Origin of the sequence: Bradyrhizobium sp. CSA112, from assembly GCF_029051645.1 — a bacterium.
Taxonomy (GTDB): Bacteria; Pseudomonadota; Alphaproteobacteria; order Rhizobiales; family Xanthobacteraceae; genus Bradyrhizobium.
The window spans coordinates 1-41,670 of sequence record NZ_JAACFS010000050.1; the positions used below are offsets into that span (position 1 = coordinate 1).

32 protein-coding genes and 9 pseudogenes are annotated in these 41,670 nt (G+C 60.2%); 22 read left to right on the forward strand and 19 right to left on the reverse strand.

The genetic code is table 11. The features are described 5' to 3' along the window. Positions 1 to 146 precede the first annotated feature (146 nt). A pseudogene (locus GWE18_RS38685) lies at positions 147 to 815 on the reverse strand (IS21 family transposase); the annotation flags it as partial. A gap of 195 nt (positions 816 to 1,010) precedes the next feature. On the opposite strand from GWE18_RS38685, the gene GWE18_RS42420 reads away from it, so the two are divergent. From GWE18_RS42420 to GWE18_RS38695, 3 genes are all read left to right on the forward strand, one after another. Then, a complete protein-coding gene (locus GWE18_RS42420; protein ID WP_342804334.1) occupies positions 1,011 to 1,235 on the forward strand; it encodes a P-loop NTPase fold protein in 225 nt (74 codons plus the stop codon). A gap of 105 nt (positions 1,236 to 1,340) precedes the next feature. After that, on the forward strand, positions 1,341 to 1,553 hold the full coding sequence (locus GWE18_RS42425) for a P-loop NTPase fold protein (protein ID WP_342804335.1): 213 nt from the start codon (positions 1,341 to 1,343) through the stop codon (positions 1,551 to 1,553). Beyond that, positions 1,450 to 1,707: a P-loop NTPase fold protein gene (locus tag GWE18_RS38695; RefSeq protein ID WP_275190810.1), complete on the forward strand. Its 258-nt coding sequence runs from the start codon at positions 1,450 to 1,452 to the stop codon at positions 1,705 to 1,707. The genes GWE18_RS42425 and GWE18_RS38695 overlap by 104 nt, the downstream gene beginning before the upstream one ends. A gap of 187 nt (positions 1,708 to 1,894) precedes the next feature. Here the strand turns inward: GWE18_RS38695 and GWE18_RS38700 are convergent. The 5 genes and pseudogenes from GWE18_RS38700 to GWE18_RS38720 form a co-directional block, all read right to left on the reverse strand. Further along, positions 1,895 to 3,266: pseudogene (locus tag GWE18_RS38700) on the reverse strand (IS30 family transposase). 46 nt (positions 3,267 to 3,312) lie between these two features. After that, a pseudogene (locus GWE18_RS38705) lies at positions 3,313 to 3,906 on the reverse strand (IS3 family transposase); the annotation flags it as partial. Between the two features lie 33 nt (positions 3,907 to 3,939). Beyond that, positions 3,940 to 5,305, reverse strand: a pseudogene (locus tag GWE18_RS38710) (IS110 family transposase). A gap of 236 nt (positions 5,306 to 5,541) precedes the next feature. Next, a pseudogene (locus tag GWE18_RS38715) lies at positions 5,542 to 5,826 on the reverse strand (transposase); the annotation flags it as partial. A gap of 176 nt (positions 5,827 to 6,002) precedes the next feature. Then, the gene (locus tag GWE18_RS38720) at positions 6,003 to 7,235 is read right to left on the reverse strand and encodes a Fic/DOC family N-terminal domain-containing protein (RefSeq protein WP_275190811.1); all 1,233 of its coding nucleotides are present in this window, start codon (positions 7,233 to 7,235) and stop codon (positions 6,003 to 6,005) included. Between the two features lie 747 nt (positions 7,236 to 7,982). Here GWE18_RS38720 and GWE18_RS38725 point away from each other — a divergent pair. After that, a pseudogene (locus tag GWE18_RS38725) lies at positions 7,983 to 8,424 on the forward strand (YbgC/FadM family acyl-CoA thioesterase). Positions 8,425 to 8,518: 94 nt separating this feature from the next. Here GWE18_RS38725 and GWE18_RS38730 read toward each other — a convergent pair. The 4 genes from GWE18_RS38730 to GWE18_RS38745 are packed head-to-tail and all read right to left on the reverse strand — an operon-like array spanning position 8,519 to position 12,299. Continuing rightward, complete coding sequence (locus GWE18_RS38730) at positions 8,519 to 9,190, reverse strand: DNA-binding protein (RefSeq protein ID WP_108522608.1); 672 nt, start codon at positions 9,188 to 9,190, stop codon at positions 8,519 to 8,521. Beyond that, a complete protein-coding gene (locus GWE18_RS38735) occupies positions 9,165 to 10,355 on the reverse strand; it encodes an XRE family transcriptional regulator (protein WP_275190812.1) in 1,191 nt (396 codons plus the stop codon). Before GWE18_RS38735 ends, GWE18_RS38730 begins: the two co-directional genes overlap by 26 nt. After that, a complete protein-coding gene (locus GWE18_RS38740) occupies positions 10,348 to 11,727 on the reverse strand; it encodes a 7-cyano-7-deazaguanine synthase (protein ID WP_275190813.1) in 1,380 nt (459 codons plus the stop codon). The genes GWE18_RS38735 and GWE18_RS38740 overlap by 8 nt, the downstream gene beginning before the upstream one ends. Then, complete coding sequence (locus tag GWE18_RS38745; RefSeq protein WP_057841658.1) at positions 11,724 to 12,299, reverse strand: hypothetical protein; 576 nt, start codon at positions 12,297 to 12,299, stop codon at positions 11,724 to 11,726. Before GWE18_RS38745 ends, GWE18_RS38740 begins: the two co-directional genes overlap by 4 nt. Positions 12,300 to 12,627: 328 nt before the next feature. Here GWE18_RS38745 and GWE18_RS38750 point away from each other — a divergent pair, with 328 nt between their 5' ends. Genes GWE18_RS38750 through GWE18_RS38770 form a run of 5 tightly spaced genes read left to right on the forward strand, consistent with a single transcriptional unit; the run spans position 12,628 to position 16,353 of the window. Beyond that, complete coding sequence (locus GWE18_RS38750; protein ID WP_057841659.1) at positions 12,628 to 13,440, forward strand: type IV toxin-antitoxin system AbiEi family antitoxin; 813 nt, start codon at positions 12,628 to 12,630, stop codon at positions 13,438 to 13,440. Continuing rightward, complete coding sequence (locus GWE18_RS38755) at positions 13,440 to 14,480, forward strand: nucleotidyl transferase AbiEii/AbiGii toxin family protein (RefSeq protein ID WP_275190830.1); 1,041 nt, start codon at positions 13,440 to 13,442, stop codon at positions 14,478 to 14,480. The genes GWE18_RS38750 and GWE18_RS38755 overlap by 1 nt, the downstream gene beginning before the upstream one ends. 41 nt (positions 14,481 to 14,521) lie before the next feature. Further along, complete coding sequence (locus GWE18_RS38760) at positions 14,522 to 15,019, forward strand: transposase (protein ID WP_108522605.1); 498 nt, start codon at positions 14,522 to 14,524, stop codon at positions 15,017 to 15,019. 3 nt (positions 15,020 to 15,022) lie between these two features. Then, positions 15,023 to 15,760, forward strand: a complete 738-nt coding sequence (locus GWE18_RS38765; protein ID WP_275190814.1) for an LLM class flavin-dependent oxidoreductase — start codon at positions 15,023 to 15,025, stop codon at positions 15,758 to 15,760. Beyond that, on the forward strand, positions 15,694 to 16,353 hold the full coding sequence (locus GWE18_RS38770; protein WP_275190831.1) for an LLM class flavin-dependent oxidoreductase: 660 nt from the start codon (positions 15,694 to 15,696) through the stop codon (positions 16,351 to 16,353). The genes GWE18_RS38765 and GWE18_RS38770 overlap by 67 nt, the downstream gene beginning before the upstream one ends. Before the next feature lie 561 nt (positions 16,354 to 16,914). On the opposite strand, the gene GWE18_RS38775 is transcribed toward GWE18_RS38770, so the two are convergent. The 7 genes and pseudogenes from GWE18_RS38775 to GWE18_RS38805 form a co-directional block, all read right to left on the reverse strand. After that, a complete protein-coding gene (locus GWE18_RS38775) occupies positions 16,915 to 18,195 on the reverse strand; it encodes a TIGR02679 family protein (RefSeq protein WP_057900828.1) in 1,281 nt (426 codons plus the stop codon). Beyond that, complete coding sequence (locus GWE18_RS38780; protein WP_275190815.1) at positions 18,192 to 22,370, reverse strand: TIGR02680 family protein; 4,179 nt, start codon at positions 22,368 to 22,370, stop codon at positions 18,192 to 18,194. The genes GWE18_RS38775 and GWE18_RS38780 overlap by 4 nt, the downstream gene beginning before the upstream one ends. Further along, positions 22,367 to 23,671, reverse strand: a complete 1,305-nt coding sequence (locus tag GWE18_RS38785) for a TIGR02678 family protein (RefSeq protein ID WP_214494002.1) — start codon at positions 23,669 to 23,671, stop codon at positions 22,367 to 22,369. Before GWE18_RS38785 ends, GWE18_RS38780 begins: the two co-directional genes overlap by 4 nt. Positions 23,672 to 23,679: 8 nt before the next feature. After that, a complete protein-coding gene (locus GWE18_RS38790) occupies positions 23,680 to 25,188 on the reverse strand; it encodes a TIGR02677 family protein (RefSeq protein WP_057854519.1) in 1,509 nt (502 codons plus the stop codon). Positions 25,189 to 25,596: 408 nt separating this feature from the next. Further along, positions 25,597 to 26,013 (reverse strand): hypothetical protein, encoded by a 417-nt coding sequence (locus GWE18_RS38795; RefSeq protein ID WP_275190816.1) that lies wholly within the window; start codon positions 26,011 to 26,013, stop codon positions 25,597 to 25,599. 185 nt (positions 26,014 to 26,198) lie between these two features. After that, a pseudogene (locus tag GWE18_RS38800) lies at positions 26,199 to 27,445 on the reverse strand (type II toxin-antitoxin system HipA family toxin). Beyond that, positions 27,438 to 27,770 carry a helix-turn-helix transcriptional regulator gene (locus tag GWE18_RS38805; protein WP_275190817.1) on the reverse strand — a complete coding sequence of 111 codons (333 nt, stop codon included), beginning with the start codon at positions 27,768 to 27,770 and terminating at the stop codon, positions 27,438 to 27,440. The pseudogene GWE18_RS38800 and the gene GWE18_RS38805 overlap by 8 nt, the downstream one beginning before the upstream one ends. A gap of 139 nt (positions 27,771 to 27,909) precedes the next feature. Here GWE18_RS38805 and GWE18_RS38810 point away from each other — a divergent pair, with 139 nt between their 5' ends. The 6 genes from GWE18_RS38810 (at position 27,910) to GWE18_RS38835 (ending at position 34,489) form a co-directional block, all read left to right on the forward strand. Beyond that, a complete protein-coding gene (locus GWE18_RS38810) occupies positions 27,910 to 28,215 on the forward strand; it encodes a hypothetical protein (protein ID WP_275190818.1) in 306 nt (101 codons plus the stop codon). Beyond that, entirely contained in the window at positions 28,212 to 28,577 is a 366-nt protein-coding gene (locus GWE18_RS38815) for a helix-turn-helix transcriptional regulator (RefSeq protein ID WP_275190819.1), read from the forward strand. Before GWE18_RS38810 ends, GWE18_RS38815 begins: the two co-directional genes overlap by 4 nt. Before the next feature lie 1,119 nt (positions 28,578 to 29,696). Further along, a complete protein-coding gene (locus GWE18_RS38820) occupies positions 29,697 to 30,785 on the forward strand; it encodes a hypothetical protein (protein WP_213290430.1) in 1,089 nt (362 codons plus the stop codon). A gap of 78 nt (positions 30,786 to 30,863) precedes the next feature. Beyond that, a complete protein-coding gene (locus GWE18_RS38825; RefSeq protein ID WP_275190820.1) occupies positions 30,864 to 32,990 on the forward strand; it encodes a DNA/RNA non-specific endonuclease in 2,127 nt (708 codons plus the stop codon). Positions 32,991 to 33,706: 716 nt separating this feature from the next. Beyond that, complete coding sequence (locus GWE18_RS38830) at positions 33,707 to 34,207, forward strand: hypothetical protein (RefSeq protein WP_275190821.1); 501 nt, start codon at positions 33,707 to 33,709, stop codon at positions 34,205 to 34,207. A gap of 54 nt (positions 34,208 to 34,261) precedes the next feature. Continuing rightward, a complete protein-coding gene (locus GWE18_RS38835) occupies positions 34,262 to 34,489 on the forward strand; it encodes a hypothetical protein (protein ID WP_275190822.1) in 228 nt (75 codons plus the stop codon). A gap of 91 nt (positions 34,490 to 34,580) precedes the next feature. On the opposite strand, the gene GWE18_RS38840 is transcribed toward GWE18_RS38835, so the two are convergent. Beyond that, entirely contained in the window at positions 34,581 to 34,763 is a 183-nt protein-coding gene (locus GWE18_RS38840; protein WP_275190823.1) for a hypothetical protein, read from the reverse strand. Between the two features lie 387 nt (positions 34,764 to 35,150). Here GWE18_RS38840 and GWE18_RS38845 point away from each other — a divergent pair. Next, positions 35,151 to 35,480, forward strand: a pseudogene (locus GWE18_RS38845) (transposase); the annotation flags it as partial. An 8-nt stretch (positions 35,481 to 35,488) separates the two neighbouring features. Here GWE18_RS38845 and GWE18_RS38850 read toward each other — a convergent pair. Beyond that, a pseudogene (locus tag GWE18_RS38850) lies at positions 35,489 to 35,801 on the reverse strand (hypothetical protein); the annotation flags it as partial. A 413-nt stretch (positions 35,802 to 36,214) separates the two neighbouring features. Here GWE18_RS38850 and GWE18_RS38855 point away from each other — a divergent pair. The 6 genes from GWE18_RS38855 to GWE18_RS38880 form a co-directional block, all read left to right on the forward strand. Continuing rightward, entirely contained in the window at positions 36,215 to 36,442 is a 228-nt protein-coding gene (locus GWE18_RS38855; protein WP_275190825.1) for a hypothetical protein, read from the forward strand. 36 nt (positions 36,443 to 36,478) lie between these two features. Further along, complete coding sequence (locus GWE18_RS38860) at positions 36,479 to 36,904, forward strand: AAA family ATPase (protein ID WP_275190826.1); 426 nt, start codon at positions 36,479 to 36,481, stop codon at positions 36,902 to 36,904. Positions 36,905 to 37,047: 143 nt separating this feature from the next. Continuing rightward, a complete protein-coding gene (locus GWE18_RS38865) occupies positions 37,048 to 37,380 on the forward strand; it encodes a hypothetical protein (protein ID WP_275190827.1) in 333 nt (110 codons plus the stop codon). 258 nt (positions 37,381 to 37,638) lie between these two features. Continuing rightward, a complete protein-coding gene (locus tag GWE18_RS38870; protein ID WP_108521629.1) occupies positions 37,639 to 38,187 on the forward strand; it encodes a VOC family protein in 549 nt (182 codons plus the stop codon). Positions 38,188 to 38,276: 89 nt separating this feature from the next. Further along, positions 38,277 to 39,569, forward strand: a complete 1,293-nt coding sequence (locus GWE18_RS38875; RefSeq protein WP_275190828.1) for a PLP-dependent aminotransferase family protein — start codon at positions 38,277 to 38,279, stop codon at positions 39,567 to 39,569. Positions 39,570 to 39,814: 245 nt separating this feature from the next. Continuing rightward, positions 39,815 to 41,670: formyltransferase family protein (locus GWE18_RS38880; RefSeq protein ID WP_275190829.1), on the forward strand; the 1,856-nt coding region annotated here is incomplete at its 3' end.

Sequence of the window (41,670 nt, forward strand, 5' to 3'; positions counted from 1 at the left end):
CTAAGGAAAGAAGGAGATCACCATGCCACGAGCGCTCCGTTATGTTGCCGCCGGCGCGGAAATAGCGCTCAGAAATGCGGGTTGTGACGGCATTCGGCACATAACGATGTCCGGCACATAACTGCGATTTTGTTACCGGTAACAAAATCGAGCACGACATAGCCGACGGCGCCGCCAAAATATCGAAAAGCCCCTTCGTGGAGCTGTGCCCAGATCTGCTGGCTCGACTTGCAGACCACCCGCCGGAAGCTACGCCGCGAGTAGCGCAGGGTCATCACGAACAGGCGCGGCCGGCGGTAACGACCGCTCTTCGGATCACGGGTCAGCGCGCCTTCGCCATAATCGACTTGGGCTTCCTCGCCGGGGGCAAACTCGAGACGGTCAAACTGTTTGGGATCGATGTGGCGCAAGGCGCGCACGAAACGCTTGACGCTCTCGTAGCTGGCAGTGAAGCCGAGCTGATCAACCAGATCCTGGTAGATCGCCTGCGCATTGCGCTTCAGACGGACCTGCTGCTCGATCCATTCCCGATGCGGTTCACAGGCTGAGCGGGCGAAATCAAACGTCTTGGCGGCCACCTTCATGCCGATAGCCGGCGGTCGCGGAGCTGGGGGAGTTTGGCCATCCGCGGCCTCGGAGCCGGCGGTCACCCCGGGGGAATTTGCCTCCGCCGCTCGCCGGGACACGAAAATCGCCTGGTAGCGCCGGATCGTCTTGCGGTCGATCCCCGTCAGCCGCTGGATCTCTCGTTGGCTCGTCTGGCGCTCAAGTAACGTAAATACGGTGCTTTGCAGATGCGGCTTCAAGACGTTCAACTCCCGGTCCCCTCTTCCCTAAAGGGGGCGAAAATAAACGTCCTGCTACGCGCTTTGCGGCCGATCAGCCGCCCAGCCAGGCGGAATCAGGTGGGGGAGTTTGAGGTGACCTCACCCGGGGGATTTTGACCGACCGTCGGGGGACTCGTTCGCGCTGGGCTCGAACAGCGCGCCGAGGGCAAGCGGTCAGATTTCATTTTTGTTGAGTTCAACGCTTGGCTTTATCAAGGATACGACGACGCGCGCGCGGCATTGATGGAAGTTATCGCGACAGCGCTCGCAAAAGAAGCCGAACAGCGCAGGACCGGGCTCGAAAAAGCCAAAGAGCTGCTGCAACGCGTGAATTGGTTTCGCGCCGTGAAACTTGGCGCAGGATCGGCCTTCGCGTTCGCTCCGCCTACCGCGGACAGGAATACTTAATGAAGCCATCGAACTCGGGAAAAAATTGCGACCGGAAATGCTGGCGCTGACGACATCGCTAAGGCCGAAGGCACAGTAACCGATGCCGCCAGCAAGGCATCGGGCCTGATCAAGCCACGCACCGAGTCCTCGCCGCCTAAAGAAACTCATGCGATCCGCAAATCGTGCGAGGAAACCCTCGAAGTAATGGGCACGAAGCTTATTGTGCTGATTGATGATTTGGACCGCTGCCTTCCGCAAACGACGATATCAACGTTGGAGGCCGTTCGCCTTTTCTTGTTCCTGGAAAACACGGCGTTTGTCATTGCCGGCCGATGACTCTGTCATACGTCACGCTGTCCGCCGTCACTTCGATGGGATCGTCGATGAAGGCTTGGTGACAAGTTACTTCGATAAGCTCATCCAAGTTCCTATTCGCGTTCCGCCCCTGGGGACACAGGAAGTAAGGGCGTATTTGATGTTGCTGTTGTAGAGAACAGCACAGGTGGCCCCTTTGCTCAGACCGATGGGGTTCCCTTGCTGCCGTGGCAGGTAAACGACGCCGAACGCAGAATAGCCGAAATCTGGGGAGCGCCTCTGGAAGAAGTCCAGCATGTACTTCACAACAATTCGTATGCTGGGCGGATTCAAGCGGTCGTCGCAACACCGACTATGTTTACTCATGGCAGCAACTCGTCAAGCGCTTCTGCCGGCGTTTGCCAGCCCAGAGTCTTTCTTGGTCGAGCATTGAGGGCCGCTGCCACGGCGGCGATTTCGTCAACGCTGTGGATGCTCAGATCTGTGCCTTTCGGGAAGTACTGACGTAACAGCCCATTGGTGTTCTCGTTTGTGCCACGCTGCCATGGGCTTTGCGGGTCGCAGAAGTAGACTTGGCCACCCGCATCGATCTTGAGACGATCATGCTGAGCCATTTCGGCTCCCTGATCCCAAGTCAGCGAACGACGCAGTTCTTGGGGCAAGGTGATGATGGTGCGCGTAATCGCGTCCCGCACGGCTTCGGCCCCGTGTCCCGCGAGCGCAGGGCCGTTCTTCGTGCGCGGAGCTTCGCCATGCCCCGCGAGCCGGGGAAGATGCAATAGCATCGTGAAACGCGTCGTGCGTTCGACCAGCGTGCCGATCGCCGAGCTGCCAAGACCGAGGATGAGATCTCCCTCCCAATGTCCCGGTACTGTTCGATCGGCTGCTTCGGCGGGCGTTGGCTGATCATGATCTCCGGCGAGACAAAGCCTTTCCCTCGCCTGCGCACGCGCGCCCTGGGCACCCGTAACACGCGTCCTGTTCTCAAGCAGGCCGTCAGTTCGCGGCGCAGTACTCCCCGGCCCTGAACGAAGAGGGACTGATAGATGGCTTCGTGACTGATACGCATCGTCTTGTCGTCCGGGAAGTCGATCGGCAGGCGTCGGGCAATCTGCTCCGGGCTCCAAGCCCTGGCCCATCGTCGATCCTTTCGCGGGCCATGCCGGCGACCCTTCCACGGAACCGCGGGACCAGGAACGGGAGCGCCGCTCGGGGCCACGACGGCGCTGGCAAGTCTCTCCTCCACATAAGTGTGCAAGGTTGTGTTGAGCGCAAGCTTGGTTGGGTTAGGCCAACGGGCGGATCGATCCGCATGCCACTGGGCAGTCGTCGCCCGATACTCCAACCCGCCGCTGCGGGTGGCTGCATTGCGCCGCAGTTCTCGCGAGATTGTCGAGGCGGATCGACCGAGACGACGCCCAATCTCCCGGATCGAATGGCCCTGCACCTTGAGAAGCGCAATCTCTTCGCGCTCCACCAATGACAAGTATCGCCCGGAGAACGCCTTTGCTGAGGACTTGAACATCGCTGTGGCATGCCGCCCGCCTTTCGAAACCATCTGGTTCCTACAGGCTGTGACACCCCGGCTTCCAGCGCAGCATCTTCGCTGCTTTGCCCTGCGGCAATAGCTCGCCAGAAACTTCTCTGTTCATCCCGTCCAGCCACAGGCGGTCGTCCTGGCGATGGTAATGGCGCTCGTCCAGACCGTGCCGATCGCCGCTTTCGAATGCTCATCGCAACCTCCAACTCCAGAGTGTTGCGACGACCGCTTGAATCCACCTTGAACACCGCGATCGGAATGGTGGATCAGGCCGGCGCCAGGCCGCTGCGCCGAGATGGCCATCCGCAACGCCGTGAGTGGCAGTTCGGCACGCAAATGATCTTCCATTGCCCAGCCGACGATCCTGCGGCTGTAGAGATCCATGACGGCGGCCAGATAGAGCCAGCCCTGACCGGTCTCAATGTAAGTGATATCGGCGAGCCAGATCCGGTTCGGCGCGGCGGCGGTGAAGTTCCGATCGAGCAGGTTTGGGGCGATCGGGAAGTCGTGGCGACTGTCGGTGGTCCGCACCCGACGCGGCTGCGCCATGATAGCCCGAACGCCGTGACGGCGCATCAGCCGCTCGATGCGGCCGCGGCTCACCCCACGGCCCTGAGCCTTCAGCTCGATATGGATACGCGGGCTGCCATAGCGTCCACGGGTTTCGTGATGGACCCGCTTGATGTCGTCGACGAGTTCGCGGTTGGCGGCAGATCGCCGGCTCTCCGGGCGCGAGCGCCAAGCATAATAGCCGGCCGGCGAGACGGCGAGCACGTCGCACAGGATCGTCACCGGATAGTCGGCGCGGCGATCTTCGATGAAGCGGAATCTCATTTCGGTCCCCCAGCAAAGATCGCGATCGACTTCCTAAGAAACAGCCGGATTGGTGTCCCCCGAAATGGCCTGCAACACGAAGCCCAGCGATTTGGCCCGGCGCTGAAGGTTGGCAAGGACACGGCTGCGATATTGTTCTTCATAATAGTCGGCCCCCGGATCCTTGTAGCTCATGCCATGCCGGGTGCGTTGTAGAACAGAACCGCAATCTTGCGGGCGGTCGCCGTCACGGCCTTCGACTTGCCCGCGCGCGAGGCTAGCCGCCGATAGAATGCTCCGAGCGCCGTATCGCTCCGCCCGACGGTTGTGGCTGCCAACCGCAACAGTGCGGCTGCCCGGCTAGACGATCTCCGTGTGCGCGAGGACAACACCTTGCCGCCAGAGATTTTGTTGCCTGGTGCAAGGCACAGCCAGGAAGTGAAGTGCTTTGCGCTCGGCCATGCCTGCAGATCTGTGCCGCACTCACCGATGAGCTTCAATGCCAGCGATGGGCCCAACCCATGAATCTCAGTCAGATCGATGCCGAGCACACCGTACAGCGCGGTCCTGACATCGAAGGTAGGCGTGTTGACCTGCTTGGTCTTGATGCGTGGCTTAGATAGCTTTCCGGCCGGTCTTTCGCCTCTATTGTTTAGGGCCGCGATCAGGACCTCGAGCTTGCGGTCGCAGTCGAGCATCTTCGCCTGGTAGACGTCGTAGAGTTCCAGCGATTGGGTCAGCGCGAAGACATGTTCGTGCCGGTCGTTGCCCACAAGTGCCGCCCGGATCGTCTCGATGGATGAATGGTATCGCACGTCCCGATAGGTTGCCAAGACGTCAGGATTCCGCTCGCCTGAACAATGGCTCGGATAATCCGCATGCCGGTCGCGCCCGTGATATCGGAGACCACATGATGGAGTTGCAGATTCATCTCCATCAGGGCCTTCTGCATATGCTGGATATGGGCCGCGGCATATTCCACCAGCCGCTCCCGTTGGCGCAGATACGCGCGCAGAGTTGCAATCTCGGCATCAGGTCGGAAGCTGCCACGTAACAGGCCATAGGAATGAAGCTCGCGTAACCACGCGGCATCGCTGACATCGGTCTTGCGCCCGGGCACGTTCTTGGCGTACCGCGCATTGACCAAAATCACATCAAACCCGCGCTGCTCCAGGATCTCGTAGACGGGGATCCAATAGACCCCAGTGGATTCCATTGCGACGCTCTTCACGCCGCAGGCTTTGAACCAGTCCGCCAGATCATGCAGGTCTCGCGTAAATGTGCCGAAAGAGCGCACTGGCACGTCGGTGGAAGCGGGATTAACCGCAGCCATGTGCATCTTTGATCCGATGTCGATCGCGGCGGCCCCAACGTTGACGGGCTTTAGTTCCGGTCGGTCGCCGATCGTCCTCTTGGGCATGGCAATCCTCCAATCAATGATGAGCAGGAGGGTCTGGGCCATGCCAATCGTCATCTTCCTAATCGGGATCGCCGCCAGGGCGACGTCACCACTCTCAAGTTCGCATACATCCATGGACCATGTTTTTTAACGGGGTTTGTGCCTCCAATAATCGAACGGCCGCTACCCTCCCAGCCGCAGAGGATAGCACAAGGCTGTTTCTAGGCCGCACAGGCGCGCCACGGTGCTGGACAGTTTTTTAAAATGTCGCGCTCCATGCGCAGCCGCTCGTTCTCTCGCTGCAAACGGGCGATCTCCGCCGCGTGGTCCGCCGACGGCAGCGGCGCCTGCGTTGTGGGGCGCCACGCCGCAGCCGTCGGCTCTCGCCCAGCCCCACGCAATTCCACCCAGCGCCTCAACACGGAATCGCGCAGGCCAAGTTCCTTGGCCACCAATCCGATCGAACGACCGCTCGAAGCCACCAGATCGACCGCTTGCCGCTTATAATCGTCAGTAAACGAACGACGTTGACGTCCTTCCATCCAACACCTCTCCTGGCTCTTCGAGCCTACTACAGGTGTCCATCACTTCGGAGGAGGTTCAGCCTGTCGCAGGGTGCGGTTACAGATCAGCTTCGATCACGGCAAGCGCGACTATTAGCATCGCGGCTTTCCGTTTAATCGGGTTCACGCTAACGGCCGCGCATGGTCATTATCCATCACGGCCACTTCGGGCTCGCCTTCGCGGCGTCGTCAGGCTCCGATTCATCGGGAAGGATCGGTTGTTCACCGAAAGGACGGTTGATGATGTTCAGCGCATCATTCGCGGCGTAGACGCGATTGCGCGAGTAGCCCGTCCGTTCGGCGAGAATGCCAGCCTCCTCCAACTGTGCGATAGCCTGGTGCGCTTGCGGCGGGCTGATCTCGAGGAGTTCTCCGAGCCGTTTGGCGGTTAGGACCGGGTAATGGGGAAGCTCGTCGAGCGCGCGCGCGGCCGCCGATCCCTTTCGGAATTTGCGACGGCTCCTCCACAGTTCTGACAGTTCGGACAGAGCCGAGCGCGTTTTCATGAGCTCTTCGACGGTGCCGGTCACGGCCTCTGCCATAAAGATTATGATAGGCTGCCAGTCGAGGCGCTGCTGCGCATCCTTCAAGGAAGCGTAGTACGCGCCCTTCTTCGCCTCAATGTATGGAGATAGATAAAGGGGGACGTGCTTCTCGGCAGCCATCATCAGTGGAAGAAGAAGACGACCGACGCGGCCGTTGCCATCGCGGAACGGGTGGACCGCCTCGAAATGGGCATGCGCGATGGCCATTCGCGTAATAAAACCCTGGGTCATCTGCTGCATTCCCTCGTTGCGGAGGTAGTCGACTGTCTGAGCGAGGCAAGCCGGCACCTCATCGGGTGGCGGCGGATTTAGGCTTGAATAGGCGATGTTGCCGCCCCCTCCGATCCACACCACGCGCGTGCGGAGTTCGCCCGGAACGTCCTGGTACTCGGGATCATCTTTCATGACGGCGCGATGGAGACTCTTCAGGAGATCGATCGTGAAGACGCCATATCCGTCCTTCGCCGCCAATGGGATGAAATCGTCGAGAGCCACAGCGTAGTTGCGGACCTGGCGCGCGGCATCCTTTGCGTCGTCGCCGCCGGTCTCCTCGACCGAAAGGAGTTCATCGAGCGTACTTTGGGTGCCCTCGATCGAGGACGAACTGACCGCCTCCCGTCGGGTCAGGATTCGGCTGACAATGTAAGGGTCCTTCATCTGAGTCGCGATTGCGTCTATTTTCCCGAGCGCGCCCTGGGCATTGTCCAAGGCCTTCATCGCTTGGATAACTGAGACCCCGTGCTCCGGGGGAGGTGGTGGGACGATACCGTAATGCGCCTCATACGGGTGCGGGAGCCGTTTCAGGGTCTCCCGGATTGTGTGGCTGAGATCGCTGCGCTTCATGGCAAAGCCTAGTTTGGAGCCTGCTTTGGTATTTATAATTAGGGTTTCTTATAAAAACCATAACAAAATCTGCTTTTTGGGCGCTCCCCTTAGGGTTCCCCGAGATCTTGGGGAACCGGAAAACAAGCGAGCTGGTCGTCTCAGCCAGTGGTTTCAGCTCTGCCGTGCCATCCTAAATGCGGACAAGCCGCTTTCAGCGTAGCGAAGGGAACTGAGACCTCCGGCTCCGCGATCAATCATCCGACTTCATCATCTGAGCGGCAGGCCGGCAGGCCGACATCGCGGGCGCACGGCTACCCTTCGCGGCAGGGAAGTGAGTCGAAGCGCCGGCGCACGTCGCAGGAAGAAGAGGAGCTGAAAGCTCATCGGCGACAATCGACGGGCCTGGCCGCCGGGTCATAGGTTCAAATCCTATCCCCGCAACCACCGATGCTTACGATTGCAAATAGAGTCCCAGCCTCCGAAGGGAAGCCGGGGGTTCTTCTTGCCCGCCGCAAACCGCAGGATCGCAGCGAGGTCGCCGCGTAGCGCAATCGCGAGTTCTTCCGTCTCGAGCACGAGTGTCACCTGATTGACCAACGTCCGGAAAACCTCCGCAGCTTCGGCCTCGATGTCTGCAGCGCGGTGCCTGCCGTATTCGGGCGACCGGTTCAGCTTCCGGCAAGCGCAGGATTTTAGCGCTTGCTCAAAAAACCGCCTCTGTGCAAGACAATTGGTCCCTGTACGCGCAATAAGGGGAACCGCGCTGTGACAGTCTCTCTTGACGGCGAAATTCGAGACGGACGGCACTACATGCAGGTGCGTGTCTACTTTGAAGATACCGATGCCGGCCAGATTGTCTATCACGCGAATTTTCTGCGTTTCATGGAGCGCGGCAGAACGAATTACTTGCGCCTGCTCGGCACCAATCAGCAAGCGCTGCTCGAGGAAACGCGGAACGACGCCCCGGGCTTCCGCCTTCGTTGTCCGTTCGATGACGATCGACTTTCTAAAACCGGCAGTCTTGGACGACCTCCTTGACATTGTCACGGTCCCGCAAGAGGTGAGAGGCGCGTCGATTGGCTTGCTGCAGGAGTGCAGGCGCGGGAACGATCTGGTCTCGGCGCGCGTACGGGTCGCGTTTATCTCGGGCGGAAAAGCGCAGCACATCCCGAAGGCTCTGAGGCTCGCTATGGAAGAGCTCAGGTAAACCTGCGTTTCGTTCACGCTTTAACGCTCCCGCGACCCAATGAAATCAATGCGTTGGCGTTCTGTTGCGACATCGTCAAGTCAGAGTTCGCCGTTCACTTTAGATTCGGGAGCTTCGCGCTGTCGGCAGAATTTACAGCGGCGGCCCCAGAGCGCTCGTCGAAAATTCGCTCTCGATACCCAGGGAGGCAAGTGCAATCGCGTGAACGCTCCATCCCTATAAGTGCGATAACGCCTTCCACTCTTTCTAATGGAATTCGCATGCGCCCGTCGCGAAGAGCGAGATACATCGCTTCGATGACAGGTTGGTCGCCGAGGACCGCGATGGCCGTTGGATGACGTAAGATGTCTAACGACCAGCCTGGATTTCGCGTTTTCAATAGCGCGCTGGCGCGGCTTCGTCCGCGCCGTTCATCGATAACCGGCAGGAAAAATCTTGCTGCCGCGATGGCGATCGTTGCAGCTTCGCCGTCGTCAAGGGAGGGCGAGGTAGACGTGAGTTCATGAAAAATCTCGTACTCGGCGTCGGTCATAGTGGCGAGCGTTACGATTCCACGCGTCACGAGATCAAACAGAAAGCGGTGCTCGCCGTTCTGCCGGCTCGTCTCGTGCTCCAGCTCTCCAGCCACGATCTCGGACACGACGACATCATTGGGAATGGACGCGAGGATGCGCTCGCCATATTTGCAAGCGTGAAGGTTGATCAGAACACTTGTGTCGAGAATCAGCGGATCCGCGATATCAATCAGGGAGCTTGTGCAACTCATCCGTGTCTCTTTCCTCAAGCTCGATCTGGTCGATAACGCCGCGAAGCTCCACTCGGCCCACCTTCAGCAGCTCCGCCAATTGTCCTTCCGACATGAGCTCGCGCTTCCAGGCGGCATGCGCCATCAGGCTCAGGCGGTGGGAGATGGGTCGGTCCGCGTCGCTCTTTGCGGGATCGCGGCGATCGGCCATTTCGCCGAGGACCTCTCGGACATTGTCATCGGTGATGCCGCCGTTGTTTTCGAACCATGCCCAAGTGCCTTTCTTGGCAAGGCCCAATTCCTCGAGCCGCAGCCCGCAGGCTTGGCGCGAGATATTATATTGCTGGGCGAGGAGAATGATCAGGCGCCGGGTCGTTTTGCCGTTGATCTCCTTCAGTTGGCGGAAGCTTTCCGAGAAGCTCTCGGCTGGCGTCAGGAATGCACGGCCAAAGACGTTGGCATAGCGTTCATCGCGTGAGAGGAACTTCTCATCGTCTTCGAGCACTTCGGGAATCCGACGGGTACCATAGAAGTGGCCGACCTCATGCGCCGCGGACTGGATGCGCCGCGGCAATGGGTGGTTGGCGTTTAGAAGTATGCAGGCGCCGACACTTTCATCGTAGGTGAAGAGGCCAGCAACCTTTGAACTGGATGAGAGACGACGCTGATACAATCGGATGCCAAGACCCAGTTCGATGACCGAGAAGATGTCGGCGATCGGCCCCGGACCGAGACCCAGCCAGTCGCGCAATTCCTTGGCATGCTTTTCTGCGAGGGCCGCAACGTCGCCCTCGTTTATACCGTGTTCCGGGGGGTAATTTCGACGTCGCTGGATGCCGAGGATATTCTCCATTTCAACGTCCGCTTTAATCAGGTCGTTGAATAGCTGAACGGCTTCAGTGGTGTGCGCGTCCTCCGTCTCCCGCAACTTGCGGAACCGAGGCATCAGATCGGTATGCACTGCCTCGCGGCGGAGGAGGGCGTTGACCGATACGCCGTAGTGGCGCGCGAGCGTCTGGATTTCCTGGATGCGCACACGGCGCACGCCCTTCTCGATGGATACAAGGGTGGGGCGGGACATGCCGATGACCTGGGCCGCGTCATCCTGGCGGACGTCTGCGTTCTCCCGTGCTATCCGCAGGCGGCGTCCTATTTCCTGTGCGCTCAGCTCATTCAGATCAGCCATTGCGCCCTCCATCCATCCAGCTTTTCAAAAAGCTTTGATCTCCTTGCGCGGACAAAAATGCCCGCCATTCCTCGGCATGAGTTACCAACATCGTCCTCAGTTTCTTCAGAGTGTCTTCGTAGTTTTCCGCTATCGCAGCTGAGATTTGCGAGGCGTGAACGCGAATGTTCTCGTCAGGCAAGCCGCTCATGTCCGCGAGATGCTGCAGGTGACGCGCACCGACGCTTCCGTATTCGACCATGATGTCCCGATCAGCCTTTTGGGGTATGACCGACAAGGCATCGGCCGCGTCAGAAGCGGCAAGGTCGGACACGATATACGTACTAGGCGCCTCGTTAACGCCAGCGGCATGCAGGCTGAGGCGTCTCAGCAAGCAAGCCGCGCACAGGCCACACTGCTTCCTACCGCCTACATTGACGACCCGGCGCGTTTGCCAACAGGAATGGGTACTCGTCAGATGCTGTTCGGACTTTCCGATCATGTCCAGAAACGCGCGCAACGTCTGACCTTTCGTCGACCAGAGGCGTGGCTGCTCAAACCGCACTCGGTAGCCCAGCACTGCCTTGATGAAGCGCTCCATCTTCCGAAAGAACGTCGGATGGTTGCGATAGTCGGCGTAGATGTTGTGCAGCGGGAGAAGTACCGGCCCAAGCGCGCCCTGGCCGCTCTCCGGAACAATGACGCGCGTCACGTTTGAGAGCTGTGCAGCAATCGCCGTCACCGCCGCAAACTGAAATCCCCGCGAGCGGAAGCTGCTTTCGTTCCCGCGATATCCCTTCACCTTGAAGGGAATCTGCGTGAAATAACTATCCCCGTTTTTGCGCCGCTGGCGATTCCCCGCGACCCGGATACACAGTGCCTCAGCCTCGCTCCCGCTCAGAGCGGAGACAGCACGCGAATCCAAACCATCGCTGTAAGCGACGGCGAAGGTCTTGGCCTTGCCGAAGTCCAACGGCATCTGCCGCGTGCCGATCGGCGAGAGGTTCTTTGCCTGGACAAAGGTCAATCGCCATGCGTCGCCGGTCAGGTGGTTCAAGACGCCGTGCAGGGCCTTCAGAACCTCCGGCTTCTGCCAGGCCTTAAGGTCGATGACTGGGATCGCCACATCGAAGGTTCGGCGCCAGCCCAACGGACGCTTCCAACGCCGGTCAGCGAACTCGATGGCGGCGCAGAGAACAAGCATATCGTAGTGCAGCGGCTCGAAGCCCTTTACGTCAAAGCTATCCAGAACCGCCGGATTAAAGTAAATGTGACGGCCGACCTCCGCGATCACAGCACCCTTCGGGAGGGTGCGGCGGCTGCGCTTCTGTCCCTTCTCGATAACGATCAAGCGCTTTTCTTGCATCGGTGAGTATTTCGGATTGGCGCTCACTCTTCGGGCCCCTCATCTACGCCGGCTTTCTTCTCAACCGCCTGCCTGAACGCGCGCTTGTTGCCGGTGGCCAAGGCGTCGCAGAGTTCGCTGGGCTTGATGGCAGCGAACGTCTCGCGGTTCCGCTCGATTCCCTTCTGGTAATCTTCGCGGCTCATGTCGCCGAGCTCGCGGGCACGAATGCATTCTTCGTCGAGCCGGTTTTTGATGGTGCCGATCCATTCTTTTGTCGTGCTGTCGAGCGCCTGATCGAGCGCCTTCTCGGGAGGGAGTTGATCCCGGAGATTCGCAATCAGATGTCTTTGCAGGGTATCCGCCAGTGGCGACGTTGGATGAGTCTCGAAAATCGTTTCGACCGCCGTGACCGGGTCTAAGTCCATTTGGGGGCGGTCGGCATGAGCTTTGAGTTCATCGAAAAGGGGACTGAACGTCTTCATGTCCACGTCACCGATCATGCTGTGGCACGCCTGCGTCGTTCGCTCCTCACGGCTCGTGGCGTCGCTGACCAGGTCTTGGCCATAACGCTTCCAGCTGCTGGGCAACTCCGCATTTCTGAATGGTCCATCGCTCATGGCGCCTCCCATGTCGGCAAAATAGTAACAAAATCTGACAATGTCAATATATAGTGTAAATTATCTGACATTGGAGATCCGTCTAAGGAAACCGCTTAATTCGTCTGATGCGGTCCTTTCGCGGGGCGGTTTGTTCTAGAAGTGCGCCGGAAGGGGTAATTTTTAGCCCATACGACGCGTTTTCGCCATCAAGGTAATTTTTAGCCCATACGACGCGTTTTCGCCATCAAAGGGACGGCCGATCGGCCCCTTTTCTCAGGAAGATTTGTTGACAAATTTGCGTCAGACTGGCTATTTATTACCCGCCTTGGCGCAGAATTGAAGACTTATGCAACCCCGCCAGCACAAAACGGCCAGCTTCCTGTCGGCTCATCCGGTCTTCACCCGGGCTGAGTTCGCGGCGGCCTTCGGCCATCCGGCGAGCGCGGCCAATGTCACCAGCCTGCTTAGGCATCACCTGCGCGCTGGCAACATTAAGCGGGTCAGTCGCGAGGTGTTTGCCGCAGTGCCGGCCCACATGGCGGCGGAGCGGATGGTGATCGACCGCTTCGCCGCGGCGAGCAAGCTGCGTCCCGATGGGGTCCTGGGATTTCACTCAGCCCTTGAGCTGCACGGCATAGCCTATTCCGAGTTCAACGAGGTTCAGCTTATCAGCGCCGGACGGACCGAGCGCGTGGACCTGCCATTTGGTGCTTGCCGCTTCGTCACGCCGGCGAAGGCGTTGGCGGCGACAGGCAAGGCCAACTACCTGACCGCGACTATGGACCGGCAGGGAGTGACGGTCCGTGTGACGGCGGTCGAACGCACGGTCGTCGATGTCCTACATCGGCCAGAACTCGCGGGCGGCGGCGAGGAAGTTCTGAAGTCGCTGGATCTGGTGCGCTATCTCGATCCGGCGAAGGTCGCCGACTATGTCGAGCTGCTGGATAATCGGTCGCTCGCCTCGGTTTCCGGCTGGTGGCTCGAGAAGCGGCGCGCCGCGCTCGGCGTCTCCGACGATGTCCTGGCGCGCCTGCGAACACGGCTTCCACGATCAAAGCATTATGCGCTGGGTGCGGAACCCGGTCATGCGGTGCTCGTCGAGCCATGGCGCGTGCTTCTCCCAGCGCAGGCGGTCGACGCCGCCTTTGAAGGCGTTTGATGGTCGCGTCGCGAGAAACGCTTCAGGACATCGCGGCCGAGCGGCAGCTCCAGCCCGCGACGCTGGAGCGTGTGATCCGGCTGATCGACATTCTCGATGCCTTCGGCGCCGACACGCTGATCGGGCCGCGCGTCGCCTTGAAGGGCGGCACGGCACTCAACGTCTTTCATTCCGATCTGGACCGCCTCTCTGTCGATATCGACGTCAACTATGTCGGCGCGGTCGACAAGGAACAGATGGACGCCGACCGCCCGGGATTGGAAGACCGGATCGAGCGCTTGATGGAATCGAAAGGGTACGTCGCGCGGCGTGAGCCGTCCGAGCACGCTGGCGGCAAATGGATTTATCGCTACGCCTCTGCGCTGGGCGGCGCGGGGACCATCGAGATCGATATCAATTATCTCTACCGCGGCCCGCTCTACGGCGTGGATCGCATGCCATCGGTGGCAATCGGATCCTACCAGGCCACGAATGTTCCGGTCCTCGATATCCACGAGATCGTCGCCGGCAAGATGGTCGCGCTGATCACGCGGCGCACCGCGCGCGATCTGTTCGACGCCCACCGGATCATCGCCATGCCGTCTCTCGACTGGGCGAAGATCAAGGCGGCCACCTTGATGATCGGTGCGAGCGCCAAGAGCTTCGACTGGCGCACAGCCTCGCCCGAGGAGATCGGATGCGAGGTCGGCGACATTACCGGCAAGCTGACCATGTGCCTGCACGATCGGTATTTCGACGGCTTTGGCGGCCCAGCAGCTTGGATCGAGAGCGTCACGACCGAATGCCGGGAGAAGCTCGCGCCGCTGTTTAAGTTCACAGCGGGGGAGGGCGCATTTTTGGATGCCGTGCTGGACCGGGGTGAGATCGCCGCGTCTTCTCTGGAGGTGCCAGCAAACGTGCGCGCCTCGATAGAAGCCAGTCCGGCCCTGCGGTGGAAAGCGCAGAATGTCAAAGCTTGGAAATCTGGCGACAAGTTGCTGGCGCCACGTACAAGACGAGCAGCGCGGCCACGTGGAGAGACTAGGAGCCTGTCTGAGTAGTGACTGGTCAAGAGGGTGCGAGTCTGATTCCTTGCGTGGCCATGAGCAAGGAATTTCGCCCCTGGAAGATTGACGAGGTCCAGCTTCTGCCGCCGAGCGTGCAGGACTATGTGCCGCAGGACCACATTTCGCGGTTGATCGTGTCGCTGGTCAAGGAAAGCCTTGATCTATCGGCGATCCTAGGCCGCTACCGGAGCGGGCTGGGTCAGCCGCCGTTTGATCCGCGGATGATGACGGCGCTGCTTCTACACGGCTATGCGAGCGGCATCTACTCGTCGCGGCGGATCGCCAGGGCGACGGTGGAGCGGGCGGATTTCATGATGATCGTGGCCGGCGACCCGGCGGACTTCCGCACGATCTCGGAGTTCCGGCGGCGGCATCTTAAGGCGCTGGCCGACCTGTTCGTGCAGGTGTTGAAGCTGTCCGGCGTGACGGCGGGCGAGGCTGAGACGCTTGTTGCCGGCTTCACTGCGAACTGCCCGATCTACAACACGCTGAAACGTGGCGGGCCCGTCGAGATCTCCTGGACTGTGAGCTGACCGATGCCTGACAAGAAACTGCACCTTGCCGCCTTTGTCTCTGCAGGTCCGGTCTCCGGCAGCCCTGCTGGCTGGCGGCATCCGGAAGCGGACGGCGACCTGCTGTCCGCCGCCTACTACCAGAATATCGGCCGGCTGCTGGAGGAAGGGCGTTTCGATCTTCTGTTCATTGCCGACATTCTCGCGATCCCGGACACGCTGGGCGGCAGCCTCAACAGCCAGCTTCGCTACGGCGCGCTGGGTGCATTACGGCTCGATCCGCTGGTGGTGCTCTCGATCATCGCGGGCGCGACCAAGCATCTCGGTCTTGGCGCGACCCTTTCGACAACCTACGCCCAGCCCTATGTCCTGGCGCGCGCGCTCGCGACGCTCGATCATCTCAGCGGCGGTCGCGCCGCCTGGAACATCGTCACCTCGTTTCAGGAGGCGGAGGCGCGCAATTTCGGCCTGACCGAGCAGCTCTCGCGCGAGGGGCGCTACGAGCGCGCCGACGAATTTCTGGAGGTCGTGACCAAGCTGTGGAATTCGTGGGAGGATGGTGCGCCGGTCCGGGATCGCCAGACGCCGCTGTTCGCCGACCCTGCGCGGGTGCACCGGATCGATCATTCCGGCAAATGGTTCAATGTGCGCGGCCCGCTCAATGTCAGCCGGCTCCGCAAGGACGTCCGGTCTTCATCCAAGCTGGCGCTTCGGATCGTGGCCGCGATTTCGCTGCGCGATGGGCCGAGATCATCTTCGTGACGCCGGGCCTGATCGATGTCGCTGTCGAATTCCGCAACGACTTGCACGCCCGCGCGGTCCGTTTCGGTCGCGACCCTGATACAGTCAAGGTGTTGCCCGGCATCGTCCCGGTCATTGGCGACACGGAGAAGCAGGCCAAGGCGCTACACGACCAGCTCCACGAATTGTCGCATCCGGAGTCCGATCTCTCGACTTTGTCCTATCATCTCGGCGTTGATCTCTCGCGCTTCCCGCAGGACGAGGTCCTGCCTGAGAATCTCGACGTTCCCGGCGTCGAAGGGCACTACCGTGAGGTCGCCGAGCTGACGCGGCGCTCAGGCTTGAGCCTTGCTGAGCTAGGACAGCGCTACGGCGCGGGGAGAACCACCAGCGGCTTCGCCGGCACGCCCAGCACGGTGGCTGATCGCATGCAGGAGTGGTTCGAGGCGGGTGCTTGCGACGGCTTCATGTTGCAGGTCCCATATCTGCCAGGCGGCTTGGAGGAGCTGGTCCCCGGCCTCGTGCCGGAGCTGCAACATCGAGGGCTGTTCCGCACTGAGTACGACGGCTCGACCTTGCGCGATTCGCTCGGCTTGCCCCGGCCAGCGGGCTGAGGTCGCCCATGCCCACCCGACGCTATGCTCTTTAGCTTCAGCCACTCCCACGATACGCAGCTCATGAGGTATCGTGATCGTGCGATAAATCTCCATTTACGGCCTGAAAAAACACGGCATGCGACCAGCAAGTCATTGAAAATGCTCAGTGCGCAGATAACTCTCAATCAGTGGCCTGGTCAGCGTCCACTCAGGCAACAAGCGCAGGATCTCTTGTTCAATCAATCGCAATAATCGGGTGTTGCGCCTCCCCGCAACCAAGCTTCAAGCCCTTGAAAACGTATCGTTTTCGAGGGCTTTTTGTTGTTCGAGTTTTGATCCCAAATTTCGTTCATGGAAGCGCCGTGGAAGCGGCAGAAGGAAAGTCGCAGCGTAAGATCGACGGGGTTGCGCGCGACGAAATGACTAAATTGTGATCGGAGGCCCACTGGGAGCGCCGCCATCCAAGGTTTTGCTGCGCCGACTTTGCCCACTCCACAGCTGGACTACGATTTGGGGGCGGTTAGAGTCTCTTCGGGCGCCAAATTGCCACCATTCAGAATAAGTCCGCGAACCCAATCATTATGTGGCCCTGAGATCCTCCAACAATGAAGCGGCTAACGCTTCTTCAGCAATGGAGAGCCGATGTTGCTGCATGGCCGTCATTAACCTTTCGTCCCATAACGCGGGCGCAGCCTTTCCCGTGAGAGCCTGTCCAAGACATGAGGTCTGTTCGACGGCGGACTCGTAGTCGCTCGCCCCAAAACGCCAGGGTTGGGCGCCGTGCTCGCGCATGACGTGGTTGCCGATCCGCACTCCCGGCCAATCGAAATCGCCATGATAGAAAAGCTGCGCCCGCGCTTTAGCCAGCTGCGACAGCAGGCATCGCTGTGCTGCGGCGGGCATGCCGTCAGTGCAGACTAGCGGCGCGCAATCGGAGCCCCAGTGATCCGCGGCGATTGCGACCAGGTTGGGATTCTCACAGACATAGACCTTGCGATCCGCCACGTCCCACGACGGTGGAGACCGCAACAGCGACCGCAGCGAAGCGTAAACAGGCTCTCCCTGCGACTGACTGTAATTTCCTGCATCGCGCATGGGCAGGTTCAGGAACAGCACCGGGCGAGCCAATTCATTGACCAGCACGCCGGCCTTGGCCCACACGTCGCGGTCGCGCTCCGCACCACCGCCCGGCTCCAGCTCGCCGTCTCCCGTTGGCTCGCTATCGACGTCATCATTGTTGTAATCGGTTCGAGCGATTACCTGACGCCAGACCGTCAGTGCCAGGGTTGCCGTGGGCTGTCCGATGTCGAGCGCGTGGGCGTCGCCCAGCACGTCGGCGGCCAATTGCGAACGTGTGATGCCGCTCGCGGGCAGGCGTTGCAATACCGCTTCGACACGGCGACAGAGTTGGAGCGCCGCCGGTGGGCTCTGTCGTGCAAGGCGCTTGAGAAGCCCGATGCCGGCCGGAGCCTGCAGCAGTCCGATCAGTTCGCGGTGAGTGCAGCCGCCCAGCACATCCGACCACATTGTTTGCAGCGCAAGGCGCGTCGTGGCGAGATTCGAAATCGGGCCATCGAGTTTTTCAAGTGCGTCCCGCAGCGAAGCGGCGATGCCGGCATTCTGGAAAGCGGTGTCGACGAGGCGAACGTCGACTTGTAAGGAATTGGTGTAACGGAGCGGACGACCAAGCAGCGAAGCCAATGCAGCATGCTCCTCCGCGGTGAGCTTGCCGATGCGAAAGTTTTCAACCGTGGAGCCGAGCGATGCCCGTTCGAAACGCTGACGCAGGCGCTTGCGAAGCAAGGCGTAACGATCGCCGCCAAGTAGGCGTTGCAGGCGTGGGTCGGTCGAGGAAATCATGTCGGCGCAAATCTGCGATCTGGATCGTCTTGGCGTGTCTTGGCGCGACCGTCCCAGCTCCAACGCGACACGAACACCGCGTCGATGCCTTCACGCCGCTGCAACTGGCAAATGGCGACGCCGGGCAGTTCGGCATAGCAGGCCCATTCACGCTCGCTGGTGATGACGAAGTCGAGATCGAACTCGCGGATCAGCCCCATGCAATGGGCGCGCGCGGTATCATCGATGCCGGCGAACGCTTCATCGAGCAACATCAGGCGCGGCGACAGCGCGTAGCTGCCCTGACTGTAGAAACTGGCGACCGCGGCGAACAGCGGCACGGTGAGGCCGAGCGCGCGCTCTCCGCTGGAGGCCGGACCGGAGAGTTTGCGCCAGTGCCCGTCCTGCCAGCGCTCGACGCGAAAGCGGTGCCAACGGCGATAGTCCAGCGCGCGGGCGAGTTGCTCGATCAGGCTGCCGCCCACATCCTTTCCGGCGCCCGAATCGGCCCGCTCGCGCTCGGCGGCGATGCGCTGCTGCAACATCGCGCCGACCACTCTCCGGTCGTCAGAGGACCAAAGGTCTGCGCTGGTATTGAGCAGGCGTTTGCGCGCTGCTTCGAGGCCGACCGGAGCGCCTTCTTCTTCCGCCAGGGGCTGCCACAGCAGACGATAGCGTACCCCGGTGGAGGTCGGGCGATGGTGCAATTCTTTGTTGATCGCATCGCGCTGAGTTTCGGCCGCTTGCAGCAGGCGCTGCACTTCGGAAGCGATTTCGGCCTGCAGATGGTTCTCCAGCACAGCGCGCTCGTTCGCCGTCAGCAGTTCACTGCGCTGGGCGATCTCTTCGGCGAGGCGCGCGGCAAGGCGATCCGGCGGTTCTGGTCGGTTCTGGTAGATGACGCGGACGATAAGCCCCCAATCGCTCTGTTCTGCGTGCGCCTGGTGGCCGAGTGCGCTGAGGGCGCGTTGTAGCTCCGTCAGGTCTTCGCCGATCTGCCGTTGCAGGCGTGTCCAGGCGTCGTCGTCGTCCTTGAGTTCGAATAAGGCTTGTTCCGCGCGGCGAGCCAGAGTAAGCGCGGGGTCGATCGTCCACGGGCCGCCCAGGTCAGGCAGGTTGGCTTGCGGTAGCGCAGCCGCGAGCAGGCCGGTGGCTGCGAAGTGTTGGAACTTCGCGATTGCTTCGGCGCGCGCGTTGCTGCGTTGTCCGAACAGAGTGCTCGCAGTCGCCGCCTGTTCGTGCGCGACCGCGCGCGCCTCGCCGGATTTGCTCAGGACGTCGCGCGCGATCGTTAGTGCGGAATTGCTGGCCTTGACGGCGGTGCTGGCATCGGCCAGCCGCCGTTGCAGTTCCTCGACCCTGGCGCCGACGGATCCGCGTAACACCTCGAACCGGACGGCGGCTTCTTCCGCCTCAATGCGGGCAGCCGCAAATTGTTCATCCTGCTTCTTCAGATCGTCGCGGGTTTCGTTCTCGCGGTTGCGTTGCCGCTGCAGCTCGGGAAGCGCCAGACGTACCTCGTGAACAGCCTGGGCGAGGCGGAGTTGGGCATCGTGATAGTGGTTCAACGCCATCTCGACCGCCGGTAGCTCGGCTGATAATGCAGGAAGGCGCAGATCGGTGGCATCGGCGGCGAGTCGTTGCCGCACCGTCTGCAGCGCTTGTGCGGCCTCCAGGTATTGAAGATCAGCCTCGCTCAATTGCTGGCGGGCGGTCTGAGCCTCGCGCGCACTGGCGGCCGCCGCAAGATGGGCGTTGCGCAACTCCTCTTCGGAGGGAGCCAGACGCCATTCATCGGCGGCTCGATCCTGATCGCGCGTGAGTTGCGCGTCCATCGCCTGGACCGCAATGAGCTCATCGGCGATTAGTGTCAGGCGGCCGACTACGTCGGCCAGTCGCTGCTTGCGGGCTGCGGCGCGGGCCGCATGGCCGATATAGACTGCCGCGGGTTTGGCCCAGGCGCCGACCAGCGCGGCGAGCCGAAAGCGACCGTCGGGGGCGACCCAGGCTTCGATGTCCGCGGGATCGTCATCGGTACAGGCGATGCCGGACAGCAGGCGTTCGACGAGTGCGGCCGGTACCGCGATATCGGTGGGCGTGTCAGCGTGCAGCCAACCAGCGAGCGAGAGCGCGTGCGGCTGTCGCTGCAGCACCTGGGTGTCGTGCAACAGCTCTACTCCGTCGCCGGCCTGCAGGTGGCCATCGGGCGAGACCCATGCGTCGAGCAGGCCGGCGGCTTCAAGCGCGGCCTCGAGGCCGGCGCGCTGAGCAGCCGTGACCTCTTCGCGAAAATCCACCAATTGCCAGAGCGGCGCACCCTCGCGCGCCTCTCTGGCATCGGCGCCGCGCGTATGCGGGTTGGGCGGCGTCGCATCGACCCCGGCTTCGAGACGGTTGCGTTCGTCTTCGAGGGTGTTGAGCTCCGTCTCCAGCGTCTGGCGTTGGCCGTCGAGCGCCACGCGACGCTGCGCCAGACGCAGGCTGGCGTGCTGCTGCTCCGTTTGCAGGCAATGTCGCGCCGGATTGTCGCCATCCAGCCCAACAACCCAGTCGGCGAGGGCCGTGAGCGCTGCGCGGCCGTCGTCGGAGCTGACCCGCAGTTGCTTCAGGCTGGCGAAGTAGCGCTCCCAGGCCTGAATCAGGTTGTGGCCCTCGTGATCGACCTCCGTATCGGCTTGCTCGCGTCGTTTTGCCGTGGCCTCTACCGTGCCCTGTCTTTCATCGCGCGTGTTCTGGCGTTGTGTATGCAGGGCTTCGGCCTCCGTCACCTCAGTATGGCGTCGCCGCAACAATGCGATCTGTTCGCGTCGATCAACGATCAAGGTGCGAAGGTCGGCGCATGCATTGTCGAAGGCTTGTGGCGTCAATGCGACCAGATCGGCGGCGGCGAGCGTTGCGAGCGGGCTACCGGCGTGCAGGCCGACGATACCTGCGGCCTCGGCATGCGTCGCGTTGTTCTGACGTAGCTTCGTCATCACACGTTCGGCTTGCGTCATGCGCTGGACGCCGTGCCCGGTCTCCTCAGTGCTGCGCTTTAATCGCCGTCGCACCTCGTCGACCGCCGCGGTGGCGACTTGCAACGCACGCTGCCGAGCCAGAGCGTCCCGCTCGGCGGATTCGAGACGGTTCGCGTCCTGCATGGTCGGGTCGGCACGCAGGATATCAAGCCGAGCCTGCTCGCGCTTGAGCGCAAGTTCCGCGTCGTCGTGAATTATCCGGGCGAGCGCTTCCGCGGTCTCGGCCCTCTCGAGCCGCGCCTGCGCGTCGCCGCGCGCCCGGCTTGCACTGTCGAACTCGGTCTGGGCCTGGCGCAGCGCGCGGGCCTGCCGCCGGCTCTGGGTGCCAGCGTAGATCCGGTAGCGCTGGTCGAAGCGCTCGACGGCTCTTGCCAGCGCCTGGTATTCCTCGAGTTGGCGGCGATCCTCCTCCAACTGGCCCAGAGCCTCGGCGACGTCCCCAAGCAGTTCGGGTGCGAGCGGTGGCAACGCCTCGGTCAGTGCGTCCGAGAGCGCGGTTTCGTCAGGCTTTTTCGACAGTTGCGGCTGACGCAACTGAATCAGCGTATCCATCAAGGCGTCGTAGCGCCTGGTGCCGAGGTGGAACAATCGCTCATCGACCGCGCGCCGGTAGCTGACGGCGGTATCGAACACCTGGCCGCGGCCGTGCAGCGCGTCTCGCAGGCGTTCCCGAGTCAGGACCACGCGCTGATCACTCGTCAGCCAGATATCCTGATTGATGCGCGGAGCGCCAATAGAATCCTCCAACACGAAGAACCAGCTGTCCACCTGGGGACGCGCAGCGACCGCCGCAAGCCCGGCGCCGAGTGTGAGGTAATGCGGCGTGCCGTCATCGGCGAGGCGGCCGAATTCGATCCAGGCGTAGCCGATGCGCCGGTCATAGCTACCCATCAACAGGTTCCAGGACATCTTCTTGCCGCTGTCGCCGTCGGGTTCGATGCGCGAGGACTTGAGCTGTGCATCGAGCAGGAAGGGCAGCGTCAGCGACAGCACCTTGGATTTGCCGGTGCCGTTGTTGCCCCGCAGCAGCAGATGACCGTCGCGGAACCAGAACTCCTCGCTGTCGTAGTGAAACAGCTCCACCAGTCCAAGCCGCAAAGGCTGCCAGCGTTGCCGCGTCGGGATTGGCAGCGCGGGTCTCTCGGAGAGAGCAGCAAATGAAGCCGGCCGGTCGTTCATGTCGGACCGACCAGGGCATCGGCAGCCGCGGTCTGTACGCCGCGTGTTTCACGAAAGTTGCGGACCTCGGCCTCACCGAGCGCAAACCGGGCGAGCGCCGGGCGCGGATAGACCGTCTCGGCATCTCGCACAATCAGTTGAAGCTTTTCCAGCCGATCAAGGGCGATCTCCGCAAGCTCGCGTTCGGCGCCGGGTTCACGCGCAGATTTGCGCCAATATTTGCCATAGCGGGGCTTGCTCTCGCGCAGGTAATCGACGACGTCTTGTTCCCTGATCATACCAGAGAATGGTTGGGTCGCGCCGGCGGCATCCGTCTGCCGCTGCCTGTAAACGGTGGCCAGGAACTCCGCGACCAACAGCGTGACATGGGCGTCGGTGCCTTCTGCGGGCATCGCCACATCTGTCAGCGAGCCAGCCTCGTCGACCAGCGCCAGACCTTCGGCGCGTTGCTCCGCGACCAGCCCGGTTGCGTCAGACAGGCGGGCCGCCATGGCGCCACGCTGGTTGACAAAATAGGCCCGAGACTCGGCGTCCAGTGTGTCGGTATAGACTACCGGATCGTCGAGCAGCCGGCGTGCCAGTTGGCGGCGCAGAACGGTGCGTCGGCCCTCATCGCTGTCAGCCACATGCTCGTCGGCCAAGGCATGCAGTCGCTGGTCGAGTGTGACCGGCGCGTCTTCCGGCCGGAAAGTCGACGGCCCGCGCACGGCGGCCAGCATGCCGGCGAGCGCGCGGCGCTGCACGTCGTAGAGGGCATCTGCCTGATCGCCCCCGGTATGGACAAAGGCGTCTTCGTCCCCGGCGACACGCTGCAGCACGCCCAAGTCGAGCAAGGTGCGGCATACCGCCACCAGTTCACGCCGCTCGTGGGGAGCGCCGAGCGTGAAGATGAAGCCGGAAGCCACCAGCGTCGGCTCGGCGGCGAATTGCAGCAGCCGCTCACCCAGCAGTCGCAACGTGATCTGCGGGTCAGCGCGTTCGAGCACCGCGCAAGCCAGGCACAACAGCACGTAACGGCGGCGATCATAAAACGGCAAACCGCGCATCGTGCTGGCGAGGTCGGCCGGTCGCTTATAAAGTCGAGCACCCTCTTGTTCGACGTGCAGCGCCCAGCCGGTTTCTCGCCCAAACCAGTCGCGCAGTGCGTCGGCCTGACGCCGGATCGCCGGAAAATCGTCGTGGTCCGGACTCATCAGCGGCGTCATCAGCAAGGCGCGCACGGCACTGCGAAATTCCTCGTTCTGGAACCGACGCTGTTGCTGGCCGATGCTGCGGCTGTCTCTACCAACGCTGGCGGCCATCGGCTGTCTCATGTCGGCGTGATCGTGATTAAATGGTCGCGCCCGGCAAATACGCCGCGCGGCGTATTGATCACCGCGCGGCTATCGACTGCGAGTGGCGTGAGGTTGATATGCAATAATCCGTCGCCGGTTCGCCGTTCCGCGCTGGTGTTCGGACCGGCCTGTTCGGTCAGCACCTCACCGAGCAATCCCAGGAACAGACCGAAGGCATGAATGTCCAGCTCGGCGAGATCTGAAAGGCGTGTGGGCTGACCGGTGGCGAGGTGCTTGCGCGCCGCCTCGACCTGCAGCGACTCCTCGGCGAGTTCGCGCGCCAGATGTGCGCGGGCCTCACCGCGATCACGCACCCGGGGCATCACGCCGCGCGGCGCGGCCTCACCGTATTCGCGTAGCCGCGGGTGAATCGTCAGTGGTGGCGCGTCGGCCCAGCGTGTCGAGGCCGGCAGATCGGCGTCGGCGTTGGGATTCAGCGAGAAATGTCGTGCCGGGTTGAGCGCGAAGGCTGCGCGCGCCAACCGGTGCGCCTCGCCATCGTTGCTGCAGGCAGAAAACCAGCAGGCGAGCATGCGGAAATCCGCGGAACGGTCGCTGCGCCCGCTGCGGCGCTCGTTGAGCGCGGCGATCGCTCCTAGCAATTGCGGAATTGCCGACCGTGCCCTCGCCCGCAACAGTTCGGCTTGTGAGGGTTCGTGGCCGGTACGGAAGAACCAGCCGCGCAGACCTCTCCAGCGTTCGCGCCAGGCATTCAAGTGAAGGGTCCGCGCGTCGGCCCGATCCTCCGCATCGCCGGGGGCTGCATCGCGTGCATCGCGCGTGGCGACCTGCTGTAGCAATGCGTCAATGCTCGGTTCCAGAGCGAGGATATGTCTGGCGATGGTGTCGGAGCGGCGCACCAGATCGCCCATGAACCGCTCCAAATAGTCGATTAGCTGGCGCTTGTAATTCGCTACCGCAATCGCCTCGGCCTGTTGCAACTCAATGCTGCGTGCGACGCCGGCCATGAAAGCCTGCGCATTTTCAGCAAGGCCCTCGAAAACGCGCACCAAATCCCGCAGTGTTTCGTGGATCTTCGCGACGTCGGCTTCCGCCTCGTCCGCCAGCGTTTGAAGCGCCTGCAACCGGTTTGCGATGTCTTCAAGCGCCACCGTTTGCAGTTCGGCGCGCCGTTGCAGTGTTTGCACGAAAAGCGCCAGCGCCGCTTCGACAGCCTCCCCGCCCTGCGAGAGACGATACAGGAAGCGTGCACGGTAGAAATCGCTGAGGCTGGAAACCCGCGCCGTGTCAGGATGCGATTCAAGATTGCCCCAGGCGGCAAGCTGGGCGAGCGCGGTGTTGACGTCCTCAATTCGCGGTGGTGCATCTAACCATCGGGCTTCGCTCAGTACTTCGTCAGGTCTTAATTGCAGACGGTATTGCCGTTTGGCTGCTGCAAAGACGTCCATGATGCGGCGGTAAAATTCAGATTTCTCGGCACTCACATGCCTGAAAAGCTCGGCTGAATCGCTGACGGCTCGCATCGGGCTTCTTCCCAAAGGTCTTCCACTGGAGTTGCCGGTTCGCGCGAACACGATAGTGCATTTGTCTGTTCGCTGCAGCCAAATTGGGTTCTATCCACGGTTCGTGGATCGGGCGCGGGCTAGCTTCCCTGCATGCGGCTGAATCGCGCTTACTGTTGGGGTAGATGGTCAGCCTTTCATCTGAGGTGATCCGTAAATTATATAGTAATTTCAATTACATATGAATTCGTAGTTTTAGTCTGAGTGGCGTGCCATTCTTCAATGACCGAGCGAACGCCTCTCCGGATTTGTCTCTTTTTCGTCTCCGCATTGCGGAGCTCCATGCTTCAGCCCACCTGTTAGTCCTATCCTCTTTCGAGGGACGGTTGCCGATGAGCCAGGAATCCAAGACGGCTGGCGCGCAATACGCTAGTTACCTGCGACTGCTGCCGCAAAGCGTCGTTGAAGCCAACAATCGGCGCGCGCAGGCACACGCGCAGAGCGGCCGACGCCTTCGCTAAATTGTTCGCAGAGGGCACGTGCCCGGTCTGCAAGAACGCAATCACCTGGTATACGAAAGACGCGCCCTGGCTGCTGAGGCCGGAAGGGTTTGAGAAGGACGATTTCCCGAGAATAGCGGAGCGCTACGCGGCCGAGCGCATCAGCTATTTGGATGCGGCTCATTTCGCCCCAAATTCTGAACATCGCTTTCAAGGTTGAATTCATGTCGTACTTGCGGGCGACTTGGACGCAATTCATCAGATCAAGTTCAAGCTCGCCGTAATCAAGCAAAAGGCGACCTATGACGGCCATCTCGTTTGGAAATGTGCTGTGGATCGGAAACATTATCGTCTGCGCCCCTTAAGACCAGCTGATAGCTAGCCTAACGATTCATGGAATGGCCATGACCGTAGCCGTCTAGCGCCGCTGAAAGCGAATGTCCAAGTTCCAATGATCTCGGAGTGGTGTTTTTTCGGTCGCGCTACGTCTTTGGCAGATCATCACCAGCAATGCTCCGGCGTAGGTTCTCGTCATAGCGCCAAGGCTCGTTTGAGATCGTCGTGTTCGAAGGCGCTGGCCATGCGGTTGATCTCAGCCGATCTGGCGCCGACTGCTTTGGCGCTATCACGCCAGGTCGTCGTCACCGCCGCGACTTCTTTAATAGTTGCGCGGGCTTGCACGAGCGTGAGGCCGAAAAACTCCGAAGCGGCTTCCAGCAAGTCGAGTGAACAGGTGCCTTCGTCGAGGTCGATATTTGTTGTTAGCACGCGTGCTTTGAGATCCGTCGGCACCGGGTTGAGGTCGTAGGCGGGAGAGAGCGTCCAGCCCGCCTTACCGAGCCAGAGGAAGCCGTGGTTGCGCAGGTGATCGTCGACATTGGAGATGAGCATGTTGAAGACGACGCGCCGATAGAGTGCATGGGCGTCGGTCTTTCCTTGCGCGCCATGTTGCGCAAGGGCGTCGACTATCTCCGGATAGCTGCCCCGCTCGCCGTCTTTGGCGCCCATCATCGCCATGGCCGACAAGAATGGGATGCGGGTCGCGCCGGTGCGGTCGAAGCGACGCGACAGCATGACCGGTTTGCCGGCCACTTCGATTAATTCATGGTGCGGAGTAGCGATGCCGGCCTGACCAGCCAGCCGCAGCGCGATCTCCTCCCAGGTCTCCATGCTATAGTCGTCGGTCTCCTTCGGGAATTTGGCGATGGAGAGGTTGCCATGCTGATCAACGACGGATGCTTTCGGCCGTGCTCCGCCGAGAGAGGAGCCGGGTGCGAAGATAAGCTGGCGATCCTCGTCCGTTTCCTCGTCCCGGAGAATCCGCTCGGTAATCTGCAGGAGCCGTCCGAGTTCGATCAGGGCAGGGACGGCGGCGCGGATCGGCGCCTGGAAAGTCTCTTGCCCTGCCCAGCGGAATAGTAGCGCGCCGAGACGGGTTTCATCGGCGACGCCAAGCAGGTAATCGCTCTCCGCCAGGGTGCGAACTGCGCGGCCCTCGCGTTCAGCTAGGCGGCGTTCGGAGCGTTGCATCAGACGTCGGCCCAAGTGTCGGGTGCGGAGTCGCCGATGGAGCCGAAGATGGCTTGGCCGGGTGGTGGCGCGAAGCCGCCGCGCGTCAGCTTGAGGGCCGGCTCGATAGAGAAGCGATCAGGATCTTCGAGCCACTCGGGCGCATACTCGAAGACGACTGTTTCGTTACCTCGAACGCGGTTGCTTCTGGCCAAACCGACGCGCCGCGTGCGGCCGTCCAGCTCGATGTGGACTTCGAAATCAGCCATTGTCGGCTCGGGCGGTTCGCTTGAGGTGGATATGTTTGGGTAGCTCTGCGCTGGCCAGCGCCTGTCCGACTGGGTCGTTGCTGATGTCGGCGACCTGGCTCAGACGCTCGAGCAGGCCGAGCGCCTGGAGGACGCCGGCATAAATCCCGACGCTTACATTGGTGTCCCCGGCTTCAACTTTCTGGAGCGTTGAGCGGGAAGTGAATGCGCGCTCGGCCACGACCGCCATCGGCAGCCGTCGTCGCCGGCGGGCATCGTGAATGTCCGTGCCGAGCTTGCGCAGGGCCCGCCGCACAGCGGCAGGAGGATTATGTGGAGTAGGCATTTGTCACCTTCGTACTACAGATTGGCAAAATATGTAGCACGAAGATTACATTTTTACTAGTCGGCTGGAAGGATCGACAGCCCTTGAAAATCCACGAATGTAAGATTGTCTTACCATATGTCGGATCAAGGAGGCTTCCATGGACCCTGCTACCCTTAAGGAAAAGCTAATCGCTGTTCTCAGCCAGATTCAAGCTGACAGCGGCTTGGAGTGCCCAGCGCTGAGTGGCGCGATCAAACCGGTTGAGACCTTGCCCAAGTTCGACAGCAAGGTCTGGCCCGTCGCGACCACGATCCTCGCCATAGAGATCGGCGCGACGATCCCGAACGACGTCAATATCTTCGTCGACGAGACCACCAAGCTTCCGCGCTCCATCGACGAGACGGCGATCTTCGTCTGTGACCTGCTCAAGAAGCAAAGCGAGAAGGAAGCGGCCGCGGCATGACCGAGCTCGATCCCGCGAAGCGGGCCCAGATCGCTGATCGACTGAAAGAGGCGCGCAAGCTGCCCGGCTTGTCACAAGGCCATGTCGCCAAGATAATCGGCCTGCACCGTCCTTCCATCACCGAGATCGAAGCAGGCAACCGCCGTGTCTCAGCCGACGAACTCGTCCGACTTGCAGAGATCTATGACGTCAGCGTCGCCTGGCTGCTCGGCGAAGCGCCCGAGACGCTCGACGCTCAAGATCCGCGGCTTGAGCTTGCCGCACGCGAACTCTCCAAACTCAAGCCAGATGATCTGGAACGTTTGCTTAGGCTGTTAGCGGCGATGCGCAACGATTCCACCGCGAGCGGGGACGATCGCTGATGAGTGTGTTCGTCTCCACCACCGTCGTATCTTCCTCCCGCCCCGTGGCGCCGCCGCATCGGGGCCCAGCAGGTCGTGATTGAGCTCGCAGATCGCTTCGATCGCTTCTTTCAGCTTCTGATAGTTGTCCAGCCAACGGCGCACTTCAGCAACGCGTTCACGGCGCACGCTGAACTGGCGAACGCGTCCGCCGCCATAGCTCACCGTCAGCACGTACACTTGGTGCCCTTCGCCGCGCGCACATTTCGGGCAGCCGCTCTTGTGACGAACCGTGCGCTCCAGCAGCGAACCACGCAGCAGTTCGCCGGTGACCGGCAGCTTGCCGACAAGCCTCTCGCGGGTTTGAAGAGCTCGATCTCGAATCATTCATAAGAATGAATCAATCTCACCCACACAAGTCAACGCTGATTCCGTCCGATCTTGCAGTTTTCGCCCCACCAAGCGATTCTGGCTGCCTCAAAAGGCCGCCGAATTTTGCGCCGGAAAGTAGCTAGCGCGGCCAAAGCGGAGGACCGTCCGCTGATTGACGTCGTGCGCAGCATGGAGGATGCAAAAGTGACCACGCTGGCCGAGCTCGGGCCGAGCGTGGTACAGCAGGTAGTGCGACAAGGGCGAGGGCAGCGCGTCGTCTCGGATGAGTCCTCAGAATAGCGCCTCCGAGGCCATCGATGAACGACGCAGGCCCTATCTCCGACCTGGGAGGCACCGGTCCGGAGCTACCGATAGATTTCGGTTTTGGACTATCAAGGAGTAAGAACTTTGCTTAACCTGCTTGGGTTGAACAATTTATAGTGGTAACGGGTCGGGGGACACCGTAATGATTTTTAGAGGTGCCGATGCGCGCAAGCGGATTGCGGCGGACTCCGTTGACGCCGTCAAGCGGGGACACGGCGTATCCTGTACCGTTGGTCCACGTCACCGCTCAGGAGGCAAGATAGATCGATCCCGTCGCCGCGCATTCTGACAGCGATGTTGTGCACTGGCTGAGTATGCAGTCGCCAAGCGCAGATTGGTCCGGTAGACGCTGAACCAGCGTTAAAGTATCTGTAGCGAAAACTTGTAATCTTCTCGTCATAGTTGTATCTTTAAAATGCGATTTTGGATTCGAGGGGCTCGTCCATGAAGATGATCGCGCTTGTTGCTTTGTGGATTCTTGGCTTGTCGGCTTCCTCCCTCGCGCAAGACATCAATTGCGGTGCAAAAGGGCCTGATCCGAAGCCGAGTGAGATCAAGCTCATTTCGTGGAATATCGCCGAATTAGCGACGGCAGTGAGGGTCTATGATCGTCTCCTCCGCTCGGAAGATGAATTCAAGGACTTGCGGCTCTATCGTGAATGCAGCGACGGCCACGTCTACGCCATGCAGGAGATCGCGAGCCTTCGCGCGCTCGCGCGCGTTTTCCCACCATCCCAGTACATTCTCTGCATTTCCGGGCAGACCGTTGCGGACCAGCGTGGCCTGGCGCCCGATTATCCTTTCAACCAGCTTTCGGATATCAAGCCGCAGTGCGTAACCGACCCGACCTCAGCCGTGAGTACTCTGCCGGGCGAACTCACCAATCCTGCCAGGCAGTATGTTGCTTTAGCAATCAAGCGATCTTCTGGCGTTTCACTCGGAGATACGAGGGACGTCGTGGATCTTGGGCCAAAAGACCCGGCAACTGACCACCAGACCCGGTGGGGGCTCGACATTACCTTGAACAAAAATGGCGCTCTTTTGCGGCTACTCGTCGTGCACATGAAGTCTCGCTGCAACGAAGATCCCATCGAAGAACCTTCAGATAACGACCACTGTCCAGCGCTCTTTCGTCAGCTGCAACCGCTTAAATCCTGGATCAGGGCAGCGCATCAGGGCGGTGGGCCGGTTATCGTTGCCGGAGACTTCAATCGCAGGTTCGACCGCGAAAGCCCTGAGATAAAGACGACTGATATGTGGGATGTGATGTCTGGCGCGTCCACGTCGAGCCCTGACGATGACGTGAAACTTACCCATATCCCTAAGAACAAGGAGTTCAAGTGCTGGCCTACCGAGCCCGCCAGCCAACGCTTTTCGATAGATTTCTTTGTCTTGAATGAGAAGGCCGCTGCCCTTGCGGACGCGGGATCATACTGGAAATGGCGATACGGCAAAGACATTGAAGAGGAAACGCCGCGTTCCCGTTGGCCCAGTGATCATTGCCAGATTCAACTGAACCTTAAGTTTCCATGATTGACGCGAAGTGCCGTTTGAAGCCGAGCCACGGGCCGGTTTGTGTTGTTTCTAAAGATCTAATTTTACGGGGAACGTATGCAGATTGATACTGAAGTAGTCGCCACGACGACCGCGCGAGTCGACTCGAAGCGCGGTGAACTCAAGGCACCTGCGGCAAAGCCTGATCTTCCGAAGGATCGGGCGGATCGCGTTACTCGGTACATCAATGAAAACCGGACGCCCGATGACGTCGCCGCCCTTGAGCGCGCGATGGGAACGAATGACCTACTGAGCCTACACTACTTCTGGGCAGGCATTCGTGCGGCCCGTTCTGTTGGTTGCATCAAAATACCACCGTCGCCGGGTGATCGCGGAGGGTCTGCTACTGGCTTCATGATCGCCCCCACACTCCTGCTAACGAATTGGCATGTTTTTAAGATGCCGGAAGTAGCAGGCCGCTCGCGTGTCCAGTTCGCATACGAGTCGGACCCCCTTGGAAATGACCGAATCCCCACCTGGTTTTCCTTCGCTCCTGACAAGTTCTTCTTCAGCAACAAGGATCTCGATTATTGCGTCGTGGCGGTCGACCCTCTTTCCAAGCAAGGGACGGAAGAGCTGGCGAGTTTCGGATGGCTTCGCCTGAATCCTCAACTCGGCAAGGCGGACTACGGCCAGTTTCTTTCCATCGTTCAGCATCCCGGAGGCCAGAGCAAGCAGATAGCCATTCGTGAAAATAAACTATTGCCCTTCGATGACACTGAAGACTTTCTCACCTACCAGAGCGATACCTTCCGAGGCTCGTCAGGCTCGCCAGTGTTCAACGATCTTTGGGATGTCGTTGCCCTACACCACTCGGGAAAGCCGCTGAAAGATAGCCAAGGTCGCTACATCGGCCACGACGGCCAGCCCATTACCGACCATAAGCCGCTGGAGCACGAGATCAAATGGATAGCAAACGAAGGCGTCAGGACCAGCCGGCTCGTAGCTGACATCAGGAAACAGGCTGCTCGTCATGATCTCCTGCCGGTGCTTGAGGCGGCTATCCAAGGAACGATCAAGCCAACTGCAGCCGAACTCGAAATCGACGTGGAGCCGTCAGCACGGCCTACTTTCGCTCCGCAGCTCATTCCAGCAAGCCTGCCGAGTGAGGGATTCTCACTCGTCTTGCCACTAAACGTCTCGCTCAAGGTTGAAAGCCTTTCGAATCCTCCTTCTATCCGCTCGTTGATCCCGGAAGTAAAGCCATTGGCTGCTCCGGCCATTGTCGCAAGTGCTGAGCCTGACGAGTTGTTGCTGGAGAAGCTTAACTTCGACACCGACTATAGCGATCGACAAGGCTACGACGAAAACTTCCTCGGCCGCGACCGTATTGCGGAATTCCCGACCATAGAGAGCGAAGACCCGAAGCTGATTGCTCCCTTGCGGGGCCGCGCCGGCAAGGTCCTCCACTACCATCACTATTCGTGCATGATGCATGCACAACGGAGAATGCCGGTCCTTTCGGCCTGCAATACCGATTACAGCAAAGGCCAGAGGAAGATTAAGGGCCGCGAAACCTTTGGAAAGGACGAGTGGATAACCGATAGCCGCATGGACGAAAAGTACCAGCTGCCGAAAGGCTTCTATGATCGGTGGAAGAGACTCGATTTTGGCCATCTCGTGAGGCGAGATGATAACTGTTGGGGTGCGTCAAAGACAGAGATTGAGTACGCGAATTCAGACACGTTTCACCTGACGAACTGCACGCCCCAGCACGAAGCATTTAATCGCGATAAGTTTGGTTTCCACGGCTTGTGGGGGCGGCTCGAAAATCACATTAGCAGGCAAGCATCCTCCGATAGGACGCTGGCACGCCTGTCGATCTTTGCTGGTCCAATTTTCACGGTGCGGGATCTGAAACTTGAAGACGAGGAGGCAGGCAACGTTTATGTGCCGCTATCCTATTGGAAGGTAGTCGTTGCACCGACCAGGAGCGGCAGCATCAGGGCGTTCGGCTTCGTCACATCGCAAAAGCAGGAGCTAGCTGACGATTCACCTTTTGAGGAATTCTCGCCAGAAGGCTTCGAAGACGAGCAAGCGACATTGGCGGAAATCGAAAGACGCACTGTTGTCCGGTTTAGTGCGACGTTGAAAGCGGCCGACGTCATGAATGACCGGCCCGTGCAGGAGGAGGAACTTATGCCCCTCTCCTCATTCGAAGATGTCTGGATGGGGAAGAAATAACTGCGGGAACGGAGGCTCATGCTCGATGGCCGCGGTGCTTGGAATGACAGACGTGTGATCGAGTGGCATGCCCCGTTGCTTGAGCTATCGCAAAGATCAGGGCAGGGAGTTCGCGAACCATGCGTGTACGACGCTGGTCTTTTGGGTGCTGGCAGGACCTTCTGCGAACGAAGCTGGTCAATCTTCGTTCTACTGGTGGGCCGGTGAAAGCGAACCCCGCTGGCCTGCAAGTTTTGGTCTTCTTTGATGGCGCGAAGAAAGGCGCACCGCCACAAGCCGAGATCGCCCGATCATGAATGGGACCTAAAATGTCGAGCTATAGCTAGCGAAGCGCAAGGGCGGAACCGCGAGGGACCGTCTGAAGGAAGCGTGGAGCAAAGTCGCGACCCGACGAACAGAAATCGGATACGAGGCAGCACTGGTCGGACGAGCGGGCAGGCATTCGCGAAGTCCATCTCCATCAATGGCCAGAGTTGTAAATCCGGCGGGTGTGCGATGAAGGCTGTCGGACTTACCCCGAGAGATCTGCATCGTGTTCTTCGGGACTGAGGACGCCGCAAGGTGTTCTGACCACGATGCAGAAGTCAGCAGAGGGCGTATTAGGCCGGCTCGCCGGCTGAAGGCCGAACGGTCCCCGATGAGGGGTTGAAGGAAAGGGCAAGTAGATCGGACGTCTCATGACCGGATCGCGACCGCCATACCAACTTGAGTTGGACTTGCCGATGCCCGCGCGGGGTGAAGCCCAGCGTCGGGACGCGCAAGAGGTCGAAACGATCGTGGCGACGGCCGAACCCAAAAGCCCGGCATCCACAGAACATCTTATGGAGGCGATCTGTGACCCAGACAATATAGAAGCTGCGTTGGATGCGGTGGTGCGCAACGAGGGAGCGCCCGGCATCGATGGTATCACCGTCAAACAACTGCCGGACATTCTCAAAGCGCGCTGGCCGAAGATCGAAGATCAACTACTGCAGGGGCGCTACCAGCCGCAACCGGTGCGTCGGGTGAGAATCCCGAAGCCGGACGGCGGGATCCAGCAGGCGATGCATCAGGTGCTGATGCCGCTGTTCGATCCAGACTTTTCCAAAGCCTCGTACGGCTTCCGTCCGGGGCGCAGCGCGCACGATGCGGTGCTTGCCACGCGAACGCATGTGGTCGGAGGCCGACGCTTCGTCGTCGACCTCGACCTGGAGAAGTTCTTGGACACCGCTTCATAATGCCCTCTGGTTCATGAGGTTTGATCGAAGAGTTCGGATTGCCGGGTTATCACCTTGATCCGGATTCCCTTTTTCCTGCCATTCGTGACGTGCACGACTTCGAGCTCGCCGCGCTTGACACGCTGCAACACGGTTTGGCGCGAGGCCCGGCTGAGCCGCGCTGAAAACTGGCGCCGCACCCGACTGCAACGGCTGCTCACTGATCTTTCCGACGACCCGGACCGGCGCAAGGCGATACGCGCCGCGCGACTGTATCTGGAGGTGACGCCCGGCAAAAACTAAAGCCGCCGCGGCGGGTTGAGAAAACGGCGCGGCGGCTCTGGGCTGGATACGCTGCCCGGCTAGATTGTCGCCGAGATCAGTGAAGTAACCATTAGCTCTTAGGTGGCTTGAGCCAGTCGGGCTTGCCCTTACGCTGCGCGTCGTAGGTCGATGTGGCCTTGGCAATCTCGCCGGCCCGCTTCGCCACAGTTTTGCTGATCTTAAGGTCCGATTTGTTATCCTGTTCCAGCGCAGCCGTCACATCGGTGGGTGGTGGTTGTGTTTCCTTAGTCATGGTGCGATCTCCTTCGCGTCTGTAGCCTAGCGCAGCGCGGCACTGGCCTTGGTGCGTTCGACTAACTCACCCAAGAGCGCTATCCCTGCGAACACGATCTCGTCGAGCGGATGGTTCGTGCAGTAATTTGTGATCCACTGCTGCCGGGCTGGAAACGTCAGGGATATCGATACCGAGCTCGGCGTGCTCCAAGGACCACCCCGAAAGCATGCCCGCAATCCACGCCTCATCGGCGAGTGGTCTGACCTCGTTATTCTTTTGGTGGTCGAGCCATACACCGCAGGACCAACGACACTACCAGTACTCGACGCGTCGCGGATGGTGAGCGAGAGCGCGGCGAGTGCCACGCAAGCCATCGTCAGTTTTCTCATGGTGCACCTCACAAGGCGCGTCGTCCAGGATAACTTATCGACCCATTCGGCCGGCGTGTATCAGACGTTCCGGCACGCCGAAGCCAGGCGGATCTTGCGACGGCTCGAGTTCCACTACACCCCCAAGTACGCAAGCTGGCTCAACATGGTGGAGATCGAGATCGGCGTCCTGCGGGGCCAGTGCCTGGATCGCAGGATCGACGACCCCAAGAGACTGCGCCGCGAAATCGCCGCCTGGGAACGCAAGCGAAATGCCGCCGGCTCACGCATCAAATGGTTGTTCACAACAGGCAAGGCCCGCGCCAAAATGGGCCGCGCCTATCCCGCTACTTCCAAAGAGTCATAATCACTGTGCAGAGCCACTAGATCAACATCGCGGCGCGACGGGCAGCGGCTGCATTCGATCTCAAGCGAACTGTAAGCCCCATTGATCGCCTGATCGACGGTTGGGCTGGGATCGACGGGGCCGCCGTCTGACCACATGCGCTCGTTCCAGCTTTGACAAGCGAGGTTGTCGGCCTCCCGGATCAGCGCCTCGCCGGCCCCGCGCTTCTCCGCCGACCGCTCGGCGAAGATCACGGTCATGGCCCGGGCCTTGCGCAACTCCTTCGCCAGCGCCTTTTCGGTCGCCTCCGGAGATTGGCGGGTAATGGTATTTCGGGGCCATGGCCGGCATCAGAGCGTACCGGACAGTCGCGCGCAATCGCCCAATCGGAGCAACTATGGCTCCAAGGCAAATGCGGCGAGCACAGCTGCGAAGGCCGGAAGGACCGCCCAGCTATTTTCGACACCCCACCGGAACAAGATGCTATGCTAATGCGTTACGCGAGCACTTTCACCGGGAGAGTGCTGCTTTGCTATCTGCGGAATTCTATTTGAAACAGGCTGAGATCGCCTCGCGAATGGCGCTCACGGAACCTGATCCAGAAAAAGTGCGGGCGATACACCATCTGGCTCTTGAGCTTTTCGATAAGGCTGAAAGGGCGAAGTCGGGAGAACCCCCTCCGACACCTTCCAACTCCCGAGAGCAACGACCGCGACCGGAGCGAGCGGCTAGCCCGCTACATATCCGGAGCGTTGATGCCATTGGCCCGCGTGGCCTTCGCATACGACATGACGCCGGACGCGATGGTGTCGCAGATGGCGATCAACGTATCGGGGGAATTCTTGGCTGCCGGCATGCCGTTTTCCTGCTTGAAAGTTGAACCGATATTTCGCCGGCAGCGTCTCGGCACCGAGCGCGCGATCAGCCTTGCGGATCAAACCATCAAGGTAATGGTTGTGAGCCGCGTGTCCGAGTTCAGATAGCTCGCAAGCTGAAACGGTGCAGGAAAGCCATGAAGCTTGGTCGGCGTCGGCTTGAACTCGACTGGAGGCGACGTGCTCCTCCCTGAGTTCGGCAGTGAGGTGGTGGCCAGCTACCCATTTCGGCAGTCGGTGACGCCACGACTGATACCGGTTTTGTTTGGGCTGTCTTTTTCCATGAATTCAGGCTGCCCCGGTTTGCCTCGGTCGAGCAAACCGATCTCTTGCTTCACCGAGAGGATATTCTCCCCGCCCCCTTGCGAGAGAGCCAGCATCGAGCGTGATGCCTATCGCACGATGTTCTCACTCGATGATGAGACCCTCAAAAATGGCGGCGAGAGCATTCTGACCAGCAAGGGTGATCTCGGGCAATTGCTCTTTTGGCGATCGTCGCCATTGACCGTCCGTGTTGTTGTGTTGAGCTGTGTCTGGTTCAAGACGTCGATGTCCCAAGCCCGACAGTAAGACGGCAGCATTCCGCCAGCGCAGCGAGAGGCGCGTTGTTTCTTCAGGAAACGCTCGCAGAACGTCATTGGCACGTCGGTTGCTTGAGATGCGGGGGTGATCCGTTACAACCACGATTGCAGCCCTTGTCTAAGAGAGTTCAGATGAAACTTGCTCGATTGATCCAAATCAGTGCCATGCTGAAGCTGATGCTGATGCTGCTGCGCCCATCACGTGCGTGGCCGTCGCGGGGCCTCTCATCTCCTGATGGCGCTTCGGTCTCCCGGCGAGGACAGGATTGCTCTGCACCCGGAATTGGACGGAACGACGCCAATCAAGAGGTGCTGCGCACCATGTTCGAGGTGATGTGCCGCGAGCCGTTCCAACAGATTGGTCTGGCGGACGTCCGCCTCCAGCTGAAGCGCGGCGATCTGACACCAGCAGCAGCGGAAGCGCAGGCAATGTTTTCGGAGCTGACAGGCGGCGTTCGCTCGTAGATAGGTAATTAGCCGGTGCAGGACGGTTGGGAACTTCGAGAAGCAATGAGGCAACGAGAAGAGCTCAAAGCCAAGCTCTTCCGCGCTCAATCGGATGTGGCCAGGCGTAAGGCTGAGTTGGCGGACCTCGAGCAGAGGATTCTGAAGAACCTTGACGCTAGGACAGGGCTGATCTGCTGGTAGCAGGGTTTGCCTGTCGCTCGCGCGATGAGGTCGCTTTGGCCTGATTGTCGGATTGTGTGATCGAAAGTGGGTGCTATGCAGAAAACGATCGATAGCAAGCTCGGAGTGGGTGCGACTTCCGATGACATCCGGACAACCGCGAGTCCGGTGTCGCAATTTCGCGGGATCGATCATATTGCGATTGCTGTGCTCGATCTTGAGGCCTCAATTCAATTCTTTCGGGACGTGCTAGGTTTTGAGTTGAAGCGCCGTTTTCACATCAAGGGTCGAGCGACGGGCATGCTATCTGCTGAGTTCGAGAGCAGGGGCATCAGGTTTGTTTTGTGTCAGGGTACTGAGCCGGCTTCTCAGGTCTCAGAGCTCGTGCGGCGTCACGGCGTTGGAGTTGCTCATATCGCTCTTGAGGTCGACGACGTGGATGCTGCTGTAGAGACCCTAAAGTCTCGTGGTCTGGGATTTGACACGAATGTGATACGTGGCCCTGGACTGACACAGGCCTTCTCGAGCCGCTCCATTGAGACGGGGCTTAGCTTCGAAATCATTCGCCGAGATGGAGAGAGTGGTTTCCTTGAATCGAACGTCCAGCAGCTTTTTGACCAGCTTGAACAGTCCGGCAAGTATTGAGCGAAGAGGCGTACGCCCTTAGACCTCCAGTCGTGCTCGTGTTCCGACGTAGGCGTGATCTCCATAGCTCCGTCCTCCTCCAAGGCTCCATGATGGATTTCCGGTTGCAAAGTTCGGCAATGAATTTCCTGAACGAGGTCTCGAGTCGGTTTCCCTCAGCTGTCTCGCTTGCGTCTGGTAGGCCGAGTGACCGGTTTTTCGATAGACTCAACCCCCATGCGCTGTTGAATGCATTCGGTGTGTATCAAAGGTATTGGGCTGGCGATCGTGGCCAAGTATGGTCTCAGTTGTTGCAGTATGGTCGAACAGCGGGAATCATCAACGAGCTTGTTGCGCAACAGGTGCGATCCGATGAGGGGCTCCCCGTTAAGGCGGATCGCGTCCTGATCACCTCAGGATGCCAGGAAGCGCTCGCTCTCTGCGTGCCGGCGCTGTGTCCCGAATCTTCGGATGTGCTCCTGGTCTGCAATCCCACCTATATTGGAGCAATTGGTGCAGCTAATGCTGCGAGGGTGCCTATTGCAGCGTTGTCCAATTCAGCGTCTTGCGTTGCAGACGCGATCGAGTCCGCCGTTGTGCAATTGGGCCGAAATGGTCGAAGAGCTCGGGCAACATATCTTATTCCCGATTTTGATAATCCGACAGGACGCGTCCTCGATGTGGTCGCACGACGGGAGATCCTCGAAGTGTGCGCCAAACATCGGATCGTCGTTTTGGAGGACAATCCATATGGGCCATTTCGGTATGAAGGAGATGCGGTGCCTCCGATGGCCGTTTTGGATGAGGTCGGAAGTGTTATCTACCTGTCAACATTCTCCAAGACGCTAAGCCCAGCTCTTCGCGTCGGAGCAGCAATACTGCCCGATACCATCTTTGGAGACGCAGGTGCTTGCCGGACACTTTGGGAAGATCTGGTTCAGCGCAAGAGCTTCGGTACCGTGAATACGAGCCAAATTAGCCAAGCGATTGTGGCGGGGCTCTTGATCGAACAGCGGACAAGCTTACGTGGCTGGATCCGGCCGGCGCTGGATTGGTATCGTGCAAATCGCGACCTTATGTTGTGTCAGCTGGACGATGTGTTTTCGCCTTTGTCGGACCAGGTTCGATGGAATCGTCCTGCCGGCGGCTTCTTTCTGACTCTCGATCTTCCTTTCAGATTTGACGCGAACACCGCGGACGAGTGCGCAACGCATTACAATGTCATTGTTATGCCGATGAGCTTCTTCGCACTGGATAACTCTCAAGACTGCCGGATCCGATTGGCGTTCAGCTCGGTTACTCCCGAGCAAATCTCAACTGCTGTGAGAGGTTTAGGTCATTATGTGGCGCGGCGCGTCGGGCGGGAATTGCCCAGGCTACGCGACGGCTTGGCTGGAGCGTGAAGATGGCCCATCGGTCTCCTCCGGTGCACGCCGGCGCGCGTCTCTCGGTGGCCACACGCTCGGCGCGTCACACACGTGGAGGTTTTGTCATGGACGTGGGGTACGAACATCACGACATATGTGTGTTGGCCTCATCGAGTTGCGAACTCGGCGATTGGGGTGGGCAACGACCTGCAGCCTCACCAATTGGTTCTACCGTCTTTGTTGGTGGTGGTACGCTAGCTATTAGGTGTGCAGAGTTAGCAATGGAGATGGGCTACGTCATCGGCGCGGCCCTGTGTGCCGACGCCATCTTCCGCGATTGGGCCGCTCGCGCCAATGTCTTGTGCCTAGCGAGCGTTGAAGAGCTTGCCACATTGCTCAGTACCGAACCGGTGGAGTGGATATTTTCTGTTGCCAATCCGTTCATATTGCCGGCGGATGTGTTTGGGCGAGTGCGTCGAGGTGCTTTCAATTACCACGACGGTCCCTTACCACGGTATGCGGGAACTCATGCGACGTCTTGGGCGCTGCTGGCCCAAGAGTCCGAATATGCCATCACGTGGCATCGCATAGATGATGGTGTTCATACGGGTGACCTGGTGGTTCAACGCCAAGTCCTGATTGGACCTACCGACACCGCGTTAAGCCTGAACCTCAAATGTTATGAAGCCGCAGTCGAGGGATTCCGCGAGCTTTTAACTGGGTTAACGAACGAAAGGCTTGCCGCCCGTCCGCAGGCGCTAGCGGACAGAAGCTATTTTCCGAGGCGCCGACGCCCAGATGCTGCGGGCTGTCTGCGATGGGATAGATCCGCGCAAGATCTCTCAGCGATGACGCGCGCCTTAGACTTTGGGCCGCATCATTCCAATCCTTTATGTCTGTCCAAGGCTCTTGTGGGCGATGACGTTGTCGCAGTCAGGTGCTTGGAGGCGTCGTCTGGCCGCTCGGGCTTTTCGCCGGGTTCCCTGGTTGAAATCCACCCCAGCCACTGGCGTGTGGCGACGGGAACAGAGGATGTTGATGTTTGGTTTGACAGCCCGGATGGTGAGGCTCTGGATGCGCGGGCACTCGCGAGGCAGTCCGATCTGGATCTAGGGCATCGCCTCCCGATTTTAAGCGATGACGAGGCTCGGGACATAACTGTTGCCCATGAAATGCTGGCGCCTCGGGAGAGTTTTTGGCGGCAGCGGCTTGAGCAGTTCAAAATATTGCAGCTTCCGTTTCTGTCGGCTTCAGAAGCTGCGACTCCACCCATATGGCAGTCGAGTTCGTGGCTCATTCCAAGTGCTTTGGCTAGGCTGTCGCCATTTGATCGCACGGAACACCTAATAACTGCTTGGCTGACCTATCTCGCTCGCGTCACTGGCGAATCACAGCTCCAATTGGGATGGACGCCCGCACAGAATGGATCGCGGGCCCGGTTGAAGGCGGCGGAGGTGATTGTCGCTTCTGTCGTGCCGATGGAAATTACCATTGATCTTGGTCATGATTTTGCAGAGGTGCGCAGGGTGGTGGCCGCCGAATGCGCCGAACTGAGCGAGCACGATAGCTTTGCGCGGGATGTGATCGCGCGCGCTCCGAGCTTGCGGGGTAGGGAGGCGCTACGATCGCGGCGACCCTGGCCGATTGGCGTTACGGTTACGACAAATAGCTCTTCTGCCGCTGGTGATCTGGCTTCGAGCCCGCGTTCTGAGACAACCCTATCCGGCGATTTGCTAACGTTTGAGGTTTGCGCTCTGGATGGGAGCTTCCGATGGCACTTTGATGCTAGTCGCTTGGCGCCCAAGCAGATCGACCGCATGACGCAGCATTTGCAAAATTTGTTGTGTGCTGTGATGGCCGATGCGCGGCAAGCGGTCGCGCGGATTGAGCTGCTGTCGTCCGCTGAGCGTACGTATCTCCTGGAGGAGTTGAACCGGACGGCGGCCCCCTATCCGGCGGAGCAGTGCATCCATCAGCTGTTCGAGGCGCAGGTGCGTCAAGCGCCGGACGCGGTGGCGGTGGTCGATGCGGACGCGCGCTTAAGCTATGGCGAGCTCAATGCACGGGCGAACCGGCTCGCGCATCATCTGATCGGGCTCGGGGTGAGGCCCGGGGATAGTGTTGCGACAATGCTGGA

Coding starts and splice junctions, on each gene's coding strand:
- GWE18_RS38840 (WP_275190823.1), bottom strand. CDS start 34,763: ATGACTAAGGAAACACAACCACCACCCACCGATGTGACGGCTGCGCTG.
- GWE18_RS38750 (WP_057841659.1), top strand. CDS start 12,628: ATGCAACCCCGCCAGCACAAAACGGCCAGCTTCCTGTCGGCTCATCCG.
- GWE18_RS38695 (WP_275190810.1), top strand. CDS start 1,450: ATGATTTGGACCGCTGCCTTCCGCAAACGACGATATCAACGTTGGAGG.
- GWE18_RS38780 (WP_275190815.1), bottom strand. CDS start 22,370: ATGAACGACCGGCCGGCTTCATTTGCTGCTCTCTCCGAGAGACCCGCG.
- GWE18_RS38810 (WP_275190818.1), top strand. CDS start 27,910: ATGGACCCTGCTACCCTTAAGGAAAAGCTAATCGCTGTTCTCAGCCAG.
- GWE18_RS38760 (WP_108522605.1), top strand. CDS start 14,522: ATGAGCAAGGAATTTCGCCCCTGGAAGATTGACGAGGTCCAGCTTCTG.
- GWE18_RS38825 (WP_275190820.1), top strand. CDS start 30,864: ATGCAGATTGATACTGAAGTAGTCGCCACGACGACCGCGCGAGTCGAC.
- GWE18_RS38865 (WP_275190827.1), top strand. CDS start 37,048: ATGAAACTTGCTCGATTGATCCAAATCAGTGCCATGCTGAAGCTGATG.
- GWE18_RS38720 (WP_275190811.1), bottom strand. CDS start 7,235: ATGAAGCGCAGCGATCTCAGCCACACAATCCGGGAGACCCTGAAACGG.
- GWE18_RS38775 (WP_057900828.1), bottom strand. CDS start 18,195: ATGATTTCCTCGACCGACCCACGCCTGCAACGCCTACTTGGCGGCGAT.
- GWE18_RS38795 (WP_275190816.1), bottom strand. CDS start 26,013: ATGTTTCCGATCCACAGCACATTTCCAAACGAGATGGCCGTCATAGGT.
- GWE18_RS38765 (WP_275190814.1), top strand. CDS start 15,023: ATGCCTGACAAGAAACTGCACCTTGCCGCCTTTGTCTCTGCAGGTCCG.
- GWE18_RS38785 (WP_214494002.1), bottom strand. CDS start 23,671: ATGGCCGCCAGCGTTGGTAGAGACAGCCGCAGCATCGGCCAGCAACAG.
- GWE18_RS38745 (WP_057841658.1), bottom strand. CDS start 12,299: ATGAGCGATGGACCATTCAGAAATGCGGAGTTGCCCAGCAGCTGGAAG.
- GWE18_RS38735 (WP_275190812.1), bottom strand. CDS start 10,355: ATGGCTGATCTGAATGAGCTGAGCGCACAGGAAATAGGACGCCGCCTG.
- GWE18_RS38815 (WP_275190819.1), top strand. CDS start 28,212: ATGACCGAGCTCGATCCCGCGAAGCGGGCCCAGATCGCTGATCGACTG.
- GWE18_RS38730 (WP_108522608.1), bottom strand. CDS start 9,190: ATGAGTTGCACAAGCTCCCTGATTGATATCGCGGATCCGCTGATTCTC.
- GWE18_RS38790 (WP_057854519.1), bottom strand. CDS start 25,188: ATGCGAGCCGTCAGCGATTCAGCCGAGCTTTTCAGGCATGTGAGTGCC.
- GWE18_RS38855 (WP_275190825.1), top strand. CDS start 36,215: ATGCCATTGGCCCGCGTGGCCTTCGCATACGACATGACGCCGGACGCG.
- GWE18_RS38870 (WP_108521629.1), top strand. CDS start 37,639: ATGCAGAAAACGATCGATAGCAAGCTCGGAGTGGGTGCGACTTCCGAT.
- GWE18_RS38875 (WP_275190828.1), top strand. CDS start 38,277: ATGATGGATTTCCGGTTGCAAAGTTCGGCAATGAATTTCCTGAACGAG.
- GWE18_RS38755 (WP_275190830.1), top strand. CDS start 13,440: ATGGTCGCGTCGCGAGAAACGCTTCAGGACATCGCGGCCGAGCGGCAG.
- GWE18_RS38820 (WP_213290430.1), top strand. CDS start 29,697: ATGAAGATGATCGCGCTTGTTGCTTTGTGGATTCTTGGCTTGTCGGCT.
- GWE18_RS38805 (WP_275190817.1), bottom strand. CDS start 27,770: ATGCCTACTCCACATAATCCTCCTGCCGCTGTGCGGCGGGCCCTGCGC.